Raw genomic sequence first — 55,112 nt, 5'->3', positions numbered from 1 at the left:
CAGTACGAGGTCCGCCGCATCGAGGGGCACGGCATCCCCGGCGGCGCGCTGTTCACGATGCAGTTCCAGGGGATCGGCACCGTCGTGGTGAAGACGCACGGCGTGCCCGTGGTGCTGCCGGTCACACCCACCACGTTCGCCGACTGCAACGCGGTGGTCGCCTGGTCGGCCGCCTCCCAGGTGGTCGTCTCCAGCCAGGTGCGGATGCGCCGCAACTCCTACCCCGGCGACACGGGGGAGAGCGTCAACCTCCAGTTCCGGGGCGCACCCGGAAACTTCGTCGTCGTCCAGCCGTACGAGATCTAAGGGGAGCCCGTCATGAACCAGCCGCTCGCGGGCTTCGCCCCCGCCCCCGTCACCGCCCGCATGGAGAACCACGGCAACCACATGCTGAAGGTCGCCATGCGGACCGGGAACGACCTCCTCGCCCGCGTGGGGTCGATGGTCGCCTACGAGGGATTCGTCCAGTACGAGCCCAACCCGCCGGCCGTGCGCCAGATCGCCAAGGACTGGCTGACCGGCGAGGGCGCGCCCCTGATGAAGTGCTCCGGCGACGGCCTGCTCTACCTGGCCGACTACGGCGCGAACGTCGTCGTGATCAACCTCGACGGCGACGGCATCTCCGTCAACGCCACCAACCTGCTCGCCTTCGACGCGCACCTGACGTGGGGCGTGGAGCGGGTCAAGGGCCTGGCGAAGTTCGCCGGGCAGGGCCTGTGGAACACCAGGATCTCCGGGCAGGGCTGGGTCGCGCTGACCTCCCGCGGCAAGCCGATCGTCGTCGACTGCGGCGGCGGCGAGGACGAGACGTACGTCGACCCGGACGCCCTGGTCGCCTGGTCCCCGAACCTCAAGGTGAAGGGCAAGCGCAGCTTCCGGGCCCAGTCGCTGATCGGCCGCGGCAGCGGAGAGGCCTTCCAGATGGCCTTCTCCGGTCAGGGCATCGTCGTCGTCCAGCCCAGTGAGGACAGCACCGACCGCCTCCGGATCCGGGGCTGAGGGGGAGCAACCACACCATGCAGAGCCCGCTTTTCGCCCACCACGACCAACAGACCCAGGAACGCTGGAGCCTGCAGAACAAGCAGATGCTCCGGGTCGCCCTGGAGGGCCACGACGACATCCTGGCCCGTAAGGGGTCCATGGTCGCCTACCAGGGCATGGTCGAGTTCGACGCCGAGTTCCAGGGCAACGGCCAGGCGCGCACGCGCGCGCACACCGGCGAGGGCCTCGACCTCATGCGCTGCCACGGGCAGGGCACGGTCTACCTCGCCAACCTCGCCCAGCACATCCACCTCATGGAGGTGGACCAGGAAGGGCTGACGGTCGACAGCGGCTACGTGCTCGCGATGGACTCCTCGCTGCACCACGAGGTCATCGCCGTCGACAGCCTGTACGGCATCTCCGGCTCCGGGAAGTACCAGCTCAACATCACCGGCCGGGGGAGGGTCGCCCTGATGACCTCCGGCATGCCGCTGCTGCTGCAGGTGACGCCCGACAAGTACGTCAACTGCGACGCCGACGCGATCGTCGCCTGGTCCACCGCGCTGCGGGTGCAGATGCAGGCCCAGACGCACTCCTCCGGGGTGTGGCGGCGCCGCGGCAGCACCGGCGAGGGGTGGGAGCTCAGCTTCATGGGCAGCGGCTTCGTGCTGGTCCAGCCCAGCGAACTGCTGCCGCCGCAGAACGCCCAGATCGGCTCGGGCCTCGCCGCGCAGTACGGCATGGGCCAGCAGGGCGCCCGCGGCCGGAACCAGGGCAACGTCTGGAGCTGACCGGACGCGGACGACACCGGTCGAAGGGGGGCGGCCGCCCCCCTTCGACCGGTGCCTCAGGCGGCCAGTCTCCTCCGGGTCGCCTCGACCAGCCGCAGGACCGACGCGTCGGCCACGTCCGCGACCTCGTCGTACGGGAACCAGCGCAGGTCGAGCGACTCGTCGCTGATCGCGTGCGCGGCGTCCGGGGCGGCCAGGGCCGCGTACTGGACGTCGAAGTGCCAGTGGCAGGGCGGCGGGATCGGATGCCGGTCCAGGCGCACCGGCCCGCCCGGGAGGAGCGTCAGGCCCGCGATGCCGGACTCCTCCGCGGCCTCCCGCAGGGCCGCCGCCGCGAGCGAGGCGTCGCCCGGCTCGCAGTGCCCGCCCATCTGCAGCCACATGCGCAGCTTCCGGTGCAGGGTGAGCAGGACGCGGCCGCGCCCGGGGTCCACCACCAGGGCGCTCGCCGTGATGTGGCCCGCGCGGCAGGCCTTCCACATGCCGTCCGGATGCGCCGCGAGGTGGTCCAGGTAGGCCTGGCGCAGTTCGGACTGGTCCTCGTACCCCTTGAGCACGAGGACCGCGTCGTCGTACAGGCTCACGCGGTGCCGTCGCCCTCGCCCCGGCCGCCGTCCCGGTGCTCGCCCGCCCCGCCCCGGTCGTCCTCGTCGCCCTTGTCCTTCTTCCTGAGGTCGGGCTTGTCGGCCGCCTCGCCGAGCATCTTGTCCAGCTCGGAGAAGTCGATCTGCTCGCGGTGCACGAAGCCGTCCGGGTCGTCCAGGTCGGTGGCCGTGGGCAGCATGTCCGGATGGGCCCACAGGGCGTCCCGCCCGTCGACCCCGCGCGCGTCGGTGAGCGAGGCCCACAGGCGCGAGGCGTCGCGCAGCCGCCGCGGACGCAGCTCCAGACCGATCAGCGTGGCGAACGTCTGCTCCGCCGGGCCGCCCGAGGCACGGCGGCGGCGCAGCGTCTCGCGCAGCGCGTCGGCCGACGACAGCCGGGGCTTGGCCGCCGCGTGCACCACCGCGTCCACCCATCCCTCGACGAGCGCCAGCGCCGTCTCCAGACGGGCCAGGGCGGCCTTCTGCTCCGGCGTGTCCTCCGGCTGGAACATGCCCTGCTGCAGGGCCTCCTGCAGCTGCTCGGGGTTCTGCGGGTCGAACTGGCCGACCACGTCCTCCAGCTTGGCGGTGTCGACCTTGATCCCGCGCGCGTAGCCGTCGACCGCGCCGAACAGGTGCGAGCGCAGCCACGGGACGTGTGCGAACAGGCGCTGGTGGGCGGCCTCGCGCAGGGCGAGGTACAGCCGCACCTCCTCCTGGGAGACGCCCAGGTCCTTGCCGAACGTCTCGATGTTCAGCGGGAGCAGCGCCGCCCGCCCGGCCGGCCCGAGGGGCAGGCCGATGTCGGACGAGCCGACGACCTCACCGGCCAGCACGCCGACGGCCTGCCCGATCTGCGTGCCGAACATGGCGCCGCCCATGGAGCGCATCATGCCGATCAGCGGGCCGGCCATGGCCTGCATCTCCTCGGGCAGGACGTCGCCCATGGCGTTCCCGACGCGCTCGGCGACCGGGTCGACCAGTTCCTGCCAGGCCGGGAGGGTCGCCTCGACCCACTCCGCGCGGCTCCAGGCCACGGCGGAGTGCGCGCCCGACGGCAGGGAGGTGGCGGCGTCCAGCCACAGGTCGGCCAGGCGGACGGCCTCCTCGACGGCCTTGCGGTCGGCGGGGCCCACGCTCGCGTCCTTCGAACCGCCCGCGGTGCCCTGGGCGACCGTCTGGCGTGCGATCTGCTTGGCCATGTCCCAGTTCACCGGGCCGCCCTCGTAGGAGAGCATCTGGCCGAGCTGCTGGAACGCGGCACCCAGGTCGGTGGGGTTCAGCGACCCGAACATCGCGGCGAACGGATTGTCCGTGCCCGGACCGCCAAAGCCTCCGGCTCCGGGCATGCCGAAACCGAACGGGTTGGCCGGGCCCTGACCACCGCCGCCCTGCTGGTCCTTCTTCTTGCCCTCGTCGCCGTCGTCCGGCTCCTCCGGCGGAAGGCCGAATCCGAATGGGGTGTCACTCACGGGATTCCTCGGCTGGTAGGGCCGCCGGTTCTTTCCGGCGGCACGGCTGCCCGACAACACCACCCAGCGTAGACACCTGAGGCGGTTCGAGCCTCGGTGCTTCGCCGACAGAGGGCCTGCGGCAGGATGGATGCCACCTGGTACGCACGCGTGACTTGCGCTCGTACTGAAGACAACCGCTGGAGACGCCCGGTGAGTTCCCCAGATCCGCAGGTTCGCGCAGCGCGAAACAAGTCAGCCCGCCCGTCGCCCGGTCACGACCCCTCGACCACGGTGTCCCGCGCCGGCGGGACGGCCGCGAGGCGCGGCCCCGTCGTGGCGGTCACCGGCGCCGCGTCCGGCGTGGGCGCGCTGCTCACCGGGCGGCTCGCCGCCTCCGAGGAGATCAAGCAGGTCATCGCCATCGACGAGCGGCGCGGCGAGTGTGCCGAGGCCCGCTGGCACATCCTGGACGTGCGGGACCCGGCCATCGCCGACAAGCTGCGCGGGGCCGACGCGGTGGTGCACCTGGCGCTCGACCTCGACCTGGAGACCGACGCCGCGGCCCGCACCGCCTACAACGTACGGGGGACGCAGACCGTCCTGACGGCCGCGGCGGCGGCCGGCGTGCACCGCGTGGTGCTGTGCACCTCGACGATGGTCTACGGGGCGCTGCCCGACAACGAGCTGCCGCTGTCCGAGGACGCGGAGCTGCGGGCCACGGCGGAGGCCACGGGCGTCGGCGACCTCCTCGAGATCGAGCGGCTCGCGCGCCGGGCGCCGCGGGCGCATCCGGGACTCAATGTCACCGTCGTCCGCCCCGCCGTGCTGGTGGGAGGCACCGACACCGCGCTGACCAGGTACTTCGAGTCACCCCGGCTGCTCGTGGTGGCCGGATCGCGGCCCGCGTGGCAGTTCTGCCACGTCGATGACCTGTGCAGCGCCCTGGAGTACGCGGTGCTGGAGAAGGTCGACGGGGAGCTGGCCGTCGGCTGCGACGGATGGCTGGAGCAGGAGGAGGTCGAGGAGCTCACCGGGATCCGCCGGATGGAGCTTCCGTCGGCGGTGGCGCTGGGCGCCGCGGCCCGGCTGCACCGGATCGGGCTCACCCCTTCCCCGGCCGGGGACCTGGCGTACACGATGTACCCCTGGGTGGTGAGCGGGAGCCGGCTGCACGACGCCGGGTGGCGGCCCGCGTACACCAACGAGGAGGTGCTCGCGGAACTGCTGGAGGAGGTCTCCGGCAGGCACACGGTCGTCGGCCGGCGGCTGGGGCGCAAGGACGCGACGGCGGCGGGCGCCGCGGGCGCGACGGTGGCCCTGCTGGGCGCGGCGGCGGTGGTGCGGCGGGCCCGGCGGGCGCGGCGGCGGATCTGAGCAGCGGCGCCGGCGGGCCGGGATCCCCGGCCGGGGCCGGGCCGGCCCTCCCGCGCGGGCCCGCCGGGAGAGGGGCCGCACCGGCAGGGGCCGTGCGGCGGGTAATGACGTCGTTCCGCGTTGCCGCCGGCGTGCGGCACGATGGGGGCATGGCATCCACGCGCGATCACCCGGGCGAGCAGGCGGCGCAGGACCCGATCAAGCTGATCGGCATCCGTGACACACCGCTGTCGGTGGACGAGGTCTTCCGGGCGGTCGGGGAGGACGCGGCCGGCGGGACGGCATTGTTCGTGGGGACCGTGCGCAACCACGACGGCGGCACCGACGTCGACGGGCTCGGCTATTCGTGTCACCCCAGCGCCGAGGACGAGATGCGGCGGATCGCCGAGAAGGTCGTCGCCGAGTACCCCGTGCGGGCGCTGGCCGCCGTGCACCGGGTGGGCGACCTCGGGATCGGGGACCTGGCCGTCGTCGTCGGCGTGTCGTGCCCGCACCGGGCCGAGGCCTTCGAGGCGTGCCGGAAGCTGATCGACGACCTCAAGCGCGAGGTGCCCATCTGGAAGCACCAGAGGTTCTCGGACGGGACAGAAGAGTGGGTCGGCGCGTAGTGCCGTCATTGGGGGGTGGTGGTCGGGTGACGGGAGGGCGGGTCGGCGCGTAGTGCCGTCATTGGGGGGTGGTGGTCGGGTGACGGGAGGGCGGGTCGGCGCGTAGTGCCGTCATTGGGGGGTGGTGGTCGGGCGACGGGAGGGCGGGGCCGCTGGACCGGTGCGCCGTGGCCGGACCTTCCGGTTGCGTAACCGCCCCCCGGACGTGAGCGTTGTCACTGCGGATGGTTAATCTGCTGATCAGTCAGTCGCGGACGCTCATGGGGTTGGGAGGTCGGCATGGCGGCGCTCGCCTGGTTGCTGATTCCGCTTGTGGCTGCGATAGGCGCGGGGCTGTGGGGCAGCTGGGCCAACCGGACCCGCAAGGTGCGGAGCGACGGACCCGAACTCATCGGTTACGCCCGTTTCCGCGAGGCCATGGAAAGACCCCGATCGGGCGGCTGACGACCGGGAAACAGCAGGTCACGACGTACGACGTGCGCAGGGCCGCCCGTCCGGGCGGCCCTGACGGTGCGCTGACAGGCGTGTCCCGTACTGTCGAGACATGCCACGCCGCACCGCGACGATGCTCGCCTCCACCCTGATGCTGATCGCGCTCCTGTGCGCGGGGGTGTTCCTCCCCGTGCCGTACGCGGAGATGTCCCCGGGGCCGACGGTGAACACGCTGGGCGAGCACGACGGCGAGCCGGTGCTGCAGATCTCCGGGCGCAGGACGTACCCGACGGACGGCCACCTCAACATGACCACGGTGCGGGTCACCAGCGCCGACTACCGGATGAACCTCGTCGAGGCCGTCTACGGGTGGCTCGCGCACGACAACAAGGTCGTGCCGCACGACACCCTCTACCCCGACGGCAAGACGGAGGAGGAGTCCACCCAGGAGAACGCCGAGGAGTTCAGCCAGTCCCAGGAGAGCGCCAAGGTGGCGGCCCTGAAGGAGCTCGACGTCCCGGTGGAGTCCTGGGTGATCGTCTCGACGGTCGTCAAGGACTCCCCGGCCGAGGGCAAGCTGCACGCGGGCGACGTGATCAAGGCCGTGGACGGCAAGGCGGTGAAGGAGCCGGCCGACGTCGCCGAGCTGGTGACCGAGCACGAGCCGGGCGAGGACGTCGTCTTCACGATCGTGCCCGCCGAGGAGCAGGCCGCCGCCGAGAAGGGGAACCGGGCGGCGACGAGGACCGAGAAGGTCACGATCACCACCACGACCTCCGACGACGCCGGTGAGGAGCGGGCCGTCGTCGGGATCTCCGCGGGGACCGACCACACCTTCCCGTTCACCGTCGACATCAAGCTCGCCGACGTCGGCGGGCCGAGCGCGGGCCTGATGTTCGCGCTCGGCATCTACGACAAGCTCACTCCGGGCAGCCTGACCGGCGGCGCGTTCGTCGCCGGTACCGGCACGATCGACGACGACGGCACGGTCGGGCAGATCGGCGGCATCGAGATGAAGACGGTCGGCGCGCGCAGCAAGGGCGCCCAGTACTTCCTCACGCCCGCCGACAACTGCGCGGCGGCCGCCAAGGACACGCCCGAGGGCCTCACCCTCGTGAAGGTGAAGACCATGCGCGACGCCCTGGACGCCCTGGCGGACATCCGCTCCGGCGACACCGCCGACCTGCCCAGGTGCACGGCCTCCTGACCGGCGGCCCGCCGACCGGGGCGGCTACTCCTCGAACGTCGCCGCCAGGGCCTCGGCCAGGCCCGGGACCAGTCCGGAGCCGGTGAGGACCTCGGTGGGGGAGTCCTTCTCGCGCAGCCGCAGCGCCGACTCGCGGGCCCCGTCGCGCAGCACCGCGACCGTCATGCGGACCTCCTGGCGCTCCGGGTGCGCGGCCACCCACTTCGTCAGCGCGGCCTCGTCCAGGTCCCCGGGGACCTCGGCCTCCGCGGACGGCGGCAGCATCAGCCGCTCCACGGTCAGGGCGCAGCCGGCCACCGCGTCGGGCCAGGCGATGGTGCCCAGGAACTCGTCCAGCGGCCTGCCCGTTGGAATCTCGTCCTGCTCGATCGGGGTGAGAGCGGTCGCTCCCTGCTCGCCGTCCAGACCGAGCCGGTCCGCGAGGGAGGGTTGTTCGGAGCGCAGCCGGGCGGTGTCTACGAGGGCGAAGAGACGGGCGGGCTGGTCCCAGCCGAGGCCGGAGACGTACTCGTCGATCTCGAGCACGGCCCGGGTGAGCGGGCTCGCCGCCATGGGTGTGTTGGACATGGTCACAATCCTCTCTCGTTCCTGGCCGGAATCGGGAACCGAGTAAAGGGTGAGTAAGTTGCATAGGTGGGGCCCCGCTGCCACGGGGGTCCCACCCGGTCCACGGAAAACGCGGGCCTGACGAATCAACAGCGAACTTCGAGGTGCCTACCTTGGCTTTCCAGATGCCGGACCGCGGCGGAGGCCCGACAGGGCCACGGATCAGAGTGGGCCGCCCGTCCCGGCGGGTCCGGACCCTGCTCATGACACTGGGCGTCCTGGCCGTCCTCGGCATGGTGTTCACCATGTTCGCGGGGTTCTGGACCGACTGGCTGTGGTATCGGTCGGTCGACTACTCGTCGGTGTTCACGACGACCCTGTGGACCAAGATCGGGCTTTTCTTCGTCTTCGGTCTGCTGATGGCCTTCGCGGTCGGCTTCAACGTCTGGCTGGCGCACCGGATGCGGCCGCCGCTGAGCGCCATGTCGATGGAGCAGCAGAACCTCGACCGGTACCGGATGGGCATCGCCCCGTACAAGAAGTGGCTGCTGCTCGGCATCACCGCGCTGGTGGGCCTGATCGCCGGCGCCTCGGCGTCGAGCCAGTGGCGGACCTGGCTGATGTGGGTCAACGGCGTGCCCTTCGGGCAGAAGGACCCGCAGTTCAAGCTCGACGTCTCCTTCTACGCCTTCGACCTGCCCTGGTACCGGTTCATGCTGGGCTTCGGCTTCGCCGCGGCGATCCTGTCGCTGATCGCCGCCGCGCTCACCCACTACCTGTACGGCGGGCTGCGCCTCACCAGCCCGGGGGCGCGCGCCACCGCCGCGGCCACCGGGCACCTGTCGGTGCTCCTCGGCGTCTTCGTCGCGCTGAAGGCGGTCGCGTACTGGCTCGACCGGTACGGACTCGCGGTCAAGTCCAGCGACTTCAAGGCCACCGACAACTGGACGGGCCTCAGGTACGTGGACGCCAACGCCTACCTGCCGGCCAAGACGATCCTGTTCTGCATCGCCGTGATCTGCGCGCTGCTGTTCTTCGCCACCCTGTGGCGGCGCACCTGGCAGCTGCCCGTGATCGGCTTCGGCCTGATGGTGCTGTCGGCCGTCCTCATCGGCGGCCTGTACCCGGCGATCGTGCAGAAGTTCCAGGTCCAGCCGAACGAGCAGGCCAAGGAGGCGCCGTACGTCGAGAAGAACCTCAAGGCCACGCGTGAGGCCTACGGCATCGACGACTCCAAGGTCAGCGACTACCCGGGCACGGTCCAGACCGAGGACAAGACCCAGCTGCGGGACGACGTCGCCGACGCGGCGAGCATCCGCATCATGGACCCGAACGTCGTCTCGCCGACGTTCCAGCAGCTCCAGCAGATCAGGAACTACTACGCGTTCCCGACCAACCTGGATGTCGACCGGTACAGCAAGGACGGCAAGGAGCAGGACACGGTCATCGGTCTGCGCGAGCTGAACTACGACGGCATCCCCAAGCGGAACTGGATCAACGACCACTTCCGGTACACGCACGGATACGGTGTCGTCGCCGCCGAGGGCACCAGCGCCGACTCCGGCGGCCGTCCGGTGTTCACCGAGTCCGACCTGCCTTCGAAGGGCGATCTCGGGGAGTACGAGCAGCGCGTCTACTACGGCGAGCGGACGACCACGTACTCGATCGTCGGCGGTCCCCAGAAGGAGATCGACTACTCCGACGACAGCGGCGAGAAGACGTACAGCTACCAGGGCGACAGCGGTGTCAACCTGGCCAACCCGGTCAACCGGGCCGCCTACGCGGTCGCCTTCAGCGAGCCGCAGATCCTGTACTCCGGCGCGATCGGCGAGGGCTCGCGGATCCTGTACAACCGCACGCCCAAGGAGCGCGTCGAGGCGGTCGCCCCGTGGCTGACCATCGACGGCGACGCCTACCCGGCGGTCGTGGACGGCCGGATCCAGTGGATCGTCGACGCCTACACGACCAGCAACGGCTACCCGTACGCGTCGCGGACGACCCTCGGCGACACGACGGCCGACTCGCTGACCGCCACCAACGACCAGCGGACGGTGGTGGCCCAGCAGAACCAGGTCAACTACATCCGCAACTCGGTGAAGGCGACCGTCGACGCGTACAGCGGCGAGGTCAAGCTCTACCAGTGGGACACCAAGGACCCCGTCCTGAAGACGTGGATGAAGGCGTTCCCGGACACGGTGGAGCCGAGGAGCGAGATCTCCGAGAACCTGATGGCCCACCTGCGCTACCCGCAGGACCTGTTCAAGGTGCAGCGCGAACTGCTCACCCGCTACCACGTGAAGGACGCCACGACGTTCCTCAGCGGCAGCGAGGTGTGGCAGGTGCCGGCCGACCCGACCAACAAGACGGGCGACGCGGTACCTCCGTACTACCTGAGCATGAAGATGCCCGATCAGCAGGAGCAGACCTTCTCGCTCACCACGACGTTCACCCCGAACGGCCGTGACAACCTCAGTGCCTTCATGGCGGTGAACGCCGATCCGGGCACGGAGGACTACGGCAAGATCAGAATCCTGAAACTGCCGACGAGCACCACGGTCGCCGGACCGAAGCAGGTCCAGAGCCAGTTCAACTCCCAGCAGGACATCGCCGAGACGATCCGGCTGCTGAGGGGCGGCGACTCCGAGGTGGAGTACGGCAACCTGCTGACCGTCCCCCTCGACGGAGGACTGCTGTACGTGGAGCCGGTCTACGTGCGCGGTGGCGGGCTCAAGTACCCGCTGCTGCGGAAGGTCCTGGTGACCTACGGAGGCCAGACCGCCTTCGAGGACACCCTCGAGCAGGCCCTGGACAAGGTCTTCGGAGGGGAGGGCACGCCCACCGATCCGCCGACCGGCGAGGACGAGGGCACCGGCGAGGACGAGGGCACGCCGCCGCCGCCGACGTCGGACAACCCCACGGTCCAGGAGGCGCTGGAGGAGGCCCAGAAGGCCTTCGAGGCCGGTCAGGAGGCCCTGAAGAACAACGACTGGGAGGCCTACGGCCGGGCGCAGGAGGACCTGGAGAACGCGCTGCGCAGGGCTGAGGAGGCCCAGTCGGCCGAAGGGGGCGGCGCAGGCGGCGGGGGCGGCAGCCCCGGTCCGGAGGCGAGCCCGAGCAGTTAGCGAGCAGGCCGGTCGAACGTTCCGCCCCGCGCCGTGCTACGGTTGTCACACAACGGCGCGGGGTGGAGCAGCTCGGTAGCTCGCTGGGCTCATAACCCAGAGGTCGCAGGTTCAAATCCTGTCCCCGCTACTGAAGTCGCGAAGTCGGCGACGGCAAAGGCCCGGATTCCGCAAGGAATCCGGGCCTTTGTGGTGTGCGAACGCATGTACCCGGGGCAGGCGACGGCCGTGCCGTCGACGGGAGTTGGGGGATCTGTGTTTGACTTGTCTCTCTGTGGGCATGTCGACAAAACGCTGAAGTGACCTCACTGACTGCGGTATACCAGGTGTACCCAGGTTGCAGGTGGTGCGACGATGGACGTTATGGGGGACAAGGCAACTCTGTACGGGACAGGGCGTTTTGTGCAGGCCTCCGTTCGGGAGGAACCCCGCGACGAGACGGGGGAAGCCGCCGACGAGGCGGCCGAGGAGCTGCGCCAGAGACTCGCCGCGGAGGCCGGCGACGTCGAGGCGATGAGCATCCTCGGCGCCATGCTGCTGCGCCGCGGTGATCTCGACGGAGCCGAACCCCACCTGCGGGCCGCCACCGCCGCGGGTGATCGCGCCGCCGCCAACAACCTGGGCGTCCTCCTGCACCAGCGGGGCTACGCCGACGAGGCCGCCGGATGGTGGCGGATCGCCGCCGTCGCGGGCTCCGCCGCCGCGGCGCACGCCCTCGGCCGCCACCACCGCGAGCGCGGCGACGAACCCGCCGCCGAGTACTGGCTGCGCCAGTCCGCCGAGCAGGGCCACACCCTCGGTGCGTACGCCCTCGCCGACCTGCTGGAACACCGCGGGGACGCGGACGGCACCGAGCGCTGGATGCGGGCCGCCGCCGAGCGGGGACACCGGGAGGCCGCGTACCGGCTGGCACGGGCACTGGACCGCAGGGCCGCGCGGCAGGCCGACGACCGCCGCGCACCGTCGGCGGACGAGGCCGAGCAGTGGTACCGGCAGGCCGCCGCGCGCGGGCACCGCAGGGCCGCGCTGCACCTCGGGGCGATCCTGGAGCGGCGCGGCGAGCTCAAGGAGGCCGGCCGCTGGTACCTGACCTCCGCCAAGGACGGCGAGGCGCGGGCGGCCTGCGCGCTCGGCTTCCTGCTGCGCGACGCGGGAGACTCCGAGAACGCCGCCGTGTGGTGGCTGCGGGCCGCGCAGGACGGCGACGGCAACGCCGCCAACGCGCTGGGCGCGCTGCACGCCGAGCGCGGCGAGACCCAGACCGCGGAGCGCTGGTACCGGGCGGCGATGGACGCCGGCGATGTGAACGGCGCGTACAACCTCGGGCTGCTCTGCGCCGAGCAGGGCCGGACCCAGCAGGCCGAGCAGTGGTACCGCCGGGCCGCCTACGCCGGCCACCGCGAGGCGGCCAACGCCCTGGCGATCCTGCTGCTGCGGGCCGGCGACGAGACGGGCGCGGAGCCGTGGTTCTCCAAGGCCGCGGAGGCGGGCAGCGTGGACGCCGCCTTCAACCTCGGCATCCTGCACGCCGGCCGGGGCGAGGAGGACGCCGCGCTGCGCTGGTACGAGCGGGCGGCGGCCGCCGGGCACACCGAGGCGGCGCTCCAGGTCGGCATGGCGAGGCTGCGGGACGGCGACGAGGGCGAGGCGGAGCGCTTCCTGCGGTGCGCGGCGGGCGGCGGGAGCGCGGAGGCCGCGTACCGCCTGGCGGCGGTGCTGGACGCCCGCAGGCCGCCCGAGCCCGCGCACGAGCTGGGGGAGCCGGTGCACCGGCGGAGCGAGTGCGAGGAGTGGTACGAGCGCGCGGCCTCCCAGGGCCACCGCCGGGCGCAGGTGCGCGTCGGCATGCTCGCCGCGGCCCGCGGTGACGTGGTCGAGGCGGCCCGCTGGTACCGCGAGGCGGCCGAGGCCGGCTCCCGCAACGGCGCCTTCAACCTGGGCCTGCTGCTGGCCAGGGAGGGCAGCGAGCCGGAGGCGGTCGTCTGGTGGACCCGTGCGGCCGACGCCGGGCACGGCCGGGCGGCGCTGCGCCTCGCGCTGGTCTACGCACGGCGAGGCGAGCTCGCCGAGGGCCAGCGCTGGGCCGACCGCGCGGCGGCCCTGGGCCCCGAGGCGGTCAGGGAGCGCGCCACGCGCCTCCGTGACGCCCTGCGCCAGGAACTGTCGGCCTGACCCGGGCCGCGGCACCGCCCGTCCGGCGGGTGGCGGCGCGGCCCCGGCCCGCCCCTGCGGTGCGGCACGGGCCCGGGGCCGGGCGGCGGTGGCCCGCGGAAAGCGATTTGCTTCTGTTCGGTCCCTTGACGTAACGTTGCATTCATCGACGCGGGGTGGAGCAGCTCGGTAGCTCGCTGGGCTCATAACCCAGAGGTCGCAGGTTCAAATCCTGTCCCCGCTACTGAAGGCCGAGGGCCGGAATCCGAAGGGATTCCGGCCCTCGGTGCGTTGGCCCGCCCCTCCGTCGCGGCGCGCGTCCCTCGCCGAGCGGTGGGCCGGGGGGCGGGCCGGCACACGACGAGAGCCCCGGCACCCATCGGTGCCGGGGCTCTCGCTCGCGTGCCGGGCGCTTACGCCGCCGCGCAGTTCGGGCAGACGCCGCGGTACGTCACTTCCACGTCGGAGACCGTGAAGCCGAAGCGCTCCGTGTCGGGGAGGTCGGCCAGCGGGTTGCCGTTCGGGTGGACGTCGCGGATCGCGCCGCACTGGGCGCAGACCAGGTGGTGGTGCGGGCGGTGGGCGTTGGGGTCGTAGCGCTTGGCCCGCTTGTCCGTGGCGACCTCCAGCACCTCGCCGAGCGAGACCAGTTCGCCCAGGGTGTTGTAGACGGTCGCCCGGGAGATCTCGGGCAGCTTGGCGACAGCCCTGGCATGCACCTCGTCGGCCGTCAGGTGGACGTGTTCGCCGTCGAGGACCTCGGCCACGACACGGCGCTGCGCGGTCATCCGCCATCCACGTCCGCGGAGCCGTTCCAGAAGGTCACTCATGGGCACCAGCCTAGCAGCAGGGGAACCAGGTCCCGAATGGGTGTGACTTTGGATCTTTCCTTGTTTTGGACAATATCCATTCTAGGACCGAGATCGGTTTCGGCCAAGGGCAATCGGTCCGGCCGTGACGCGGGGGGCGCACGTGACGCAGGAGCCGCTTGCCACGGAGGTCGGTTGCCCGGCGGTCGGCGGTCGAAACGGCGGGTCCCGGGCGCCGGCGGACGCTCCGGCCCGTTCCGCGCGCCCCGCGGCGGCGCCCCCTAGGCCGGCACCTGCGCCGGTACGGGCCGGTCCGGTCGTCGCCGCGGCGCCCAGCAGCGGATGAGGTCGCGGACCGAGACGACGCCGACGGGCTCGCCCCGGTCGAGGACGATCAGGTGACGGAAGCCGCCGTGGTTCATGGCGGCGGCGGCCTCCTCCAGGGACCAGGACGGGGTGGCGAAGACGACGTCGGTGGTGGTGTGGGCGTGGACGCGCTCGGTGTCCGGGTCCTGGCCGAGCCCCACGGAGTCGAGGACGTCCCGCTCGGTGAGGATGCCGGTGCCGGTGCCGTCGGGGTCGAGGACCACGGCCGCGCCCACCCGGCGGGCGGACATCAGGGCGGCGGCCTGGCGGAGGGTGTGGGCGGGGCCGACGGTGAGGACCACGGTGCTCATGGCGTCACGGACGAGCATGGTGGGAGCCACCTCCTTCCGGAAACCGGGCGCTCGCGGACACCGCGTCCACGGACGGGGCGCCCGCTCGTGCACGGTTTCACAAGTTCACAAGTGGGGGGACCCTCAGAGTGGCAGGCAAGGCGGGGGGCAACAAGGGGGCGCGTGCGGCCGGCCGGGGCGCGCACGCGGGCCGGGGGAGACCCGGGGCGCCCCGGTCCGCACGCGGGGGAACCCGGGGAGAGGGGGGCGCGGTCCGGCCCCGGCCGGCGTCAGCGGCGCCGGCCGAGATACCCCAGCAGTTCGTCGTGCAGCAGGCCGTTCGACGCGGCGGCGTCGCCGCTGTGCGGTCCGGGACGGCCGTCGAGCCCGGTGAAACGGCCGCCGGCCTCGGTGACGATGATGGCGTTGGCGGCCATGTCCCACAGCGAGAGCTCGGGTTCGGCGCACACGTCGACCGACCCCTCGGCGACCATCATGTACGGCCAGAAGTCGCCGTACGCGCGCGTGCGCCACACCTGACGGGTGAGGTCGAGGAAGCCGTCGAGGCGCCCCCGCTCCTCCCATCCGCTGAGCGAGGAGTACGCGAAGGAGGCGTCGGAGAGCCGGGGGACGCGGGAGACCTGCAGCCGGGAGGCCGAGGACAGGCTGCGCCCGCTGAAGGCGCCTCCGCCCTTCGCGGCCCACCAGCGGCGGCCGAGGGCAGGGGCGGAGACGACGCCGACGACGGGCTGGTAACCGCCCTCACCGGCTTCCATCAGGGCGATGAGGGTGGCCCAGACGGGGACGCCGCGCACGTAGTTCTTCGTCCCGTCGATCGGGTCGATCACCCAGCGGCGCGGGCCCGTGCCCTCCACCCCGTACTCCTCGCCGAGCACCGCGTCCCGGGGCCGGGCGCGCTGGAGGTGGCCGCGGATGAGCTCCTCGGCGGCCTTGTCCGCTTCGCTCACCGGTGTCATGTCCGGTTTGGTCTCGACCTTGAGGTCGAGGGCCTTGAAACGGTCCGTCGTCGCGGCGTCGGCGGCGTCCGCGAGGACGTGGGCGAGACGCAGGTCGTCGAGGTAGTCGGGCATGCAACGAACGGTATCCGCCGAGGCGGGGGCGGGGCCACAGGGGGCTCGCGAACCCTTGACAGCCCCCGGGGGCGCGTCAAACCTGAACCGCAGGACCGGCCGCTCGCCCCGAGGGAGGCGATGATGCCCGCAGCGCGGGAATCTCTGCTGGACGCCGCCTGCGCGGCGCTGGCACGCAGGCCGTGGTCCGCGGTGCGGATGGTGGACGTGGCCGCCGCGGCCGGAGTCTCCCGGCAGACGCTGTACAACGAGTTCGGCAGCAAGGACGGCCTCGCGCGGGCCCTCGTCCGCAGGGAGGCCGACGGCTACCTCGCCGGCGTCGACCGCGCCCTCGCCGGTTCCGCCGACGTGCGCGACCGGCTGACCGCGACCGCCGAGTGGACGGCCTCCGCCGCCCGCGGGAACGCCCTGGTCCGCGCCATGCTCACCGGCTGCTGGAGCGAACGCCTGCCCGCCCCGGCCCTCGCACCCGCGCGGTCCGGCTCCGCCGTCCCCGCCCAGCGCCGCGCCGACGGCCCGCTGCCCTCGCCCACCGACTTCGTCGTCCTCGTCCGCGACCGTGCCGTCGCCGCCCTGGCGGGACCCGGCACACCCCGGACCGACGTCCTCGACCTCGCCCGCTCCTGCGAACTCGTGATCCGCCTCGCCCTGTCCTGCGTCGCCGCCCCACCGGCCGAGGGCGGCGTGGCCGACCTGGTCCGCAGCGCCCTGCGCCGGCAACCGGTGCCGTAGGGCCGGCGCCGCGGGACCGGTGTGCCGTGGCACCGCGCCGCGGGGCGCGAACGCTCAGTGCGCCGACCCCGACAGCTGCAGACCGATCACCCCGACGATCACCAGCGTGATCGACACGATCTTCAGCGTCGACACCAGGTCGCCGAGGAACACCATCCCGTAGACGGCCGTACCCGCCGCACCGATCCCCGTCCACACCGCGTACGCCGGGCCCACGTCCAGCTTCTTCAGCGCCAGGGTCAGCAGCCCGAAGCTCCCCAGCGCGAACGCGCAGAAGGCGATCGTCGGCCACAGCCGGGTGAAGCCGTGCGACAGCTTCAGGCACACGGCGAAACCGGTCTCGAGCAGCCCGGCCACGATGACCAGCAGCCACGCCATGTGTCGTCCTCCCGTGTTCTCGCCACGCACGGTGACCGCTTCGCCGGGTTCGACGGGTTCGGGTCCGGCTGGGTGCGATTATGCACTTACCGTCCGCATGCCCGGACAAACAACGCGGGGGCCGCTTTCCCGGAGCGCGCCCCCGGCCCCGCGCCTCAGTCGCCTTCCGGCTGCTCCCGCGTCGCCAGCAGCCGCCGCAGCGAGTACAGCCGCGCCGGGTCCGCGTGGCCCCCGGCCACCCACGCGTCCAGCGCGCAGTCCGGCTCGTCGTGGCTGCAGGCGCGCGGGCAGCCCTCCGTGCCCGGCTCCAGGTCGGGGAAGGCGTGGATGACCCGGGAGGGATCGACGTGGGCGAGCCCGAAGGACCGCACGCCCGGGGTGTCGATCACCCACCCGTCCGCGCCCGACAGCGGCAGCGCCAGCGCGGAGGTCGTCGTGTGCCGGCCCCGCCCCGTCACCGCGTTCACGTGTCCCGTCGTGCGCCGTCGGTCCTGCGGCACCAGCGCGTTGACCAGTGTCGTCTTGCCGACCCCGGAATGTCCCACGAACGCCGTGACCCGGCCGTCCAGCTGCTCGAGCACCCGCTCGGCCGCCGTGCCGCTCTCCAGTTCGGCGCGGCTGGTGACGACGTACGGGATGTCGAGGTCGCCGTACAGCTCCAGCAACTTGTCGGGCGGCGCGAGGTCCGACTTGGTCAGCACCAGCAGCGGCGTCAGCCCTCCGTCGTACGCCGCGACCAGGCAGCGGTCGATCAGCCGCGGACGGGGTTCGGGATCGGCGAGGGCGGTGACGACGGCCAGCTGGTCGGCGTTGGCGACGACGACCCGCTCGTAGGGGTCGTCGTCGTCGGCGGTACGGCGCAGCACCGACGTGCGCTTCTCGATGCGCACGATCCGCGCCAGCGTGTCCTTCTTCCCGGACAGATCGCCGACGATCGCCACCCGGTCACCGACCACCGCCGCCTTGCGGCCCAGCTCGCGGGCTTTCATCGCCACCACCGTCCGGTCCTCGACGAGGCAGGTCAGCCGGCCCCGGTCGACGGTGAGGACCATGCCCTCGGCCGCGTCCTCGTGTTTGGGCCGGATGTGGGTGCGCGGCCGGTTGCCCCTGCGGTTGGGGCGCGAGCGGATGTCGTCCTCGTCGGTGTGCTTGCCGTAGCGGCGCATGGTCGTGTGCCCCTATGCCCCGAGCATCCCGGTCCACAGCTCGGGGAAGTCCGGCATGGTCTTCGCCGTGGTCGCGACGTTCTCGATCCGCACCCCCTCGACCGCCAGGCCGATGACCGCGCCGGCGGTGGCCATGCGGTGGTCCTCGTAGGTGTGGAAGACCCCGCCGTGCAGCGGGCGCGGGCGGATGTGCAGGCCGTCGGCGGTCTCGGTGACGTCGCCCCCGAGTTCGTTGATCTCCTTGGTGAGCGCGGCCAGGCGGTCCGTCTCGTGCAGCCGCAGGTGGGCCACGCCGCGCAGGGTGGACGGCGAGTCCGCGAGCGCCGCGACGGCCGCGATGCCCGGCGTCAGCTCGCCGACCTCGCCGAGGTCCACGTCGATGCCGTGGACCGACCCGGAACCGGTGAACACGAGCCCGCGGTCGGTCAGCTCGCAGGAGCCGCCCATCTCGGTGAAGATCTCCCGCAGGCGGTCGCCGGGCTGGGTGGTCCGGGCCGGCCAGTCGGGGATGACGACCCTGCCGCCGGTCACCAGCGCCGCCGCCAGGAACGGCTGGGCGTTGGACAGGTCCGGCTCGACGGTCAGGTCCCGGCCGAGCAGGGCGCCCGGGGTGACCCGCCAGACGTCGGGCTCGCCGCCCGACTCCGGGGTGTCGACCTGGGCGCCGACCGCGCGGAGCATGTCGACGGTCATGCGGATGTGCGGCAGGGAGGGCAGCGCCGAGCCGGTGTGCCGGACCTCGACGCCCTGGTTGAAGCGCGGCGCGGACAGCAGCAGGGCGCTGACGAACTGGGAGGACGAGGACGCGTCGACCGAGACCGTGCCGCCGTCCAGGGCGCCGCCGCCGTGCACGGTCATCGGCAGCGCGCCGCGGTCGTCGTCGTCGATCCGGGCACCCAGGTGGCGCAGCGCGTCGATGACGCCGTTCAGGGGACGCTCGTAGGAGCGCGGGTCGCCGTCGAAGCGGACGGGGCCGTCGGCCAGCGCGGCGACCGGGGGCAGGAACCGCATCACCGTGCCGGCGTTGCCGACGTCGACGGTGGCCGGACCGTGCAGGCCCGTGGGCAGCACCCGCCAGGCCTCCCCGGTGCCGTCCGGCCCCACGCCCTCCTCGATCTCGACCCCCATGGCCCGCAGCGCGCCCGCCATCAGCAGGGTGTCGCGGGAGCGCAGCGGGCGGCGCAGCCAGCCCGGCTCGGAGGCGAGGGCGGCGAGCACGAGGGCACGGTTGGTGACCGACTTGGACCCGGGCACGTGGACCGTCGCGTTGACGGCTCCGCTTGCGTGCGGGGCGGGCCAGGGGGCGGTGGACGCGGGGTTAACGGTCATGCGCCCCACTTTAGTGGGCGGCGGTGGATCGGGTGCGGCAGCGTTGTGGCTGGTCGAGCCCCGGGGCGGAGCCGTGCGCGACCCGGCCGCACGCCCCGTCCGGCGGTCACAGCCCCAGCAGCCAGCGGCCCCCGCCGACCAGTGAGCACAGCGACACCGCGTGGAACAGGAGGAACCACACCCCCGCCGGCGCGTGCGTCAGCCGGGACAGCTGGTCCGCGTCCGAGTCCCCCGCGCCCCCGCGCGCCCGCTTGGCCTGCAGTTCGAAGGCCGGGCGGACCCCGCCCAGCAGCAGGAACCACACCACGGCGTACGCGAACGCCGCCTGCACCTGGGGACCGGTCAGCCAGGACACGGCCACGAACGTGCCGCCGGTGAGCAGCACGGTCAGCGCCCCGTACGCGTTGCGGATCATCACCAGCATCGCGACCAGCAGCACCGTCGCCAGCCACAGCAGCAGGGTGATGCGCCCGGCGCCGAGCAGTGCGGCGCCGCCCAGGCCCAGCAGCGGGGGAGCGGTGTAGCCGGCCGCCGCGGTCAGGATCATGCCGATGCCGTGCGGTTTGCCGCGGCTGACGGTCAGGCCGCTGGTGTCCGAGTGCAGGCGTATGCCGGTCAGGGTGCGGCCGGTGAGCAGGGCCACGAGCCCGTGGCCGCCCTCGTGGGCGATGGTGATGGCGTTGCGCGAGAGGCGCCACGGCCCGTGCGGCACGACGACGACGAGCGCGGCGGCCAGAGTGGCGACGACCACCCACAGGTCCGGATCGGGCTGGGTGCCGGCGATCTCGTCCCAGAGGGAGGCGAGCGAGGCGGACGCGGTGCTGACCATGCTGGCGGTGCTCTCCCTGTGTTCCCGTCGGTTTCCCGCTGCCTGCGCGTGCGGAGTCTGGCAGTGTTGCACGTATGTGCGGACGGTATGCAGCGAGTCGCAGTGCCGAGGAACTCGCGGGAATCTTCGAGATCGAGAAGTGGGAGCCGGAGGAGACCCTGGGACCCGACTACAACGTGGCCCCCACCAAAGAGGTCTACGCCGTGCTCGACCGCCCCCTGAAGGACGTGGACGACCCGCGGCCGGTCCGGCAGCTGCGCAGGCTGAAGTGGGGCCTGGTCCCCTCGTGGTCGAAGACGCCCGAGGGCGCGGCCCGGATGATCAACGCACGCGCGGAGACCGTCCACGAGAAGCCGTCCTACCGGCGTGCCTTCGCCACCCGGCGCTGCATCCTGCCCGCCGACGGCTACTACGAGTGGGTCACCGGCAGGCAGGAGCGGGAGCTGGAGGTCGAGGGGAAGAAGAAGCGCCCCCGCAAGCAGCCGTACTTCGTGACGCCGGCGGACGGCTCGGTCTTCGCGATGGCCGGGCTGTACGAGTTCTGGCGGGACCGGACCCTGCCGGACGACCACCCGCGGGCCTGGTGGGCGACGTGCTCCGTCATCACCACCGAGGCGGAGACGAGCCCGCTCGCGGCGTCCCCGGAGGACGGCCCGCGCACCCTGGCCGAGATCCACCCGCGGATGCCGCTCATGCTCACGCCGGACCGCTGGGACGGCTGGCTGGACCCCTCCCGCACGGAGGCGGAGGACGTGCGCGGCCTCCTCGCCCCGCCGCCCCCCGGACTGATGCGCGCCTACCCGGTCGCCACGACGGTCAGCAACGTCCGCAACAACGGTCCGGAGCTGCTGACGGAGCTGGCCGCGCCGGAGGAGGGCACACTCTTCTGACGTGACCCCCGAAACCCCCGAAGCCCCCGGCGCGGCCACCGGCCCCGTCGCGCCCGCCGGAAGCACCGAGACCGTCGGGACGGACGCCGGCCCCGCCCGCGTCACCTGGCACCGTGCCGGGCGCGGCGCGCGCCTGGTGCTGGCGCTGGGCCACGGCGCCGGTGGCGGCATCGAGGCCCGCGACCTGAAGGCCCTCGCCGGCGTCCTGCCCGCCCACGGGGTGACCGTGGCCCTCGTCGAACAGCCCTGGCGCGTGGCCGGCAAGAAGGTGGCCCCGGCGCCGAAGACCCTGGACGCCGGCTGGCGCGGCGTCTGGCCCGCGCTGACCGGGCCCGGCCTGCCGGTGATCGCGGGCGGGCGCAGCGCGGGGGCCCGCGTCGCCTGCCGCACGGCCCGCGAGCTGGGCGCCCGTGCCGTGCTCGCCCTGAGCTTCCCCCTGCACCCGCCGGGCCGGCCCGAGAGGTCCCGCGCCGACGAGCTGCTCGGCGCCGGGGTGCCCGCCCTCGTCGTCCAGGGCGGCAACGACCCGTTCGGCAGGCCCGGGGAGTTCCCCGGGTGGGAGCGGGGCCGCCCGCAGGGCGGCGGTGCGCGGGTGGTGGTGGGGGACGGGTGGGAGTACGAGCTGGTGGAGGTGGCCCACGGCGATCACGGCTTCGCCGTGCCCGGGCGGGCGGGCGTCACACAGGAGGAGGCCGTGGCGGTCGTCACGGACGCGGTCGTGCGGTGGACCGGCTCCCTCGGGTGAGGACCCCTCGGCGCGGGGCCGGGAATGCCCGGACCCCCCGCGCTGTTGAGGCGGACGTACGTGCCGGTCACCGGCACCGCCGTCGTAGGAGAGGAAGTCCCCGCATGGGTTCCACCTTCTGCCCGGGGCGCAGCAGCCGCGCGGACCTCGACTGGACCGTGCTGCACGCGGCCAGGACCGTCCCCGTTCGGGCGGCGGGCGGACCGGATCGTCGTCTATCCTCCGATTCGGGTGGGACCGGTCTCGGTCTCACGACAACTCTGGAGGAGGTGGGTCCGGTTCCCGGTACCGACGCAGGGACCGAACACGGCCAGGCGGAGCAGCCCGAGGGCCGGGGCAGCAGCACGGGCGCGGAGTCGGCCGCGGAGCGCAGCGCGCGCTTCGAGCGGGACGCGCTCGAGTTCCTCGACCAGATGTACTCGGCCGCGCTGCGCATGACGCGCAACCCGGCCGACGCCGAGGACCTGGTGCAGGAGACGTACGCCAAGGCGTACGCGTCCTTCCACCAGTTCCGCGAGGGCACCAACCTCAAGGCGTGGCTGTACCGGATCCTCACCAACACCTTCATCAACTCGTACCGCAAGAAGCAGCGCGAACCCCAGCGCAGCGCGGCCGAGGAGATCGAGGACTGGCAGATCGCGCGTGCCGAGTCGCACATGTCCACGGGTCTGCGCTCCGCGGAGTCGCAGGCGCTGGACCACCTGCCCGACTCGGACGTGAAGGAAGCGCTCCAGGCGATCCCCGAGGAGTTCCGCATCGCCGTGTATCTCGCGGACGTCGAGGGCTTTGCCTACAAGGAGATCGCCGACATCATGGGGACACCCATCGGCACGGTGATGTCCCGGCTGCACCGGGGCCGTCGTCAACTGCGCGGCATGCTCGAGGACTACGCCCGCGAGCGCGGGCTGGTCCCGGCCGGCGCCGGAGAGTCGAACGAAGCGAAAGGCTCGGGGTCATGAGCTGCGGAGAGCCGCACGAGACGGATTGCAGCGAGGTCCTTGACCACCTCTACGAGTTCCTCGACCGTGAAATGCCGGACACCGACTGCGTGAAGTTCGAGCAGCACTTCGAGGAGTGCTCGCCGTGTCTGGAGAAGTACGGGCTCGAGCAGGCCGTGAAGAAGCTGGTCAAGCGGTGCTGCGGGCACGACGACGTGCCGGGCGACCTGCGGTCCAAGGTCATGGGGCGGATCGAGCTGATCCGCTCCGGCCAGGCCGTGCCCGAGCAGGACGTCACCGCCGCACCGGCGCCGTCGGCCGCACCGGCCGCACCACAGGAGTCCTGACGCCCCGGCCCGCGTCCCCGTGGGGCCCGCGAGCGCCCCGCACGGGGGTCGCCGTCACTCGTACGTGCTAATCCGCGGGTCATCGACCCGTGGCGGCGCCCCTCGCCGTCCTAGGCTCCAGAGCCTGACAGGCGGGGCGGGTCGAGCACGGCGGGCACGGTCGGGGAGGGGCTCATGGAGGCGTTACCGGGACGGGCCCGTGCGCTGGTCGCCGGTGTCGCCCTGGCGGGCCTGTCCTGTCTGCTGCCCCTCCCGGACACCCCCGCCCTCTGGTGGGCGGTCGCCCTGCTCGCCGCCCTGTACGGAGGCTGCGAACTCCTCGCCCGGTCGCGCCTCGTCGGCACCCCGCACCCGGGCGGCGCCTTCTACCCCGTCCTGCTCGCCGGGGCCTTCGTCCTGCCGCCGTCCGCCGCGGCGCTGGCCGTCCTGCCCGGGGCGCTGCTCGTGCCCCTGGCGCGGCGGCCGTACCCGGTCCGGCGGCTCTGGCGGGCCGGCCGGCTGGTGCTCGCGGTGTGGGCCGCGAGCCGGGTCCACCGGGCGGCCGGCGGCCGGGAGGCGGTGGCGGGTTGCGACGTCCCGCTCGCGCTCGGGACGGCCGGGGCCGCGGTGCTGGTGTTCTGCCTGGTGCTCACCCTGCTGGACGGCGCCGTCCCGGCGCTGACGGCGGGTGTGCCGCTCCGGCGCGGGGAACGGGCGGCGGGGCCGGTCGCCCGGTGGCGGCTGTTCCTGCGGTCCCTGGCACCGATCACCGTGCACGGCCTCGCCGGACTCATGATGGCCCTGCTGTGGCGCAGCCCCTACGGTCCCGTGGCCGCGCTGCTCGTGCTGCTGCCGATGGGCGTCTCCTGGTGGGCGTTCGCCCAGTACCACCGGGAACGGGCCGCGCACCAGGCGACGATCCGCGCGCTCGTCCAGGCCGTCGACATCAAGGACGGGTACACCCGCGGGCACAGCGAGCGCGTCGGGCAGGCGTCCATGATGATCGCGCGGGAGCTGGGGATGGACGACGAGCGGGTCGAGGTGCTGCGGTTCGCGGGCATCCTGCACGACGTCGGCAAGCTCGGCGTGCCCACCCGGCTGCTCACCAAGGACGGCCCGCTCACCCCCGAGGAGCGGCGGGTGATCGAACTGCACCCCGAGTACGGGCACGAGATGGTGCGGGGGATCTCCTTCCTGGGCGAGGCCCGGGAGGCGGTGCTGCACCACCACGAGCGGCTGGACGGCACCGGTTACCCCTACGGGCTGGCGGGCAGTCAGATCCCGGAGTCCGCACGGGTGGTCGCCGTCGCCGACGCCTTCGACGCGATGACCTCCACCCGCTCCTACAGCCGGGCCCGGCCCGTGCCCGTGGCCCTGAAGGAGCTCCAGCGGTGCGCGGGGTCCCACTTCGACCCGCGGATGGTGGCCGCCCTGGTGCAGGTGATCGGCCGGGCCGGATGGCGTCCCGCGGTGACCGCCGACGACGCGCGCGCCGTGCCCGCGCCCGCCGCCCCGGTCACCGGCCGGCCCGGGGCACGACGGTGAGGCCCGGCCTCCACGTCCTCGTCCACGCGTGCGCCGCCGTCCTCGCCGCCGGCTCCCTGGTCAGCACCCTCCACCACGGCGTCGAGGAACGCGGCACCGCCCTCGCCTTCGGACTGCTCGTCACCGTCGGTGAGCTCACCCGGCGCAACGGGACGGGCATCAGGCAGGCCGCGCCGCTCGCCGCCGCCGGGTCGCTGTCGTACGCGCTGCTCGGCGAGGCCGGCGGCCGGCCCACCCACCACGGCGCCGCCCAGGTCGTCACCGTGGTGCTCGCCGCCTCGCTGCTCGGCAGCGTGCCGCACGTCGGGCGCGGCCACGGCCCCACCCTCGACCCGCTGGCCCGCCGGGTGCTGACCGTCGGCTTCGTCGCCGTCTGCTTCCAACCCCTGTACAGCCGGGGCACGTTCGACGACTGGAGCGGGCCGGCCCACGCGCTGCTGCTGCTCGCCCTGCTCCTCCTCACCGCGCTGTGCGACACCGTGCTCGCCGCCGCGCTGGCCCGCTCCCGCACCGGATGGCCCTTCCCGCCGATGCTGCGCGACGAGCTGCGGTCCGTGCCGGGCATCGGGGCCGCCGTCGTCGCGACGGGCGCGGTGATGGCGCTCGGGGTCGCGGTCGTGGGGCTGTGGGCGCTGCCCGTCTTCTCCGTACCGCTGCTGCTCGCACAGTTGTCCTACCGGCGGTACGCCGCCGTGCGCGCCACCTACCGGCAGACCATCGCCTCCCTCGCGCGGGCCACCGAGATCGCCGGGTACACCCCGGCCGGGCACGCCCACCGGGTCGCGGCGCTCGGCCAGGCGGTGGGCCGGGACCTCGGGCTGACCGAGCCCGAGCTGACCGTGCTCGAGTACGCGGCCCTCATGCACGACATCGGCCAGCTCAGCCTCGTCGACCCGGTCCCCGCGGGCGCCACCGCCGGTCTGCCGGCCGCCGATCAGCGGCGGATCGCCCTGCTCGGCGGCGCGGTCGTGCGCCAGACCGGGGTGGACCCCCGGGTGGCCCGGATCGTCGAACGGCAGGCCGACCCGTACCGGGAGCAGCCGCTCGCCGCGCGCATCGTCCGGGTGGTGAACGCGTACGAGGAGAAGTCCCGGGAAGGAGGGCCGGGCGGGCCGCTGACCGCGCTGGAGGAACTCCGGCTGGCGACCGCCGGGGAGTACGCCCCGGAGGTGGTCGAGGCGCTGGCCCGGGTGCTGTCGCGGAACACGGAGGTGGTACGTGGGTACCGGAGTCGAGCACCGCGTGCGTCCGGCGGCCGGGCGGGGCCGGAGCCGTGAACGGGACTGTCTGACCCCGCCCGGGGATGGGTAACCCATGGGTAATGAGCGCCTCTCCGGCCGTACGTGGTTGGATGCGAGGAAGAGGGTGTCCGGGGGCGCGGAAAGACACGGCCAGCCCACCGCACGGAACTGGCAGGCGGGAATCGTGAGGATCTTCGGCAAGGGACGGCACCGGCCCTCCGCCTCCTGGCGGCAGGCCACGGACCGCGCGTTCACGCTCATCGGCGACGGCCGGTACGAGGACGCGGGCGCGCTGCTGACACGGGCCGCCGATCTGGAACCCTGGCTGTCGGAGTCGTGGTTCAACCTGGCCCTGCTGCACAAGTTCCGGCACGACTGGGAGCAGGCGCGCGCGGCCGGCCTGCGGGCGGTCGCGCTGCTCGACCGGGACACCGGGGCCCCCGACTGGTGGAACGTCGGCATCGCCGCCACCGCCCTGCAGGACTGGCCGCTGGCCCGGCGGGCCTGGCAGGCCTACGGGCTCAAGGTCCCCGGCCCGGCCACCGACTCCGGCGAGCCCCTCGGCATGGACCTGGGCAGCGCGGCCGTACGGCTGTCCCCGGAGGGGGAGGCCGAGGTCGTGTGGGGGCGGCGGCTCGACCCCGCCCGGATCGAGGTGCTGTCCATCCCGCTGCCGTCCTCCGGGCGCCGCTGGGGCGAGGTCGTGCTGCACGACGGCGTGCCGCACGGGGAGCGGAGCACGGCCGCCGGGCACACCTACCCGGTCTTCGACGAGATCGAGTTGTGGGCTCCCTCCCCGGTGCCGACCTGGGTGGTGCTGCTGGAGGCCGCGTCCGAGGCCGACCGGGACGCGCTGGAGCAGCTGGCCTCCGACGCCGGTTTCGCCGCCGAGGACTGGTCGTCCTCCGTGCGGCTGCTGTGCCGGATGTGCTCGGAGTCCCGGATGCCGTCCGACGAGGGCGAGGGCGAGCACCTCGACCCGCACGACCACAGCGAGCCGGGGCACCCGGGGCCGCTCGGCCACCGCACCGACGGGCAGTCGTGGGTGCCGGAGCGCGAGTGCGGCGTGGCCGCGCCGGCGTCGCTGGTCCGGGGCCTGCTGGACGGGTGGGTGGCGGACAGTCCGGACTCACGGGACTGGCGGGACCTGGAAGAGGTCTGCTAGCGCGCGGGCCCGCACACCGGTCGCCGTACCCTGTATCAGCACCACACCCCATGTTTTCCAGGAAGGCACACGTCGGTCATGGCTCAGCAGGACACCGATCAGCAGCACGCGGGCGTGCTCCCCGTCGACGACGAGGGGTACGTCATCGACACGGAGGACTGCGAGGAGCGCGAGGCCGCCTACCGCGAGCGCGGCACCTCCCGTCCGATCACGGTCGTCGGCAATCCGGTGCTGCACAAGGAGTGCAGGGACGTCACGGAGTTCGACGACGAGCTGCGCCGGCTGGTCGACGACATGTTCGCCAGCCAGCGCACCGCCGAGGGCGTGGGCCTGGCCGCCAACCAGATCGGCGTCGACCTGAAGGTCTTCGTCTACGACTGCCCGGACGACGAGGGCGTGCGCCACGTCGGCGTGGTCTGCAACCCGAAGCTGGTCGAACTGCCCGCCGAGAAGCGCCGGCTGGACGACAGCAACGAGGGCTGTCTGTCGGTGCCCACCGCGTACGCTCCGCTGGCCCGCCCCGACTACGCCGAGGTGACCGGTCAGGACGAGTGGGGCAACCCCGTCAAGGTGCGCGGGACCGGCTACTTCGCACGCTGCCTGCAGCACGAGACCGACCACCTCTACGGCTCCCTCTACATCGACCGGCTGTCCAAGCGGGAACGCAAGGAGGCGTTGCGGCAGATGGCCGAGAACGAGCCGCGCTACCCCGTGGTCGCCAACGACTGACGCCCCGGCCGCCGGGGCCGCCGCCCCTCAGCCCGCACGGCGCCCGACCGGGCTCGTCCCCGGACCGGGCGCCGTTCGTCTGTCCGTCATGTGTTCGATGCCGTATCGGCCCGTTCTGATCCCGAATCAGACACGCCGGGGGGAATCCCGGCGACCGGGGGCAGTGAAAGAGGCAAATCCATTCCCAGAACGGTCAGTTGTGGTGCTGAATGGAGGTACGGGGATGTGCACCGGCGCACGCGTGGTGCGGGGGGCGGGCGCGTGCGGCAACTGGCGGCTGAGAGGGGATTGTTCGTGCATGCTTTGACACACGGCACCACATCGACACCGACCACCATCGCGGTTCCACCGGCGCTGTCCCTTCCGGTGATCGAGGCGGCGTTTCCCCGTCAACTCCACCCGTATTGGCCGAAGCTCCAGGTGACGACCCGCACGTGGCTGCTCGAAAAGCGGCTCATGGCGGCCGACAAGGTGGAGGAGCACGCCGACAAGCTGTGCTACACCGATCTCATGGCGGGCTACTACACGGGAGCCCCCGACGAGGTCCTGCAGGCGATAGCGGACTACAGCGCGTGGTTCTTCGTCTGGGACGACCGGCACGACCGCGACATCGTGCACGGCCGCCCCGCCGCCTGGCGGAGGCTGAAGGAGCGGCTGCACTCGGCCCTCGACGGCCCCGCCGACCACCTGGGTCACGAGGACCCGGTGGTGGCGGGGCTCGCGGACAGCGTGCAGCGGCTGTACGCCTTCCTGTCCGGCACCTGGAACGCCCGGTTCGCACGACACTTCCACGCGGTGATCGAGGCGTACGACCGGGAGTTCCACAACCGCACGGAGGGAATCGTCCCCACCGTCGAGGAGTATCTGGAACTTCGCCGGCTGACCTTCGCGCACTGGATCTGGACCGATCTCCTGGAACCCAGTGCGGGATGTGAACTCCCGGACGCGGTGCGGAAGAACCCGGCCTATCGGAGGGCGGCGCTGCTCAGTCAGGAATTCGCCGCCTGGTACAACGACCTGTGCTCACTTCCGAAGGAAATAGCGGGCAATGAGGTGCACAATCTGGGAATCAGTCTCGTCGCTCACGAAGGACTGACGCTCGAAGAAGCCGTCGTGGAAGTGAGGCGCCGCGTCGAGGAATGCATCAGCGAATTCCTGGAGGTGGAGAAGGAGGCGTTACGGTTCGCCGACGGCCTCGACGACGGCACGGTGCGAGGAAAGGAAATGAGCGCCGCCGTGCGCTCCTGCCTCGGCAACATGCGGAACTGGTTCAGTTCCGTCTACTGGTTTCACCACGAGTCCGGTCGGTACCGGGTCGACAGCTGGGACGACCGGTCCACGCCCCCGTACGTCGACAACGAAGCGGCAGGTGGGAAATGACCATCGAGTCGGTGGAACCCGGAGCGTCCGCGGCGACCGGATCGCGTGTCCCGCCGTTGGCCGGCGGCGGTGTCCCCGTCCTCGGCCACGGCTGGGAGCTGGTCCGCGACCCGCTCGCCTTCATGACCCGGCTGCGTGACCACGGCGACGTCGTGCGCCTGAAGCTGGGACCGAAGACGGTGTACGCCGTCACCACCCCCGCCCTCACCGGGGCGGTGGCGCTGAGTCCCGACTACATCATCTCCGGCCCGCTGTGGGAGTCCCTGGAGGGCCTGCTCGGCAAGGAGGGCGTGGCCACCGCCAACGGCCCGCTGCACCGGCGCCAGCGCCGCACCGTCCAGCCCGCCTTCCGGCTCGACGCCCTCCCCGCCTACGGCCCGGTCATGGAGGAGGAGGCGCACGCCCTGACCGAGCGGTGGTCCTCCCTGCGGACCGTCGACTGCACCGCCGAGGCCTTCCGGGTCGCCGTGCGGGTCGCGGCCCGCTGTCTGCTGCGCGGCCGGTTCATCGACGGACGGGCGGAGCGGCTGTGCGCCGCCCTGACCACCGTCTTCTGCGGGATGTACCGGCGGATGGTGGTGCCGCTGGGGCCGCTGTACAAGCTGCCCTTTCCGGCCAATCGAGAATTCAACCGGGCATTGGCCGATATGCATCTCCTCGTCGACGAGATCGTGGCCGAGCGCCGCGCATCCGGTCAAAAGCCGGACGATTTGCTGACGTTGTTGTTGGAGGCGAAGGACGACGACGGGGACCCCGTGGGGGAACAGGAGATTCACGACCAGGTGGTCGCGATACTCACGGCCGGCAGCGAGACGATCGCGTCCACGATCATGTGGCTGCTCGAACTGCTCACCGCACACCCGGAACACGGGGACAAGGTGCGCGACGAAGTGGAAGCCGTGACCGGTGGGCGCCCGGTGGCATTCGGGGACGTCCGCGATCTCACGCACACCAACAATGTCGTCGTCGAGGCAATGCGTCTGCGCCCGGCCGTCTGGATTCTGACCCGCCGGGCGGTGACCGAAACGGAACTCGGTGGCTACAGCATTCCGGCCGGGGCGGACATCGTCTACAGCCCGTACGCGATCCAGCGCGACCCGAAGTCGTACGAGCGCCCTCTGGAGTTCGACCCCGACCGGTGGCGTCCGGAACGTTCGAAGGACGTTCCGAAATACGCCATGCGGCCCTTCAGCGTGGGCAACCGCAAGTGCCCGGGCGACCACTTCTCGATGGCCGTGCTGACGCTGATCACCGCGGCGGCGGCCACCCGGTTCCGCTTCGAGCGGGCGGCCGGTTCGGACAGCACCACGCGCGTCGGCATCACACTGCGCCCGAACCGGCTGCTGCTGAGGCCGGTCGCGCGGTGAGACCGGCCGCCGGCGGGCGTTCAGGCGGCCTCGGGGCCGCGGAACGTCCGCCGGTAGGCGTGCGGTGTGGTCCCCACGGTGCGGACGAAGTGGTGGCGCAGGGCGGCCGCGTCGCCGAAGCCGGTGCGGCCCGCGATCGCGTCCACCGTCTCGTCCGTCGCCTCCAGCAGGTGCTGGGCCAGCAGGACGCGCTGGCGCAGGATCCAGCGGTAGGGCGTGGTCCCGGTCTCCTGCCGGAAGCGGCGGGCGAAGGTGCGCGGGGACATGTGGGCGAGGGCGGCCAGCTGCTCGACGGTGACCTCCTCGTCGAGGTGCCGCTCCATCCACACCAGCACCTCGGAGACGGTGTCGCCCCCGGGCCGCGGCAGCGGGCGTTCGATGTACTGGGCCTGGCCGCCGTCGCGGTGCGGGGGCACCACCATCCGCCGGGCGATCTTGTTGGCCACCTGGGGGCCCTGCTCCTTGCGCACCAGATGCAGACAGGCGTCGATGCCGGCGGCGGTGCCGGCGGAGGTGATCACCGGGTCCTCGTCGACGTAGAGCACATCCGGCTCGACGGTCAGATGGGGGTACTGCCTGGTCAGGTCCTGGGCGTGACGCCAGTGGGCGGCGGCGCGGCGGCCGTCGAGGAGTCCGGCGGCGGCGAGCACGAACACCCCGGAGCAGACGCTGAGCACCCGGGCGCCCCGGTCCACGCCCCGGCGCAGGGCGTCCAGCAACTCGGGCGGGAAGTCCCGCGACTCGTAGCGGGCGCCGGCCGGCACGGCGATGAGGTCCGCCGTCTCCAGGCGCTCCAGGCCGTGCTCGACCTGGAGGGTGAAGCCCGTGTTGCTGCGCAGCGCGCGGCCCTCGGCCGAGGCGACGGCGAAGTCGTAGACCGGCAGGCCCTCGTCGCTGCGGTCGGTGCCGAAGACCTCGCAGACGACGCCGAGCTCGAAGGGGTTCACACCGTCGAGGAGGACGGCGGCCACGTTCCGGAGCATGGCTCCAGTGTGCCCCGTCCGTGGCAGTAAATCGAGGGTGTACGGCAGTCCTGCCACTGCCGGTAAGGAGCGTACGGCGCGACAGTGGTGTCCATGGATACGACACACCTGCAAGCACTGTTCGGCATGCTGGCCGTTCTTGGCCTGCTGGTCCTGATGGTCCTCCCCGCCGTGACCGGCATCGTGCGCGACCGGTGGATCGACCGGCAGATCAGGCGGGCGGAGACGGGCCGTCCCGTCGCGCCGGCCCGCGGGGGCGCCCCCGCCGCGCCGGAGCGCACGGCGCGGGACGCCACGCCGTCCCGCACCCCGCGGGACACCGCCCCGCACCGCACCGCGCGGGCGGCGTGAGGCGGGGCGGCGTCCGGCCGGCCCTCCGGAGAACCCCGGAGGGCCAAGGACCCCCGGAGGGCGGAGAACCCCTAGAAGTCCTCGTCCAGGTCGACCGTGCCCTCCACGGCGACCTGGTACGCGGACGGGCGCCGCTCGAAGAAGTTCGTCAGCTCCTGGACGCCCTGGAGCTCCATGAAGGAGAACGGGTTCTGGGAGCCGTACACCGGAGCGAAGCCCAGCCGGACCAGGCGCTGGTCGGCGACGCACTCCAGGTACTGCCGCATCGACTCGGTGTTCATGCCCGGCAGCCCGTCACCGCACAGGTCGCGCGCGAACTGCAGCTCCGCCTCGACCGCCTCCCGCAGCATGTCGGTGACCTGCTGCCCCAGCCGCTCGTCGAACAGCTCCGGCTCCTCCTTGCGGACGGTGTCGACCACGTCGAAGGCGAACGACATGTGCATCGTCTCGTCCCGGAAGACCCAGTTGGTGCCGGTCGCGAGGCCGTGCAGCAGGCCCCGGCTGCGGAACCAGTAGACGTAGGCGAACGCCCCGTAGAAGAACAGTCCCTCGATGCAGGCGGCGAAGCAGATCAGGTTGAGCAGGAAGCGCCGGCGGTCCGCCCGGGTCTCGAGCCGGTCGAGCTTCTCCACCGAGTCCATCCACCTGAAGCAGAACTCGGCCTTCTCCCGGATGGAGGGGATGTTCTCCACCGCCGCGAAGGCGGCCGCCCGGTCGTCCGGATCGGGCAGGTAGGTGTCCAGCAGGGTCAGGTAGAACTGGACGTGGACCGCTTCCTCGAAGAGCTGCCGGCTCAGGTAGAGCCGCGCCTCGGGGGAGTTGATGTGCTTGTACAGCGTCAGCACGAGGTTGTTCGCCACGATCGAGTCGCCGGTGGCGAAGAACGCCACCAGCCGGCCGATCAGGTGCTGCTCGGCGGGGCTCAGCTTCGCGAGGTCGGCCACGTCGGAGTGGAGGTCGACCTCCTCCACGGTCCAGGTGTTCTTGATGGCGTCCCGGTAGCGCTCGTAGAAGTCGGGGTAGCGCATGGGGCGCAGCGTGAGCTCGAAGCCCGGGTCGAGCAGGTTCTGGGTACGGGTGGTGCTGGTCGTCACTGGCAGGCCTCGCAGGACTCGGGGTTCTCAAGGGAGCAGGCGACGGCCTCGTCGGGGGCCGGCTGCCGTGCGGGGACGGTGGTCTGGTTCTGGGGCTGGGCCTGCGCGGCGCGGGCGATGCGGGTCGCCGGGCGCGAGCGCAGGTAGTACGTCGTCTTCAGGCCCTGCCTCCAGGCGTACGCGTACATCGAGGAGAGCTTGCCGATGGTCGGCGTCTCCATGAACAGGTTCAGCGACTGCGCCTGGTCCAGGAACGGGGTGCGGGCGGCGGCCATGTCGATCAGCGAGCGCTGCGGGATCTCCCACGCCGTGCGGTACAGCCGGCGCACGTCCTCGGGGATCCAGGCGAAGCCCTGCACCGAGCCGGCCGCCTCGCGCAGCGCCTCCCGGGTGCGCTCGTCCCACACGCCCAGCCGCTTCAGGTCGCTCACCAGGTACGAGTTCACCTGGAGGAACTCGCCGGACAGCGTCTCGCGCTTGAACAGGTTGGACACCTGCGGCTCGATGCACTCGTACGCGCCCGCGATCGAGGCGATGGTGGCGGTGGGCGCGATGGCCAGCAGCAGGGAGTTGCGCAGGCCGGTGGAGGCGATCCGCCCGCGCAGCGCCGTCCAGCGCTCCGGCCACGTCAGGTCCACGTCGTAGTGGTCGGGGTGCAGCACGCCCCGGGCGGTGCGGGTCTTCTCCCAGGCGGGCAGCGGGCCCTTGGCCTCGGCCAGGCCGGCGGAGGCCTCGTAGGCGGCGAGCATGATCCGCTCGGCGATCCGGGTGGACAGGGCCCGGGCCCCGGGCGAGTCGAAGGGCAGGCGCAGCCGGAAGAAGACGTCCTGCAGACCCATCACGCCGAGGCCCACCGGGCGCCAGCGGGCGTTGGAGCGCTCCGCCTGCTCGGTCGGGTAGAAGTTGATGTCCACGACCCGGTCGAGGAACGTGACGGCGGTGCGCACGGTCGCGTCCAGCCGTTCCCAGTCGAGGTCCCCGGCCGCCGGGTCGACGAACGCGCCGAGGTTGACCGACCCCAGGTTGCAGACCGCCGTCTCCCCGTCGTCGGTGACCTCCAGGATCTCCGTGCAGAGGTTGGAGGAGTGGACCACGTGGCCCGGCGTCGCCGTCTGGTTCGCCGTCCGGTTGGCGGCGTCCTTGAAGGTCATCCAGCCGTTGCCGGTCTGCGCGAGGGTGCGCATCATCCGGCCGTACAGCTCGCGGGCGGGGAGGGTCCTGCGGGCCAGTCCCTTCTCCTCGGCGGCCCGGTAGGCCGCGTCGAACTCCTCGCCCCACAGGTCGACCAGCTCCGGCACGTCCGCCGGGGAGAACAGCGACCACGGGCCGTCGGCGTCCACCCGGCGCATGAACTCGTCCGGCACCCAGTGCGCGAGGTTCAGGTGGTGCGTGCGGCGGGCGTCCTCACCGGTGTTGTCGCGCAGCTCCAGGAACTCCTCGACGTCGGCGTGCCAGGTCTCCAGGTAGACCGCCGCCGCGCCCTTGCGCCGCCCGCCCTGGTTCACGGCGGCGACCGAGGAGTCCAGCGTCTTCAGGAACGGGACGATGCCGCCCGAGTGCCCGTTGGTGCCGCGGATCAGCGAACCGCGGGAGCGGATGCGGGAGAAGGACAGGCCGATGCCGCCGGCGTGCTTCGAGAGGCGGGCCACCTGGTGGTAGCGGTCGTAGAGGGAGTCCAGCTCGTCCGCGGGGGAGTCCAGGAGGTAGCAGGACGACATCTGGGGGTGCCGCGTACCGGAGTTGAACAGGGTGGGGGAGGAGGGCAGGTAGTCCAGGCGGCTCATCAGCCCGTACAGCGCGGCGACCCCGTCCACCGACCGGGCGCCGTCGTCCTCGGCGAGGCCGGCGGCGACGCGCAGCAGGAAGTGCTGCGGCGTCTCCACGACCCTGCGGGTGATCGGGTGCCGCAGCAGGTACCGGCTGTGCAGGGTGCGCAGGCCGAAGTAGCCGAAGCGGTCGTCGGCCCGGGGGTCGATCAGCGCGTCGAGCCGGTCCGCGTGGAGCCGGACGAACGCGGCGGTGCGGTCGGCGATCAGGCCCTCGCGGTGCCCGGTCGCGACGGACTCGGTGAACGTGGTGACGCCCTGCGAGGCGGCCTCGGCGCGGATGCCGATGGTCAGCAGCCGGGCGGCGAGCCGGGAGTAGGCGGGGTCCTCGGAGATGAGCCCGGCCGCGGCCTCGGTGGCCAGCTCCCGCAGCTCCGCCTCGTCGGCGCGGGCGGACCGGCCGCGCAGCGCGGCGGCGGCGACCCGTCCGGGGTCCGTGTCGGGCAGGTCGGCGGTCAGCTCGGTCAGGGTCCGCAGCAACGCGGCACCGGGGCCGTCGCTCCGCTCGGTCGTGTCGGCCGCTGAGGCCGGATCGGCTGGCGCGATGGTCACGTGGGGCTCTCCCTCGCTCGGCACGGGGCCTCGTCGAGGGCAGGGGGCAGCACACGAGCGCACGCGGCGTCGCGTCCACCGGCCCATTCCACGAGGCCCGGACGTCCACGCACCCGGACCGGACGGCCGGGCGCACTGTCGGCAGGTCCTCGGACTGAAGCCCGTGCACACCGCGCGAGGACGCGGGCGGGCACGGGTACACCGTTGCGGGACAGTTCCGGATTCGCACCGGATTCCCCTGCGGCGACAGCGAGCATGAGCATACATCTTGTGCCGGGCGCTGTCGGCAGGCCCATATCTTGTGTCTCGGCGGTGTCAGAGTGCCAATTCGTAGGTGAGGAGGGTGAGGTCGTCCAGGTCCGGTACGGGATTCCAGTCGCGCTCGGGGGTGCGGACGAAGCCCAGCCGCTCGTAGAGGCGGTGGGCGGCGTGCATGGTGCGCTGGGTCGACAGCACGATCCGGGTACGACCCCCGACGGCCCGCGCCCGGTCGACGCAGGCGCGGACGAGGGCCTCCCCGGCGCCGCGGCCCCGGGCCGCGCGGGCGACCGCGAGCATCCGGATCTCGGCCTCGCCGGGCCCGGCCAGGTCGGCCATCGGCCCGCCGTCCGGTACGAAGGTCACCCCGCCCAGCACCCTGCCGTGCTCCGCGGCGACCAGCACCTCGGCGGCCGCCGCCCGCTTCGCCACGTCCCTCAGCTCGCCGAGGTACGCGTCGCCCTCCCCGAAGTCGAGCAGTCCGTCCCGGAGGTAGACCTGCGCGGTGATCTCACCGAGTTCCCCGTACTCGCCGGGCTCCGCCGGCCGGATGACGATGTCCATGGGGGCGAGTGTGCCCGACGGGTACGACGGCGGGCCGCCGGATTCCTCCGGCGGCCCGCGGTCTCGGGGACGGCGTCAGTGCGCGCTGCCCGCCGTGGCCGGCGGCAGCTCCACCCGGACGCCGGGGTCGCCCGCGTCCGCCGTGTAGTCCTCCGGCCTCGTCCGGTCGACGCCCTCGGGGGCCTTGACGGCCCTCAGGACGAAGGTCAGCACGACCGTCACCAGGACGTTGAGCACGAAGGCGGTGAGACCGATGTAGCCGATCTCGCCGATGCCCGGGATCTCCTTCGCCGAGCCGCCGAAGTGCTTCTGCGTCGGCGAGGCCACCCCGTACGCGGCGACCGTGCCGTAGACCATGCCGACCGCCCAGCCCCCGAGCAGCGCCCAGCGGTGGAACCAGCGGGTGAACAGGCCGCCCACCAGCGCCGGGAAGGTCTGCAGGATCCAGATGCCGCCCAGCAGCTGGAAGTTGATGGCGACCGTCTTGTCCATGGTCAGGACGAAGGCCAGCGCGCCCACCTTCACCAGCAGCGAGACGATCTTCGAGACCCTGGTCTCCTCGGCCGCCGTCGCGTCCGGCTTGAGGAAGTCCTTGTAGATGTTGCGGGTGAAGAGGTTCGCCGCCGCGATCGACATGATCGCCGCCGGCACCAGCGCGCCGATGCCGATCGCCGCGAAGGCCACGCCCGCGAACCAGGCCGGGAACATGTCCTCGAACAGCTGGGGGATCGCCAGCTGGCCGTTCTGCACCTTCACGCCCGCCGCGATCGCCATGAAGCCCAGCAGCGCCAGCAGACCCAGCATCAGGGAGTACAGCGGCAGGATCGTGGTGTTGCGGCGGATCACCTCACGGCTGCGCGAGGACAGCGTCGCGGTGATCGAGTGGGGGTACATGAACAGCGCGAGCGCCGAGCCCAGCGCCAGCGTGGCGTACGTCCACTGGCCCGCCTCGCCCGGTACCAGCGCACCGCGCGGCTCGCCCGTCGCCGGGTTGGTCTCGGCGAAGGCGGCGCCCGCCTCGGCGAAGACGTCGTCGAAGCCACCCAGCCTGATCGGGATGTAGATGATCGCCACCGCGATGACGAGGTAGATCAGCGTGTCCTTCACGAACGCGATCAGGGCGGGGGCGCGCAGCCCCGACGAGTAGGTGTACGCCGCCAGCACGCCGAAGGCGATCAGCAGCGGCAGGTCCTTGACGAACCAGTTGGTGTGCTCGCCGCCGCCGACGCCCATCACGTCCAGCACGGCCTGGATGCCGACCAGCTGGAGCGCGATGTAGGGCATCGTCGCCAGGATGCCGGTGAGCGCGACCGCCAGCGACAGCCCCTTCGAATCGAACCGGCCGCGCACGAAGTCGGACGTGGTCACGTAGCCGTGCTTGTGCGACACCGACCACAGACGGGGCAGGAAGGTGAAGATCAACGGGTACACGAGGATCGTGTACGGCACCGCGAAGAAGCCCGCCGCGCCCGCCGCGTAGATCGCCGCCGGCACGGCCACGAAGGTGTACGCGGTGTACAGGTCGCCGCCGAGCAGGAACCAGGTCACCCAGGTGCCGAACGACCGTCCGCCCAGGCCCCATTCGTCGAGGCTGTGCTCGTTCGCCGCCTTGCGCCAGCGCGCGGCCAGGAAGCCCATGACCGTGACGAGCACGAAGAAGAGGAGGAAGACGGCGAGCGCCACGCCGTTGACGCCGTCGTTCACCGTCCCGCACCGCCCTTCGAGGCCCTGCGGGCGCGCTGGTCACGCTGCCACAGCTGGTACGCGACCATCGTCAGCGCGGTCGAGAGGACCACCCATAACATCTGGTACCAGTAGAAGAACGGGATGCCGATGACGACGGGGTCGGTCCTCGCGTACGACCCGACCCACAGCATGGCCACGAAGGGTGCGACGAGACAGAGGGCGATGACGACGCGCACGGGCGTCACCACCGGCTCCCTGCCGGTTTCCGGGGCTTGCGACATCAGACGGTTCCGTCCCCTCACTGATCACCGGCGATCGTGCGCAGGAAATCTAGAGGAGGGAGCGGCGCGGTCGTAACCCCTCGTCGGGGCGAGGTGTTGTGAAGACCTCCCGGCCGGACGGCAGCGGTGGGGCGGTCCCCGCCGGGCGTCCGCCGCGCCGGGGCCCGGGGCTCACTCCTGCGGCCGCTTCAGCCGCGCGACGAACTTGTACCGGTCGCCCCGGTACACCGACCGCACCCATTCCACCGGTTGTCCGCCGCGGTCCAGCGAGTGCCGGGAGAGCATCAGCATCGGCAGGCCGACGTCCGTGCCGAGCAGGCCGGCCTCGCGCGGGGTGGCCAGCGAGGTCTCGATGGTCTCCTCGGCCTCCGCCAGGTGGACGTCGTACACCTCCGCGAGGGCGGTGTAGAGGGACGTGTACTTCACCAGGCTGCGGCGCAGCGCCGGGAAGCGCTTCGCGCTCAGGTGGGTGGTCTCGATGGCCATCGGCTCGCCGTTGGCCATGCGCAGCCGCTCGATGCGCAGCACCCGTCCGCCGGGTGTGATGTCGAGCAGTCCGGCGAGCCGGTCGTCGGCGGTGATGTAGCCGATGTCCAGCAGCTGCGAGGTGGGCTCCAGCCCCTGGGCGCGCATGTCCTCGGTGTAGGAGGTGAGCTGCAGCGCCTGCGAGACCTTGGGCTTGGCGACGAAGGTGCCCTTGCCCTGGATGCGCTCCAGGCGCCCCTCGACCACCAGCTCCTGGAGGGCCTGGCGCACGGTGGTGCGCGAGGTGTCGAACTCCGCCGCCAGGGTGCGCTCGGGCGGGACCGGGGTGCCGGGGGGAGCCGTCTCGGTCATGTCGAGCAGGTGCTTCTTCAGCCGGTAGTACTTGGGCACGCGCGCCGTACGGACCGCGGTCCCGCCCTCGTTCTCCGTACCGCTGACGTCGGTGCTCATGCTCTGCCTTCCCGGCTCCGCGTGCCGAAGCGACCGACACCCCATCGGCCACGGCTCACATCGTGGCACGGTCCGGGACGTGGCGTGCCCCGTACCCTCCGTGATCCCCCCTGTATACCCCTGGGGCCGGGGCTGGTCTAGTCCATGACCGGCCCGGGCCCCGGGGGCCGGTGATCAGAGCCCCTGCCACTCCGGCTTGCTGGCGTAGGTGTGCCGGAAGTAGTCGGCGTGCTTCAGCTTGGAGGCGGCCGCCTCGTCGACGACCACCGTGGCGTGCGGGTGCAGCTGCAGCGCGGACGCCGGGCACACCGCCGCCAACGGTCCCTCGACGGTCGCGGCCACGGCCTCCGCCTTGCCCTCCCCGGTGGCGAGCAGCACCAGGTGGCGGGCCTCCAGGATGGTCCCGATGCCCTGGGTGATGACGTGGTGCGGGACCTGGTCGACGTCGCCGCCGAAGAAGCGCGCGTTGTCCGCCCGGGTCTGCTCGGTCAGCGTCTTGATCCGGGTGCGCGAGGAGAGCGAGGAGCACGGCTCGTTGAACCCGATGTGCCCGTCCGTCCCGATCCCCAGCAGCTGGAGGTCCACACCGCCGGCCTCGGCCAGCCGCCGGTCGTACGCCTCGGACGCACCCTGCACGTCCTCGGCCGTGCCGTCGGGGCCCATGAAGGCGTCCATGCCGATCCCGAGCGGCTCCAGCACCTCGCGCCGGAGCACCGAGCGGTAGGACTCGGGGTGGTCGGCGGGCAGCCCCACGTACTCGTCGAGCTGGGCGACGCGTGCTCGTGAGACGTCCACGGCACCGTTGCGCACCTTGGCCGCCAGCGCCCGGTAGACGGGCAGTGGCGTGGAGCCGGTGGCCACGCCGAGCAGGGCGTCGGGCTTGCGCCGCAGGAGTTGCGCCATGGCCTCGGCGATGAGTTCGCCGCCGGCCTCGGCGTCCGCAACGATGACAACTTCCACGCTGGACCTGCCGATCTGAGAGGGAGGGCTCGACTGGAACCGGCCCCGGAAGGGACCATGTGGTTTAGACCAATCTAACAGAGTGGGTACTGTTTTCCCAGGTGGGCGGCGTGGTGCGGCCCCCCGTCCGCCCCTTCAGCATCCCAGGCCCGGCGGGCCCGGTCCGCTCCGGGGGTGCGGTGGCACCGTCCCGCCGGGTCACGGGCGCGGGCCCCGGGCCGGGGAGCCGGGGCGCCTCCCGGCACGGCCCTGTCCGTCCGGCTCCACGCGGGTTAGGCTGCGTGGTGGGCGCCCGTGCCGTCCGGCCGCACGGCACGACGGCCGGCGGTCGCCGCCGACCCGCAGCGTTCCGCCCATGGACACCGGTAGTGGTCTAGTCCACAATGCACAGCAGGACACAAGCCTGCCTTCCCCGCACAGGAAGGCGGATCGAGGACCCGGAGCTCTCTGCCCTGACTGCCCCGGTTCCTCACCGCTCGGCCGACCGGGACCGCACACCCCACGGCCGACGTTGCTCCGGGCTGCGGTGCCGGGAGGGTTGAGGGTCCCTCCCAGGCGCCGCGGCCCGCGGGTGTTCCCAGGGGTGGCGCGGCCCCGGGTACGCTCGCTGACGTGCCCTCCATGAACGAACTCGTCCGCCAGCACACCGCGCTCGACGACACCGACCTCGAGTGGCTCCACCTGCTGGTCTCGGAGTGGCAGCTGCTCTCCGACCTCTCCTTCGCCGACCTGGTCCTGTGGGTGCCCACCCGTGACGGCACCCGCTACGTCTCCGTCGCCCAGATGCGGCCGAACACCGGCCCCACCTCGTACCAGGACGACATGGTCGGCCACCTCGTCCCGCGTGGACGCCGGCCCATGCTGGACGTGGCCCTGGACGAGGGCCGGATCGTGCGCGAGGGGGACCCGGAGTGGCGCGAGGAGGTCCCGGTCCGCGTCGAGTCCATCCCCGTCCGGCGCGAGGGCCGCGTCCTCGGCGTGATCGCGCGCAACACCAACCTCCTCACCGTGCGCACTCCGAGCCGGCTGGAGCTCACCTACCTCCAGAGCGCCTCCGACCTCGCGCAGATGATCGCGGCCGGCGCCTTCCCGTTCGCGAACCAGCAGCTCGACATGGACGCCTCGCCCCGCGTCGGCGACGGGCTGATCCGGCTCGACGCCGACGGCATCGTCCAGTACGCCTCCCCGAACGCCCTGTCCGCCTACCACCGGCTGGGCCTGGCCGCCGACCTGGTCGGCCACCACCTCGGCCGGACCACCGCCGAGCTGGCCCCTTCCCGCGGACCGGTGGACGAGGCACTGGCCAAGCTCGCCAGCGGCTGGGCGCCGCGCGAGTTCGAGATCGAGGCCAACGGGGTCATCCAGTTCCGGGCGATCCCGCTCAAGCCCAAGGGGACGCGGATCGGGTCCCTGGTCCTCCTCCGCGACGTGACGGAACTCCGCCGCCGTGAACGCGAGCTGATCACCAAGGACGCGACCATCCGGGAGATCCACCACCGGGTGAAGAACAACCTCCAGACGGTGGCGGCGCTGCTGCGGCTCCAGGCCCGGCGGATCGAGTCCGAGCGCGGCCGTGAGGCGCTGGAGGAGGCGGTGCGCCGGGTCGGATCCATCGCGATCGTGCACGAGACGCTCTCCCAGAACCTGGACGAGCGCGTGGAGTTCGACGAGATCGCCGACCGGGTCCTGGCGATGGTCGCGGAGATCTCCCCGGGCAAGGTCACCGGCCGGCGCACGGGACGCTTCGGCATACTCGACGCGGAAGTCGCCACCCCGCTGTCGATGGTGCTGACCGAGGTCCTGCAGAACGCCCTGGAGCACGGCTTCCGCGAGGGCGAGACCGGCACCGTCGAGGTGTCCGCGGTCCGCGGCGGCACCACCAGGGAGGCCCGTCTGCTGGTCACCGTGCAGGACGACGGCGTGGGCCTGCCCGAGGACTTCGACCCGCACACCACCGGCAACCTCGGCCTGCAGATCGTACGGACCCTGGTGGAGGGCGAGTTGGGCGGAGCCTTCGACATGGTCCCGGCCCCGGAGCGGGGGACCCGGGTGATCCTCGACATCCCGGTGCAGGCGGACAAGTAGCCGGTCTCCCGCGGGCCCGGAAAGCTTGACGACCCGTCAGGACGTGCGGCCCGCCGCGGCACGCGGAGGGGACGCGGACAGCGAAGAGCCCCGGACCGGTGGAACGGCCGGGGCTCACGCTCATGCGATGGGGTCACCCCCTGCTCGAGCGAGGTCGAGAGCTCGGGGGGGAACTGCGCGCTGCGGCTCGGGGCGGGGGATGCGTGCGCGCTGCACGCGCCGCCAAGCTCAGGCTGTCAGCAGGGGCAGGGGTGTCAGGCGGAGGCCTGACGGGCCCGGTTGCGGGCGGCGCGGCGCTTCATCGCGCGACGCTCGTCCTCGCTGAGACCACCCCAGACGCCGGAGTCCTGGCCGGACTCGAGCGCCCACTGCAGGCACTGCTCGATCACCGGGCAGCGACGGCAGACGGCCTTGGCTTCCTCGATCTGCAGCAGCGCGGGACCGGTGTTGCCGATGGGGAAGAAGAGCTCGGGGTCTTCCTCGCGGCAAACGGCGTTGTGACGCCAGTCCATGGCTGCTACCTCTCCTTGGTATTACTGCGGGGTTGCTTGTGAATGTGAACGCTTTCACGAATCCCTCAACAAGTGAAGGGCCGACCGCCAGGTTCCCTGGCGTGGTCCTTGGGTTTGAAGAGGGGTTCCGGTGACCTGTGGAGGCCGGTGTGTGGGCCGTCCCGATCGCCACGTAGAGACTCGCAAACCTCGGCGGCGGATACAACCCCTTCCGGAAAGTTTTTTTTGATTCTTCGGTGTCGACTAGGTCACAGCCGTACTTCCATGGGGTGGATCCTGGCCTAAACGTTCGAGTGAAAGGACTTTAGCCCTTTCTGCTCACACAATCACACGCAGTGCACGGCGTACGCCTGTGAACGTCACGCTGGTACGCAGTCCCAGATGGTCACCGTCCATCTGAAGGGGCAGTGGCACCTTCGAATGCAAGGTGAACCGCGTCAGATCGTGTCGGCAGACGGCGTGCCTGCCGTGCGGGCCGCGCTCCGGGGACGAAGCGAGCAACTGGGTGCCATACCGGGCAACCGCGGCGGTGGACAGCCGGCTCAGGCCGAAGACGTCCAGGCCCGTGTCGAACGAGGCCGCGGGGGACGCGTAGATCGGACGATTGCCGAGGAACGTCCACGGCGAGGTGTTCGAGACTATGGAGAGCACCAGGCCGGTGACCGGGTCCTCGCCCGGCTGCTCCAGGGTGATCACCCCCTGCCGGCGGTGCGGCTCGCCGAACAGCTGGCGCACGACCTGGCGCACGTACAGCGCGTGGGTGGACTTCCTGCCGCGCTCGCGGTGCTGCTCCACCCGGCCGACCACACCGGCGTCGAAGCCCAGGCCCGCGTTGAAGGTGAACCAGCGGGACGGCACCGCCTCGTCCTCCGACCCCGGGGTCCCCGAGGTCAGGCCGAGGCCCACGGTGCGTTCGCGGCCCTCGCGCAGCGCGTCCAGCAGGACGCCGGTGGCCTCCACGGGCTGGTTGGGCAGCCCCAGGGCGCGGGCGAAGACGTTGGTGGAGCCGCCGGGGACCACGGCGAGACCGGGCAGGTGATCCGGGTCGGGCCCGGCGTGCAGCAGTCCGTTGACGACCTCGTTGACCGTGCCGTCGCCGCCGAGGGCCACGACCAGGTCGATGTCCTCGCTCTCCGCCGCCTGCCGGCCCAGGTCGCGCCCGTGGCCGCGGTACTCGGTGGTGACCGCCTCCAGCTTCACCTCGCTGGCGAGCGCGTGGATCAACACGTCGCGCGTACGCGCACTCGTGGTGGTTGCCGCCGGATTGACCACGAGAAGTGCACGCATGACGTGCAGGGTACCTACTGGGTGGTACCGGGCACAGGCCGAGGGGCGGATCGAGCCGGGAGGGGACGCGAACCTCGGCACGGGGGCGCGTACGGCGAGGGCTACCCTTCAGGGGTGAGCAGTGAGCAGACCCCCACCGGTCCGGACACCGCCGGCCCCCGTCCGCGCCGTCTGACGTACGCCGCGGCGCTGGCCGCCCTGGAGGGGCTCGCGCTGGTCGTCGGCGGCGTCTGGATGCTGGTCCTCGGCATCACCGGCGAGCCGGACGACCGCCGGCAGGCCGTCACCGGCGGGGTGACGCTGATCGTGCTCGCGCTGCTGCCGCTCATCGCGGCCCGGGGACTGCTCGGCCGGCGCGGCTGGAGCCGCGGTCCCGCCGTCATCACGCAGATCATGGCGCTGCCGGTGGCCTACACCCTGCTGAGGGCCGACAGCGTGGCCATCCCGGCCGGGATCGTGCTCGCCGCGGTGGCCGTCACCGCACTCGTCCTGCTGCTCAACCCCGAGACGACCCGGGCCCTCGGCATCCGGGGGCCCGGGAACGCCGGGGACGGCGGGAAGTAGCCCCGGCGGCCGCGCCGGCTCACTCCTCCACGAGCAGCTTCTCCCGCAGCTGGGCCAGGGTGCGGGCCAGCAGCCGGGAGACGTGCATCTGCGAGATGCCGACCTCCTGCGCGATCTGCGACTGGGTCATGTTGCCGAAGAAGCGCAGCAGCAGGATCCGCTTCTCGCGGGGCGGCAGGTCCTCCAGCAGCGGCTTGAGCGACTCCCGGTACTCCACGCCCTCCAGCGCCTCGTCCTCGGCGCCGAGGGTGTCGGCGACCGCCGGGGACTCGTCGTCGGTGTCGGGGACGTCCAGGGACAGCGTGGAGTACGCGTTGGCGGACTCCAGGCCCTCCAGGACCTCCTCCTCCGAGATCGCCAGCTTCTCGGCCAGTTCGTGGACCGTGGGGGAACGGCCGTGCAACTGCGAGAGCTCGGCCGTGGCCGTGGTCAGCGACAGGCGCAGCTCCTGCAGCCGGCGCGGCACGCGCACCGCCCAGCCCTTGTCGCGGAAGTGCCGCTTGATCTCGCCGACGACCGTAGGGGTCGCGTACGTCGAGAACTCCACGCCGCGGTCCGGGTCGAAGCGGTCGACCGACTTGATCAGCCCGATGGTGGCGACCTGGGTGAGGTCGTCCAGCGGCTCGCCGCGGTTGCGGAAGCGGCGCGCGAGATGCTCGACGAGCGGCAGGTGCATGCGGACCAGCCGGTTGCGCAGCTCCGCGTACTCGGGGCTGCCGTCCTGCAGCGAGCGCAGTTCGAGGAAGAGGGCGCGCGCCCCGCTGCGGTCCTGCGCGTCGTGCCGCGCGCCGTGCGCGTTGCGGGGGCCCGGTGTGCTCCCGGCGCCCCGGGCGCCGGCCGCCCGCGGCGCCTCGTCCTCGGCATGTCGCTCGTGCTCGCTCATCGTCCCGCCCGTCGCCCTTCTCCGAGCGCTCGCCCCGTCCTCCGCCGCCGGCTTCGGCCGGGCGGAGGCGCCCCCGTGGCCGGGAGCGATCCCGGCCGGCCCGCCCCCGGGCGTGCTCCGCACGGCGCCGCCGGGCTGCCCGCCGCCCACCGGGCCGGTCCCCGCCGGATCGTCCTCCGGATGCGGGCGGGCCTGCTCGGGGATGCCGTCGATGCCGTCCGGCACGCGCTCGGCCGGCAGCTCCCTCGTACCGCGTTCTTCGTCCCGCACCGGCCCGTCCTCGTTCCTCACGCCGGCCCGGGTCCCGCGCCGCGCTGTTTGTAGAGGCTGATCGAAACGGTCTTGTCCTCGTCCACGGCCGAGGAGACCTTGCCCGCGAGCGCGGACAGGACGGTCCAGGCGAAGGTGTCCCGCGAGGGGGCGTGGCCGTCCGTGGTCGGCGCCGAGACGGTGACTTCGAGCGAGTCGTCGACGAGCCGGAAGACGCAACTGAGCACCGACCCCGGCACGGCCTGCTGGAGCAGGATCGCGCAGGCCTCGTCGACCGCGATGCGCAGGTCCTCGATCTCGTCGAGGGTGAAGTCCAAACGGGCCGCGAGCCCGGCCGTGGCCGTGCGCAGCACCGACAGGTAGGCCCCCGCGGCCGGCAGCCGGACTTCCACGAAGTCCTGGGTCGCGGGCTCGCCTGCGATCTGGGACACCCTCACCTCCAAGGTGGTACAAGCGTTTCAGGGCCGGGGGCGCCCCCCGGGCAACGCGCTACGTGGTTCAGCGGTGACGCTATCGCGCTCCGGGCGGTCCTGTCCCGGGGCCCCGGCCACTGCTGTCACTCATAGTAAAACTATGAATACGCTCCGTGGCTAGGGGTCTGCGGGCCCAAATGGGAAGAGCGCGCGCCGCATTGACGTACCCAGACGTCAGGCGGTCGAACCGTCCGGCACCGGAGTCCCGTCGGGTCACACGAGTACGTGGTCGACGAAGCACCAGCGCCAGTCCTCGCCCGGCTCGTGGCTCCGCATCACGGGGTGGCCGGACTCCTTGTGGTGCCCCGTCGCATGCCGCCCCGGCGACGAGTCGCAGCAACCGACATGGCCGCAGCTCAGGCACAGGCGGAGCTGCACCGGGTCCGTGCCGTCGCGCAGGCACTCCGGACACGTCTCGCTGAGGGGGACGGGTTCCGGATGCGGCAGCGCGCCGGCATGCGTGCACTGTTTCATGATGGCCAGATTACGACGGGCGCGCGGAAGACCGCGCGGAAAACCGAGGGCGGGCCGGACATGGACGTGATTCCCCTCCTGCTGCTGGTCGCGGGCAGCACCGCGATCGCCGCCGCCGGCCGGCGCACCCGGGTGCCGCCCCCGCTGCTGCTGGTCGCGGCCGGCCTGGCGGTCAGCTACCTCCCCGGGGTGCCCGCCTACACGCTCGACCCGCACGTCGTCCTGCCGCTCGTCCTGCCCCCGCTGCTGTACACGGCGGCCATCGACAGCTCCTACCTCGACCTGCGGGCACAGCTGCGGCCGGTGGCGCTGCTGTCGGTGGGGTACGTGCTGTTCGCGACCTTCGTCGTCGGCTGGGCCCTGTACCTGCTGGTGCCGGACCTGCCACTGACCGCGGCCCTGGTGTTCGGCGCCGTGGTGGCGCCGCCGGACGCGGTCGCGGCGACGGCGGTGGCGCGCCGGGTCGGACTGCCGTCCCGGGTCACCACCATCCTCCAGGGCGAGTCCCTGCTGAACGACGCCACCGCGATCACCGCGTTCCGGGTGGCCGCCGCGGCGGCGGTCGGCGAGGGCGCGTCCTGGGCCGGGGGCGTCGGGGCGTTCCTGCTGGCCGCGGTCGGCGGAGTGGTGACCGGCCTGGTGCTGATGGCGCCCCTGCACTGGCTGCGCACGCACGTGAAGGAGGCGCTGCTGCAGAACACGCTCTCCCTGCTGATCCCGTTCGCCGCCTACGCGGCCGCGGAGCAGGTGCACGCCTCCGGCGTCATCGCCGTCGTGGTCGTCGCCCTCTACCTGGGGCACCGCGCGTGGGAGGTCGACTTCGCCACCCGCCTCCAGGAGGAGGCGGTGTGGAAGATGGTCGCGTTCGTGCTGGAGTCCGCGGTGTTCGCGCTCATCGGGCTGCAACTGCCGATCGTCCTCAGGGGCCTCGGGGCGGAGCACCAGGGCGTCGACGCCGTCTGGTACGCGCTCGCCGTCTTCGCGGTGGTCGTCGTCGCCCGGTTCGTGTGGGTCTACCCGGCGATCTGGCTGCCGCCGGCGCTGTCGGCGCGGATCCGGGGACGCGAGGGGAGGCCCGGCTGGAGGAAGCCGTTCGTCATCGCGTGGGCCGGGATGAGGGGGGTGGTCTCGCTGGCCATCGCCTTCTCGATCCCGGTCGGCGCCGGCGGCGAGGACTTCCCGCACCGCAACCTGCTGCTCTTCCTGACCTTCACCACCGTCATCGGCACCCTGGTGGTGCAGGGACTGACGTTGCCCCCGCTGATCCGCGCGCTGAGGTTCCCCGGGCGCGACGCGCAGGCCGAGACCCTGGCGGAGGCCAACGCCCAGGCACAGGCCTCCCGGGTCGCCGAGCAGCGGCTGGAAGAGCTCCTGGCCGACGAGCGCAACGCCCTGCCCGCACCGCTCGCCGAGCGGCTGCGCACCGTCCTGGAGCGCCGCCGCAACGCCGTCTGGGAACGGCTCGGCCAGGCCAACCCGGTCACCGGGGAGACGGTGGACGACACCTACCGGCGGCTGGCACGGGAGATGATCGGCGCGGAGCGCGAGGTGTTCGTCAGGCTGCGCGACGGCCGGTACATCGACGACGAGATGCTGCGGACGCTGCTGCGCCGGCTGGACCTGGAGGAAGCGGCGGCGTACCGGGAGACGGCTTAGGGCCGGTCAGGGGAGGGACGGCCGTGGCCCGGGGCCGGTCAGGGGAAGGGGCGGCCGGTGATCACGGCGGCGACGGTGCTCCCGCGCGGGAAGGCGCCCTCCTCCACCAGGGCGACCAGGGCGTAGAGCAACTTGGCGACATAGAGACGTTCGACGGGCATGCCGTGCCGGTGCTCGAAGTCCTCGGCGAACGTGTCGAGCTCCTCGGGGACACGGGCGTAACCGCCGAAGTGGAAGCGCTCGTCGAGGCTCCAGTCGCCGCGGGGGCCGCCGAACGCCTCGCTCTGCAGGGCCCGTATCCCGTCGGCCAGGAAACCGCCCTTCAGCACCGGGACGCCCAGTGCGCGCCCGCCGGTGCCGAGCCCGGCGGCCAGACCGGCGAGGGTGCCGCCGGTGCCGCAGGCCACCGCGACCACGTCGGCCCGGCCGGCCAGCTCCGCGCCGAGCGCGCGGCAGCCCCGCACCGCGAGGGGGTTGCTGCCGCCCTCGGGCACCACGTACGCGGTCCCGGCGTCCGCCGCGCGCAGGACGGCCGCGAGGGTCCCCGGCTCGCTCTTGCGGCGGTACGTCGACCGGTCGACGAAGTGCAGCCGCATGCCGTCGGACACGCACCGGGCCAGCGAGGGGTTGAGCGGCCGGCCGGCGAGTTCCTGGCCGCGCACCACGCCGACGGTGCGCAGGCCGAGCAGCCGCCCGGCGGCGGCCGTGGCCCGCAGGTGGTTGGAGTAGGCGCCGCCGAAGGTGAGCACCGTCCGCCCGTCCGCCGCCGCGAGGTTCGGGGCCAGCTTGCGCCACTTGTTCCCGACCAGTTCGGGATGGATCAGGTCGTCCCGCTTCAGCAGCAGCCGGACCCCGCGCCGCGCGAACCGTCCGTCCGTCACCTCCTGCAGCGGCGAGGGCAGCCGCGGGCGCAGGCCGGTGAGGGCGGTGGGGCCGGGGTCGTCGGAGCTGGTCACGGGGCCATTGTCACCCGGCGGGGGTGCGGTTTCGGGCGGTGCCCCGGCCGGCCGCCGGCCGGCCGGTCCCGCGGTCGCGGCGGTGCGCGGCCGCGGAAGGGGCCGGCCTGGGACGGCTCCCCCCGCGGGCACCGCGGGACGCCGCCGGATCACTTCAGCCGGTCGCGGATCCGCCCCCGCATCGAGTTCATCGTGAACCCGCGCGGATCCACCTTTCCCGGCTGCCACTCCAAGTGGCCGATCACCGACCGCTCGTTCCAGCCGTGGTGGCGGCACACCGCGGCCGCGGCCCTCTCGACGGCCTCCAGCTGCACGGCCGGCCAGGGGTCCTTGCCGTCGCCCAGGTTCTCGCACTCGAAGCCGTAGAAGTGCCGGTTGCCGTCGGTGTTCTGTTCGTTGTCCGCCGGCAGGGCCCTCTCGGCGATCACCGCGCGCAGCACGTCGTCGTCGCCCAGTCCCGCGTGGTTGGCCCGGCCGTAACCGACGAGGTGCACCCGGCCGTCCTTGGTGATGACGCCGTGGCACAGCGGGCCCGGCAGCTCCGCGTAGCCCGTGCGGCACAGTTCCACGGTCCGGGCGCTGCCCCTGGTCACCGTGTGGTGGATCATCACGCCGTGGACCGGGCCCCAGGGGCCCTTGTGGTTGCGGTTGTGGGTCCGCCAGGCGCCGACCTCGACGACCGTGAGTCCCTCCGCCTTCAGAGCGCGCAGGAACGCGCTTGCGGACATGGGTGGGGCCATGACCGCCCTCCTTCGTGCCGTGAGCGGCGGCCGCCTGCCGCAACCGCCTGCTACCGGGCCTCATACCTAAAAGGAGCGCGTTCAACTACTCGTGCGGCTCCTGTGCGAGTCGATCCGGACAATTTCCTTCCGTTCATCCGGTGGGACGCCGCCCGGCGGCGTCCCATTGTGCCCAGCCCCCCCAAGATCCATTCCCGCTCGTTCGGGTAATGGTGCGAGCGCGTTGCGTGAGGAACGCTTGATCACGCAATCCGGAGTCCGGGTCCGACGGACGCCGGGTCACCACAGGGGAGGGCAATTCTCTATGTCGGTAGGCGAAGAGGTCGGCGCGGAGCAGACCAGGCAGCAGCAGAGCCTGGGCACGGCGGCCGCGCGGAACCTGGCCACCACGACCAAGTCCGTGCCGCAGATGCAGGAGATCAGCTCGCGCTGGCTGCTGCGCATGCTGCCCTGGGTCGACGTGCAGGGCGGCACCTACCGCGTCAACCGGCGGCTGACGTACGCCGTGGGCGACGGCCGGATGACGTTCGTGAAGACCGGCGACCGCGTCGAGATCATCCCCGCGGAACTGGGCGAGCTGCCGGCCCTGCGGTCGTACGAGGACGAGGAGGTGCTGTCCGAGCTGGCCGCCCGCTGCCGGCAGCGGGAGATCGGGGCGGGCCAGGTGATCGCCTCGTTCGGCAGTCCGGTCGACGAGGTGTACCTGCTGGCACACGGCAGGGTGGAGAAGATCGGCACCGGTCCCTACGGCGAGGACGAGTCCCTCGGCGTCCTCGCCGACGGCGCCTACTTCGGCGAGCAGGCGCTGCTGGACGAGGACGCCATCTGGGAGTACACGGCGCGCACGCTCACCGCCTGCACCGTGCTCGCCCTGCCCCGCGAGGCCGTCGTCCAGCTCGCCGAGCGGTCCGAGACCCTGCGCGAGCACCTGCGGGGGATCCGCACGATCCCCGGCCAGCGCACGAACAGGTACGGGGAGAAGGAGATCGACCTCGCGGCCGGTCACACCGGCGAGCCCGACATCCCGCACACCTTCGTCGACTACGAGGCCAGGCCGCGCGAGTACGAACTCAGCGTCGCGCAGACCGTCCTGCGCATCCACACGCGCGTGGCCGACCTCTACAACCAGCCCATGAACCAGACGGAACAGCAGATCCGGCTGACCGTCGAGGCGCTGAAGGAGCGCCAGGAGCACGAACTCGTCAACAACCGCGACTTCGGCCTGCTCCACAACTGCGAGTACGACCAGCGGATCCAGCCGCACGACGGCGTGCCGGGCCCCGACGACATGGACGAACTGCTCAGCAGGCGGCGCGGGACCCGGCTGCTCCTCGCCCACCCGCGCGCGATCGCGGCCTTCGGCCGGGAACTCAACAGGCGGGGACTGGTCCCGGAGACCGTCGACATGGGCGGCAACCGCATCCCCACCTGGCGGGGCGTGCCGATCTTCCCGTGCAACAAGATCCCGGTGACCGAGGCCCGGACGACCTCCATCATCGCCCTGCGCACCGGCGAGGAGGACCAGGGCGTCATCGGGCTGCGGGCCGCGGGCATCCCCGACGAGATCGAGCCGAGCCTGTCCGTGCGGTTCATGGGCATCAACGAACAAGCCATCATCAAGTACCTGGTCACGGCCTACTACTCGGCCGCGGTCCTGGTGCCGGACGCGCTCGGTGTCCTGGAGAACGTCGAGATCGGCCGCTGGCGGTGACCGTCCGCGAGATCCCGGCGCACCCGCCGTGTCCCCGTCCGCCCCGGCGGGTACACCCTGGGGGTACGCGTCCGGACGGCGGCGCAGGCGCCGTCCCTCCGCTCCACGAACCGGTCCCGGGGGTGAGCCGATGACGGAGTCCATGACGGAGCCGGAACCGAGGACCGCGACGGGGCTCTCGGCACCACGCGTGCCACCGCAGGCGACGGATCCGCAGCAGCACGCCGGCGAGGGACACGAGGCGACGCTCCTGCTGGAGCGGGCGCGGGCCGAGGCCGGTCCCGTGCTGCGGGCCGCCCTCGGCTCGCTGCCCGGCCCGATGCGCCGGATCGCGCTCTACCACTTCGGCTGGGAGCACGCGGACGGCACCCCGGCCGAGGAGGGTTCGGGCAAGGCGATCCGCCCCGCGCTGGTGCTCGCCGCGGCCTCCGCCCTGGGCGGGCCCGAAGCCCGGGCGGCGGCCGTGCGGGCGGCGGCCGCGGTGGAACTGGTCCACAACTTCACGCTGCTGCACGACGACGTGATGGACCGGGACACCACCCGCCGCCACCGGCCCACGGCGTGGACGGTGTTCGGCGACGCCGACGCGATCCTCGCCGGGGACGCCCTCCAGGCGCTCGCCCTGCGGCTGCTCGCCGAGGACACGCATCCGGCGGCCCCGGCCGCGGCGGCCCGGCTCGCGGACTGCGTCGTCGAACTGTGCGCGGGACAGCACGCGGACACGGCCATGGAGCGGCGCGGACCCGGCGAGGTCACCCTCGCCGAGACGCTCACCATGGCCGAGGCCAAGACCGGGGCGCTGCTCGGGTGCGCCTGCGCGATCGGTGCGCTGTACGCGGACGCCGGGGACGCGGAGGTGGCGGCCCTGGACGCGTTCGGCCGTGAGGCGGGGCTGGCCTTCCAGCTCATCGACGACGTGATCGGCATATGGGGCGACCCCCGCCGCACCGGCAAGCCGGCAGGGGCGGATCTGGCCGCCCGCAAGAAGTCCCTGCCGGTGGTCGCCGCGCTCACCTCGGGGACCCCGGCCGCCGCCGAACTCGCCGCGCTGTACGCGACCGCGCACCGGGAGGAGGATCTGGAGCGGATCGTCCTGGCCGTGGAGCGGGCGGGCGGCCGCGACTGGGCACAGGCCCAGGCGGCCGACCGGATGGCCCGCGCGGTGCAGGAGGTGGCCCGTGCGGTGCCCGACCCGGAGGCGGCGGGCGGACTGCTGTCCCTGGCCGAGTTCGTGACCCGACGCAGCACCTGACGGATCGCCGGGGACGGCCGGGACGCCGGAGGGCGTGCCCCGGCCGTCCCCGGCGACCGTCGCCCCCGTCCCCGGATCCACCGGGACCGCGCGGCTCCTGACCCCGCGCGGTCACCGCGGCTCCGGCCCGGTGGGTCCCGCACTTCCCCACGGTGTGCGGGACCCGCCCCCTGCGCCCCGCCGGTTCCGCGTGCCCGCGCCTCCTCGGGGAAGCGGCCGCCGGGACGCCCCGCTAGGCTCAACCCCCGTACGATCAAGGGAAGTTGACTCGAAGGGGCGGACATGGGCGTGGCGATCCGGACGGCTGGGGACGGGGACCGGGAGCTGATCGTCCGGCTCCTGGACGAGGCGTTCCAGGACGATCCGGTGAGCGGCTGGGTCTTCCCCGGCGAGGAGTACCGCCGTGCGACGCACCACCGGCTCATGGCCGCGTTCACCGGGATCGTGCTCGCCGAGGGGCGGATCGACGTCACCGAGGACGGATCGGCGTGCGCCCTGTGGATGTCCGTACCCGCGGACGACCATGACGACGGGGAGACGGACGACGACGGCCCGGCACGGGTGCGCCGGGCCGTCGACCCGGGGAACGAGCGCGTGGAGCTGATCGGCCGGCTGACGGAGGGCATCCATCCCTCGGGACGGGCCCACGAGTACCTGTGGATGATCGGCGTCGCGCCCGGCCGCCAGGGCGAGGGACTCGGCACCGCGCTGATCGGCTCGGTCCTCGACCGCTGCGACCGGGAGGGGCTGCCGGCCTACCTCGAGGCGAGCAGCGAACGGAGCCGCCGGCTGTACGAGCGCCTCGGCTTCGCACCGGCCGGTGACCCCCTGCTCCTCCCGGACGGCCCGCGCATGTGGCCGATGTGGCGCGAGCCCCGTACCACCGGCTCACGGGCCGGCCTGGAGGGGTGACTCCCCCTGTCGGAGCGCGTCCGCGCCCCGACAGGGACGTTCGGCCCTGGCCGCCGACGCGCCTTCCGACTTCACTGGCCTCGCGGGGAGCGCCCGCCGACGCCTTCGGAAGGCCGGCGGGACGTCGGGCGACGAGGGCGGCCAGGGGCGGGATGAGGACGACGGCGGATGACGGCGGGACGGCGCACGGGGACATCGCGGTGGTCGGGCACGCCGACCTGACCCCGGACGCGCTCCCCCTGGTGGAGTCCGCGCTGCGGGCGCGGCTGGCGCGGCGCACCGTCCGGACCATGGCCATGGTGCGCTCCGGTGCCGGGGCGCCGCTGGCCTCCGGCCGGGCCGCGCGGGCGGCGGGGTGCCCGCTGGCCGTGGTGATCCCCACGCGGAACGGGGTGCCCGCCATGCCGCCCCCGCGCGACCGGATGGCGACCGGCGAGCTGCTGACCCTCGCCGACCAGGTGCGTCTGCTGTCGTACGACCCGCTGGACCGTGACTCCTGCGTCGGCGCGGACGAACGGCTCGTCGCCTCCAGCGGTCTGCTCCTGGCCGTCTGGGACGGCTCCCCCTCCGACGGCCGTGACGCCACGGCCCACTTGGTGACGTACGCCCGCGCGCACGGCAGGAGGCGCCGAACCGCTGCCGGGCCTACCCTGAGGGCATGGGCAGCGAGCAACCCGTCTGTCCCACGTGCGGACAGCCGGTGGAGACGGTGGTCCGGCGCCACAAGACGATGGGCGCGTGGGTGCCGGTGTGGGTGCCCGGCCCGTGCCGCAATCCCGAGTGCGGGGACCGCTCCGCCCGGGAACCCGGCCGGACGAGGGGCACCGGGAGCGGTGTCACCGGTTGGGGAGCGGGCCGCCGGGGAGCCGCGGAGGAGACCTGACGGACCGGGCCGGTGAGAGTGGGGGGCATGGGGAGCGGGGGGAGACCGCGTCGCAGGGCGTGGCGCTGGGCCGTGGGCCTGTGGGCGGGAGCCGTGACGGTCGGGGGCGGACTCGCCCTGTGGCTGCAGGAAGCCGGTGAGCCGCCACCGCCCGTCGGCTGGGAGGAGGCCGGGCCGGGTCCGGCGCCCGCTCTCCCGGAGGGAGGGGAGTCCCGGTGTCCGGTCCCCGAGCCGCTGCCGGGCGAGAAGGACGGCGCGATCGCCCACGCCTGCCTGGTCAGGATCCCTTAGCGCCTTTTGGGGGGGGAGGGGGGGGGGGGGGGGGGGGGGGGGGGGGTCAACGAAAAGAGAAAGAAGGGGGCGGGGGGGGGGGGGGGGGGGGGGGGGGGAGGCAAGG

The 55,112-nt window shown here is 72.7% G+C and carries 54 protein-coding genes, 2 tRNA genes, 1 pseudogene and 1 riboswitch (1 of these 58 cut by a window edge); of the genes and pseudogenes, 32 read left to right on the top strand and 25 right to left on the bottom strand.

Translation table 11 applies throughout. The features are described 5' to 3' along the window. The 3 genes in view from ACZ56B_RS13815 to ACZ56B_RS13805 are tightly spaced (at most 17 nt apart) and all read left to right on the top strand, a layout consistent with a single transcriptional unit that may run on beyond the window. Positions 1–306, top strand: partial view of a TerD family protein gene (locus ACZ56B_RS13815; protein WP_468789523.1) — the end only. It extends 1,437 nt beyond the left edge of the window; the window shows 306 of its 1,743 coding nt (coding positions 1,438–1,743); its start codon lies beyond the left edge, outside the window; the stop codon is at positions 304–306. Between the two features lie 12 nt (positions 307–318). Then, a complete protein-coding gene (locus ACZ56B_RS13810; RefSeq protein WP_468789521.1) occupies positions 319–999 on the top strand; it encodes an AIM24 family protein in 681 nt (226 codons plus the stop codon). Positions 1,000–1,016: 17 nt separating this feature from the next. Continuing rightward, the gene (locus ACZ56B_RS13805) at positions 1,017–1,772 is read left to right on the top strand and encodes an AIM24 family protein (RefSeq protein WP_468789519.1); all 756 of its coding nucleotides are present in this window, start codon (positions 1,017–1,019) and stop codon (positions 1,770–1,772) included. Positions 1,773–1,828: 56 nt separating this feature from the next. Here ACZ56B_RS13805 and ACZ56B_RS13800 read toward each other — a convergent pair whose 3' ends face one another. Then, positions 1,829–2,356, bottom strand: coding sequence for an NUDIX hydrolase (locus ACZ56B_RS13800; protein ID WP_468789517.1), 528 nt, complete (start codon positions 2,354–2,356; stop codon positions 1,829–1,831). Then, on the bottom strand, positions 2,353–3,828 hold the full coding sequence (locus ACZ56B_RS13795) for a zinc-dependent metalloprotease (RefSeq protein ID WP_468789515.1): 1,476 nt from the start codon (positions 3,826–3,828) through the stop codon (positions 2,353–2,355). Before ACZ56B_RS13795 ends, ACZ56B_RS13800 begins: the two co-directional genes overlap by 4 nt. A 192-nt stretch (positions 3,829–4,020) precedes the next feature. On the opposite strand from ACZ56B_RS13795, the gene ACZ56B_RS13790 reads away from it, so the two are divergent. The 4 genes from ACZ56B_RS13790 (at position 4,021) to ACZ56B_RS13775 (ending at position 7,431) form a co-directional block, all read left to right on the top strand. After that, positions 4,021–5,184 carry an SDR family oxidoreductase gene (locus ACZ56B_RS13790; protein ID WP_468789513.1) on the top strand — a complete coding sequence of 388 codons (1,164 nt, stop codon included), beginning with the start codon at positions 4,021–4,023 and terminating at the stop codon, positions 5,182–5,184. A gap of 149 nt (positions 5,185–5,333) precedes the next feature. After that, positions 5,334–5,792, top strand: coding sequence for a molybdenum cofactor biosynthesis protein MoaE (locus ACZ56B_RS13785; RefSeq protein WP_468789511.1), 459 nt, complete (start codon positions 5,334–5,336; stop codon positions 5,790–5,792). 279 nt (positions 5,793–6,071) lie between these two features. Continuing rightward, a complete protein-coding gene (locus tag ACZ56B_RS13780) occupies positions 6,072–6,236 on the top strand; it encodes a hypothetical protein (protein WP_167531740.1) in 165 nt (54 codons plus the stop codon). A gap of 100 nt (positions 6,237–6,336) precedes the next feature. Next, positions 6,337–7,431 carry a YlbL family protein gene (locus tag ACZ56B_RS13775; RefSeq protein ID WP_468789509.1) on the top strand — a complete coding sequence of 365 codons (1,095 nt, stop codon included), beginning with the start codon at positions 6,337–6,339 and terminating at the stop codon, positions 7,429–7,431. A gap of 24 nt (positions 7,432–7,455) precedes the next feature. On the opposite strand, the gene ACZ56B_RS13770 is transcribed toward ACZ56B_RS13775, so the two are convergent. Beyond that, positions 7,456–7,998, bottom strand: a complete 543-nt coding sequence (locus ACZ56B_RS13770; protein WP_468789507.1) for a PPA1309 family protein — start codon at positions 7,996–7,998, stop codon at positions 7,456–7,458. A gap of 164 nt (positions 7,999–8,162) precedes the next feature. Between ACZ56B_RS13770 and ACZ56B_RS13765 the strand changes: the two genes are divergently transcribed. The 4 genes from ACZ56B_RS13765 to ACZ56B_RS13750 all read left to right on the top strand — a co-directional run bounded on the left by ACZ56B_RS13765 (position 8,163) and on the right by ACZ56B_RS13750 (position 13,494). Continuing rightward, the gene (locus tag ACZ56B_RS13765) at positions 8,163–11,099 is read left to right on the top strand and encodes a UPF0182 family membrane protein (RefSeq protein ID WP_468789547.1); all 2,937 of its coding nucleotides are present in this window, start codon (positions 8,163–8,165) and stop codon (positions 11,097–11,099) included. A 56-nt stretch (positions 11,100–11,155) separates the two neighbouring features. Continuing rightward, a tRNA-Met gene (locus ACZ56B_RS13760) sits at positions 11,156–11,229 on the top strand. A 224-nt stretch (positions 11,230–11,453) separates the two neighbouring features. Beyond that, positions 11,454–13,271, top strand: coding sequence for a tetratricopeptide repeat protein (locus tag ACZ56B_RS13755; RefSeq protein ID WP_468789505.1), 1,818 nt, complete (start codon positions 11,454–11,456; stop codon positions 13,269–13,271). Positions 13,272–13,420: 149 nt separating this feature from the next. Further along, positions 13,421–13,494: transfer RNA gene (locus tag ACZ56B_RS13750), tRNA-Met, on the top strand. Positions 13,495–13,663: 169 nt separating this feature from the next. On the opposite strand, the gene ACZ56B_RS13745 is transcribed toward ACZ56B_RS13750, so the two are convergent. From ACZ56B_RS13745 to hisN, 3 genes are all read right to left on the bottom strand, one after another. Further along, on the bottom strand, positions 13,664–14,080 hold the full coding sequence (locus tag ACZ56B_RS13745) for a Fur family transcriptional regulator (RefSeq protein ID WP_468789503.1): 417 nt from the start codon (positions 14,078–14,080) through the stop codon (positions 13,664–13,666). Positions 14,081–14,340: 260 nt separating this feature from the next. Next, on the bottom strand, positions 14,341–14,754 hold the full coding sequence (locus ACZ56B_RS13740; RefSeq protein WP_468789501.1) for a CBS domain-containing protein: 414 nt from the start codon (positions 14,752–14,754) through the stop codon (positions 14,341–14,343). Positions 14,755–15,005: 251 nt separating this feature from the next. After that, positions 15,006–15,806: a histidinol-phosphatase gene (gene hisN, locus ACZ56B_RS13735; protein ID WP_468789499.1), complete on the bottom strand. Its 801-nt coding sequence runs from the start codon at positions 15,804–15,806 to the stop codon at positions 15,006–15,008. A 120-nt stretch (positions 15,807–15,926) separates the two neighbouring features. Between hisN and ACZ56B_RS13730 the strand changes: the two genes are divergently transcribed. Beyond that, positions 15,927–16,538: a TetR/AcrR family transcriptional regulator gene (locus ACZ56B_RS13730; RefSeq protein ID WP_468789497.1), complete on the top strand. Its 612-nt coding sequence runs from the start codon at positions 15,927–15,929 to the stop codon at positions 16,536–16,538. Between the two features lie 54 nt (positions 16,539–16,592). Here ACZ56B_RS13730 and ACZ56B_RS13725 read toward each other — a convergent pair whose 3' ends face one another. The 4 genes from ACZ56B_RS13725 to ACZ56B_RS13710 form a co-directional block, all read right to left on the bottom strand. Next, positions 16,593–16,916, bottom strand: coding sequence for a DMT family transporter (locus ACZ56B_RS13725; protein ID WP_468789495.1), 324 nt, complete (start codon positions 16,914–16,916; stop codon positions 16,593–16,595). A 155-nt stretch (positions 16,917–17,071) separates the two neighbouring features. After that, complete coding sequence (gene rsgA / locus ACZ56B_RS13720; protein ID WP_468789493.1) at positions 17,072–18,082, bottom strand: ribosome small subunit-dependent GTPase A; 1,011 nt, start codon at positions 18,080–18,082, stop codon at positions 17,072–17,074. Between the two features lie 12 nt (positions 18,083–18,094). Then, the gene (gene aroA / locus ACZ56B_RS13715) at positions 18,095–19,411 is read right to left on the bottom strand and encodes a 3-phosphoshikimate 1-carboxyvinyltransferase (RefSeq protein WP_468789491.1); all 1,317 of its coding nucleotides are present in this window, start codon (positions 19,409–19,411) and stop codon (positions 18,095–18,097) included. Between the two features lie 106 nt (positions 19,412–19,517). After that, a complete protein-coding gene (locus tag ACZ56B_RS13710) occupies positions 19,518–20,240 on the bottom strand; it encodes a M50 family metallopeptidase (protein WP_468789489.1) in 723 nt (240 codons plus the stop codon). 74 nt (positions 20,241–20,314) lie between these two features. On the opposite strand from ACZ56B_RS13710, the gene ACZ56B_RS13705 reads away from it, so the two are divergent. The 10 genes from ACZ56B_RS13705 to ACZ56B_RS13660 all read left to right on the top strand — a co-directional run bounded on the left by ACZ56B_RS13705 (position 20,315) and on the right by ACZ56B_RS13660 (position 30,566). Next, positions 20,315–21,130 (top strand): SOS response-associated peptidase, encoded by an 816-nt coding sequence (locus ACZ56B_RS13705; RefSeq protein ID WP_468789487.1) that lies wholly within the window; start codon positions 20,315–20,317, stop codon positions 21,128–21,130. Between the two features lies 1 nt (position 21,131). Next, the gene (locus tag ACZ56B_RS13700) at positions 21,132–21,875 is read left to right on the top strand and encodes an alpha/beta hydrolase family protein (protein WP_468789485.1); all 744 of its coding nucleotides are present in this window, start codon (positions 21,132–21,134) and stop codon (positions 21,873–21,875) included. 269 nt (positions 21,876–22,144) lie between these two features. Next, positions 22,145–22,834 (top strand): RNA polymerase sigma factor SigR, encoded by a 690-nt coding sequence (gene sigR / locus ACZ56B_RS13695; protein WP_468789546.1) that lies wholly within the window; start codon positions 22,145–22,147, stop codon positions 22,832–22,834. Beyond that, positions 22,831–23,160 carry a mycothiol system anti-sigma-R factor gene (gene rsrA / locus ACZ56B_RS13690; protein WP_468789483.1) on the top strand — a complete coding sequence of 110 codons (330 nt, stop codon included), beginning with the start codon at positions 22,831–22,833 and terminating at the stop codon, positions 23,158–23,160. Before sigR ends, rsrA begins: the two co-directional genes overlap by 4 nt. Positions 23,161–23,334: 174 nt before the next feature. Further along, complete coding sequence (locus tag ACZ56B_RS13685; protein WP_468789481.1) at positions 23,335–24,684, top strand: HD-GYP domain-containing protein; 1,350 nt, start codon at positions 23,335–23,337, stop codon at positions 24,682–24,684. Continuing rightward, positions 24,597–25,961, top strand: coding sequence for an HD-GYP domain-containing protein (locus tag ACZ56B_RS13680; RefSeq protein ID WP_468789479.1), 1,365 nt, complete (start codon positions 24,597–24,599; stop codon positions 25,959–25,961). Before ACZ56B_RS13685 ends, ACZ56B_RS13680 begins: the two co-directional genes overlap by 88 nt. A 148-nt stretch (positions 25,962–26,109) precedes the next feature. Next, entirely contained in the window at positions 26,110–27,090 is a 981-nt protein-coding gene (locus tag ACZ56B_RS13675) for a tetratricopeptide repeat protein (RefSeq protein WP_468789477.1), read from the top strand. A gap of 78 nt (positions 27,091–27,168) precedes the next feature. After that, complete coding sequence (gene def, locus ACZ56B_RS13670) at positions 27,169–27,819, top strand: peptide deformylase (RefSeq protein ID WP_468789475.1); 651 nt, start codon at positions 27,169–27,171, stop codon at positions 27,817–27,819. A 294-nt stretch (positions 27,820–28,113) separates the two neighbouring features. Beyond that, entirely contained in the window at positions 28,114–29,199 is a 1,086-nt protein-coding gene (cyc1, locus tag ACZ56B_RS13665) for an epi-isozizaene synthase (protein ID WP_468789473.1), read from the top strand. Continuing rightward, positions 29,196–30,566 (top strand): bifunctional albaflavenone monooxygenase/terpene synthase, encoded by a 1,371-nt coding sequence (locus ACZ56B_RS13660; protein ID WP_468789471.1) that lies wholly within the window; start codon positions 29,196–29,198, stop codon positions 30,564–30,566. The genes cyc1 and ACZ56B_RS13660 overlap by 4 nt, the downstream gene beginning before the upstream one ends. Before the next feature lie 20 nt (positions 30,567–30,586). Here the strand turns inward: ACZ56B_RS13660 and ACZ56B_RS13655 are convergent, their stop codons facing one another. Continuing rightward, complete coding sequence (locus ACZ56B_RS13655) at positions 30,587–31,549, bottom strand: GlxA family transcriptional regulator (RefSeq protein ID WP_468789469.1); 963 nt, start codon at positions 31,547–31,549, stop codon at positions 30,587–30,589. Between the two features lie 93 nt (positions 31,550–31,642). On the opposite strand from ACZ56B_RS13655, the gene ACZ56B_RS13650 reads away from it, so the two are divergent. Next, on the top strand, positions 31,643–31,900 hold the full coding sequence (locus tag ACZ56B_RS13650) for a hypothetical protein (RefSeq protein ID WP_468789467.1): 258 nt from the start codon (positions 31,643–31,645) through the stop codon (positions 31,898–31,900). Positions 31,901–31,971: 71 nt separating this feature from the next. Here the strand turns inward: ACZ56B_RS13650 and ACZ56B_RS13645 are convergent, their stop codons facing one another. The 7 genes from ACZ56B_RS13645 to nagB all read right to left on the bottom strand — a co-directional run bounded on the left by ACZ56B_RS13645 (position 31,972) and on the right by nagB (position 40,057). After that, positions 31,972–32,928: a ribonucleotide-diphosphate reductase subunit beta gene (locus tag ACZ56B_RS13645; protein ID WP_468789545.1), complete on the bottom strand. Its 957-nt coding sequence runs from the start codon at positions 32,926–32,928 to the stop codon at positions 31,972–31,974. Between the two features lie 62 nt (positions 32,929–32,990). Beyond that, positions 32,991–35,372, bottom strand: coding sequence for a ribonucleoside-diphosphate reductase subunit alpha (locus ACZ56B_RS13640; RefSeq protein ID WP_468789465.1), 2,382 nt, complete (start codon positions 35,370–35,372; stop codon positions 32,991–32,993). 123 nt (positions 35,373–35,495) lie between these two features. Then, positions 35,496–35,635: riboswitch (cobalamin riboswitch) on the bottom strand. Positions 35,636–35,687: 52 nt separating this feature from the next. After that, on the bottom strand, positions 35,688–36,194 hold the full coding sequence (locus ACZ56B_RS13635) for a GNAT family N-acetyltransferase (protein WP_468789463.1): 507 nt from the start codon (positions 36,192–36,194) through the stop codon (positions 35,688–35,690). A 75-nt stretch (positions 36,195–36,269) separates the two neighbouring features. Further along, entirely contained in the window at positions 36,270–37,898 is a 1,629-nt protein-coding gene (gene mctP, locus ACZ56B_RS13630; RefSeq protein WP_468789461.1) for a monocarboxylate uptake permease MctP, read from the bottom strand. Next, on the bottom strand, positions 37,895–38,161 hold the full coding sequence (locus ACZ56B_RS13625) for a DUF3311 domain-containing protein (RefSeq protein ID WP_468789459.1): 267 nt from the start codon (positions 38,159–38,161) through the stop codon (positions 37,895–37,897). Before ACZ56B_RS13625 ends, mctP begins: the two co-directional genes overlap by 4 nt. Positions 38,162–38,332: 171 nt before the next feature. Next, the gene (locus ACZ56B_RS13620) at positions 38,333–39,097 is read right to left on the bottom strand and encodes a GntR family transcriptional regulator (RefSeq protein ID WP_468789457.1); all 765 of its coding nucleotides are present in this window, start codon (positions 39,095–39,097) and stop codon (positions 38,333–38,335) included. A 174-nt stretch (positions 39,098–39,271) separates the two neighbouring features. Further along, on the bottom strand, positions 39,272–40,057 hold the full coding sequence (gene nagB / locus ACZ56B_RS13615) for a glucosamine-6-phosphate deaminase (RefSeq protein WP_468789455.1): 786 nt from the start codon (positions 40,055–40,057) through the stop codon (positions 39,272–39,274). 621 nt (positions 40,058–40,678) lie between these two features. Here nagB and ACZ56B_RS13610 point away from each other — a divergent pair. Continuing rightward, positions 40,679–42,142, top strand: coding sequence for a sensor histidine kinase (locus ACZ56B_RS13610; RefSeq protein WP_468789544.1), 1,464 nt, complete (start codon positions 40,679–40,681; stop codon positions 42,140–42,142). Between the two features lie 254 nt (positions 42,143–42,396). Here ACZ56B_RS13610 and ACZ56B_RS13605 read toward each other — a convergent pair whose 3' ends face one another. Together ACZ56B_RS13605 and ACZ56B_RS13600 are read right to left on the bottom strand one after the other, a co-directional pair. After that, the gene (locus ACZ56B_RS13605; protein WP_003992873.1) at positions 42,397–42,654 is read right to left on the bottom strand and encodes a WhiB family transcriptional regulator; all 258 of its coding nucleotides are present in this window, start codon (positions 42,652–42,654) and stop codon (positions 42,397–42,399) included. Between the two features lie 318 nt (positions 42,655–42,972). Next, positions 42,973–43,941: a diacylglycerol/lipid kinase family protein gene (locus tag ACZ56B_RS13600; protein ID WP_468789453.1), complete on the bottom strand. Its 969-nt coding sequence runs from the start codon at positions 43,939–43,941 to the stop codon at positions 42,973–42,975. Between the two features lie 114 nt (positions 43,942–44,055). Here ACZ56B_RS13600 and ACZ56B_RS13595 point away from each other — a divergent pair, with 114 nt between their 5' ends. Further along, positions 44,056–44,505 carry a hypothetical protein gene (locus tag ACZ56B_RS13595; protein WP_468789451.1) on the top strand — a complete coding sequence of 150 codons (450 nt, stop codon included), beginning with the start codon at positions 44,056–44,058 and terminating at the stop codon, positions 44,503–44,505. 19 nt (positions 44,506–44,524) lie between these two features. On the opposite strand, the gene ACZ56B_RS13590 is transcribed toward ACZ56B_RS13595, so the two are convergent. The 3 genes from ACZ56B_RS13590 to ACZ56B_RS13580 all read right to left on the bottom strand — a co-directional run bounded on the left by ACZ56B_RS13590 (position 44,525) and on the right by ACZ56B_RS13580 (position 46,605). After that, positions 44,525–45,658 carry an RNA polymerase sigma factor SigF gene (locus ACZ56B_RS13590; protein ID WP_468789449.1) on the bottom strand — a complete coding sequence of 378 codons (1,134 nt, stop codon included), beginning with the start codon at positions 45,656–45,658 and terminating at the stop codon, positions 44,525–44,527. A gap of 17 nt (positions 45,659–45,675) precedes the next feature. After that, positions 45,676–46,089 carry an ATP-binding protein gene (locus ACZ56B_RS13585; RefSeq protein ID WP_004925829.1) on the bottom strand — a complete coding sequence of 138 codons (414 nt, stop codon included), beginning with the start codon at positions 46,087–46,089 and terminating at the stop codon, positions 45,676–45,678. Between the two features lie 255 nt (positions 46,090–46,344). Next, positions 46,345–46,605, bottom strand: a complete 261-nt coding sequence (locus ACZ56B_RS13580; protein ID WP_468789447.1) for a UBP-type zinc finger domain-containing protein — start codon at positions 46,603–46,605, stop codon at positions 46,345–46,347. A 60-nt stretch (positions 46,606–46,665) separates the two neighbouring features. On the opposite strand from ACZ56B_RS13580, the gene ACZ56B_RS13575 reads away from it, so the two are divergent. Further along, positions 46,666–48,261 (top strand): Na+/H+ antiporter, encoded by a 1,596-nt coding sequence (locus ACZ56B_RS13575; protein ID WP_468789445.1) that lies wholly within the window; start codon positions 46,666–46,668, stop codon positions 48,259–48,261. 38 nt (positions 48,262–48,299) lie between these two features. Here the strand turns inward: ACZ56B_RS13575 and ACZ56B_RS13570 are convergent, their stop codons facing one another. Together ACZ56B_RS13570 and ACZ56B_RS13565 are read right to left on the bottom strand one after the other, a co-directional pair. Further along, complete coding sequence (locus ACZ56B_RS13570) at positions 48,300–49,217, bottom strand: 1-aminocyclopropane-1-carboxylate deaminase/D-cysteine desulfhydrase (RefSeq protein ID WP_468789443.1); 918 nt, start codon at positions 49,215–49,217, stop codon at positions 48,300–48,302. Positions 49,218–49,366: 149 nt separating this feature from the next. Continuing rightward, positions 49,367–49,957, bottom strand: a complete 591-nt coding sequence (locus ACZ56B_RS13565; RefSeq protein ID WP_468789441.1) for an N-acetylmuramoyl-L-alanine amidase — start codon at positions 49,955–49,957, stop codon at positions 49,367–49,369. A gap of 304 nt (positions 49,958–50,261) precedes the next feature. Between ACZ56B_RS13565 and ACZ56B_RS13560 the strand changes: the two genes are divergently transcribed. The 6 genes and pseudogenes from ACZ56B_RS13560 (at position 50,262) to ACZ56B_RS13535 (ending at position 55,006) form a co-directional block, all read left to right on the top strand. Beyond that, positions 50,262–51,668, top strand: a complete 1,407-nt coding sequence (locus ACZ56B_RS13560; RefSeq protein WP_468789439.1) for a family 2B encapsulin nanocompartment shell protein — start codon at positions 50,262–50,264, stop codon at positions 51,666–51,668. Positions 51,669–51,810: 142 nt separating this feature from the next. Further along, positions 51,811–52,920 carry a family 2 encapsulin nanocompartment cargo protein polyprenyl transferase gene (locus ACZ56B_RS13555; protein ID WP_468789437.1) on the top strand — a complete coding sequence of 370 codons (1,110 nt, stop codon included), beginning with the start codon at positions 51,811–51,813 and terminating at the stop codon, positions 52,918–52,920. 282 nt (positions 52,921–53,202) lie between these two features. Beyond that, a complete protein-coding gene (locus ACZ56B_RS13550) occupies positions 53,203–53,832 on the top strand; it encodes a GNAT family N-acetyltransferase (RefSeq protein WP_468789435.1) in 630 nt (209 codons plus the stop codon). 152 nt (positions 53,833–53,984) lie between these two features. Continuing rightward, a pseudogene (locus ACZ56B_RS13545) lies at positions 53,985–54,452 on the top strand (hypothetical protein); the annotation flags it as partial. Positions 54,453–54,490: 38 nt separating this feature from the next. Continuing rightward, a complete protein-coding gene (locus ACZ56B_RS13540) occupies positions 54,491–54,715 on the top strand; it encodes a hypothetical protein (protein WP_468789433.1) in 225 nt (74 codons plus the stop codon). A gap of 93 nt (positions 54,716–54,808) precedes the next feature. Next, positions 54,809–55,006, top strand: coding sequence for a hypothetical protein (locus ACZ56B_RS13535; RefSeq protein WP_468789431.1), 198 nt, complete (start codon positions 54,809–54,811; stop codon positions 55,004–55,006). Positions 55,007–55,112 lie beyond the last annotated feature (106 nt).

It is taken from the genome of Streptomyces sp. NPDC034670 (genome assembly GCF_055574875.1).
Note: the sequence above shows the minus strand (reverse complement) of the source record. Positions and strands in the feature narration are given on the sequence as shown.

Excerpts from the sequence above, each read along its gene's own strand:
- ACZ56B_RS13810 (WP_468789521.1), top strand. The coding sequence starts at position 319 with ATGAACCAGCCGCTCGCGGGCTTCGCCCCCGCCCCCGTCACCGCCCGC.
- ACZ56B_RS13805 (WP_468789519.1), top strand. The coding sequence starts at position 1,017 with ATGCAGAGCCCGCTTTTCGCCCACCACGACCAACAGACCCAGGAACGC.
- ACZ56B_RS13785 (WP_468789511.1), top strand. The coding sequence starts at position 5,334 with ATGGCATCCACGCGCGATCACCCGGGCGAGCAGGCGGCGCAGGACCCG.
- ACZ56B_RS13780 (WP_167531740.1), top strand. The coding sequence starts at position 6,072 with ATGGCGGCGCTCGCCTGGTTGCTGATTCCGCTTGTGGCTGCGATAGGC.
- ACZ56B_RS13775 (WP_468789509.1), top strand. The coding sequence starts at position 6,337 with ATGCCACGCCGCACCGCGACGATGCTCGCCTCCACCCTGATGCTGATC.
- ACZ56B_RS13770 (WP_468789507.1), bottom strand. The coding sequence starts at position 7,998 with ATGTCCAACACACCCATGGCGGCGAGCCCGCTCACCCGGGCCGTGCTC.
- ACZ56B_RS13765 (WP_468789547.1), top strand. The coding sequence starts at position 8,163 with ATGCCGGACCGCGGCGGAGGCCCGACAGGGCCACGGATCAGAGTGGGC.
- ACZ56B_RS13755 (WP_468789505.1), top strand. The coding sequence starts at position 11,454 with ATGGACGTTATGGGGGACAAGGCAACTCTGTACGGGACAGGGCGTTTT.
- ACZ56B_RS13745 (WP_468789503.1), bottom strand. The coding sequence starts at position 14,080 with ATGAGTGACCTTCTGGAACGGCTCCGCGGACGTGGATGGCGGATGACC.
- ACZ56B_RS13740 (WP_468789501.1), bottom strand. The coding sequence starts at position 14,754 with ATGCTCGTCCGTGACGCCATGAGCACCGTGGTCCTCACCGTCGGCCCC.
- hisN (WP_468789499.1), bottom strand. The coding sequence starts at position 15,806 with ATGCCCGACTACCTCGACGACCTGCGTCTCGCCCACGTCCTCGCGGAC.
- ACZ56B_RS13730 (WP_468789497.1), top strand. The coding sequence starts at position 15,927 with ATGATGCCCGCAGCGCGGGAATCTCTGCTGGACGCCGCCTGCGCGGCG.
- ACZ56B_RS13725 (WP_468789495.1), bottom strand. The coding sequence starts at position 16,916 with ATGGCGTGGCTGCTGGTCATCGTGGCCGGGCTGCTCGAGACCGGTTTC.
- rsgA (WP_468789493.1), bottom strand. The coding sequence starts at position 18,082 with ATGCGCCGCTACGGCAAGCACACCGACGAGGACGACATCCGCTCGCGC.
- aroA (WP_468789491.1), bottom strand. The coding sequence starts at position 19,411 with ATGACCGTTAACCCCGCGTCCACCGCCCCCTGGCCCGCCCCGCACGCA.
- ACZ56B_RS13710 (WP_468789489.1), bottom strand. The coding sequence starts at position 20,240 with ATGGTCAGCACCGCGTCCGCCTCGCTCGCCTCCCTCTGGGACGAGATC.
- ACZ56B_RS13705 (WP_468789487.1), top strand. The coding sequence starts at position 20,315 with ATGTGCGGACGGTATGCAGCGAGTCGCAGTGCCGAGGAACTCGCGGGA.
- rsrA (WP_468789483.1), top strand. The coding sequence starts at position 22,831 with ATGAGCTGCGGAGAGCCGCACGAGACGGATTGCAGCGAGGTCCTTGAC.
- ACZ56B_RS13685 (WP_468789481.1), top strand. The coding sequence starts at position 23,335 with ATGGAGGCGTTACCGGGACGGGCCCGTGCGCTGGTCGCCGGTGTCGCC.
- ACZ56B_RS13680 (WP_468789479.1), top strand. The coding sequence starts at position 24,597 with ATGGCGTCCCGCGGTGACCGCCGACGACGCGCGCGCCGTGCCCGCGCC.
- def (WP_468789475.1), top strand. The coding sequence starts at position 27,169 with ATGGCTCAGCAGGACACCGATCAGCAGCACGCGGGCGTGCTCCCCGTC.
- ACZ56B_RS13660 (WP_468789471.1), top strand. The coding sequence starts at position 29,196 with ATGACCATCGAGTCGGTGGAACCCGGAGCGTCCGCGGCGACCGGATCG.
- ACZ56B_RS13655 (WP_468789469.1), bottom strand. The coding sequence starts at position 31,549 with ATGCTCCGGAACGTGGCCGCCGTCCTCCTCGACGGTGTGAACCCCTTC.
- ACZ56B_RS13650 (WP_468789467.1), top strand. The coding sequence starts at position 31,643 with ATGGATACGACACACCTGCAAGCACTGTTCGGCATGCTGGCCGTTCTT.
- ACZ56B_RS13645 (WP_468789545.1), bottom strand. The coding sequence starts at position 32,928 with ATGCGCTACCCCGACTTCTACGAGCGCTACCGGGACGCCATCAAGAAC.
- ACZ56B_RS13635 (WP_468789463.1), bottom strand. The coding sequence starts at position 36,194 with ATGGACATCGTCATCCGGCCGGCGGAGCCCGGCGAGTACGGGGAACTC.
- ACZ56B_RS13625 (WP_468789459.1), bottom strand. The coding sequence starts at position 38,161 with ATGTCGCAAGCCCCGGAAACCGGCAGGGAGCCGGTGGTGACGCCCGTG.
- ACZ56B_RS13620 (WP_468789457.1), bottom strand. The coding sequence starts at position 39,097 with ATGAGCACCGACGTCAGCGGTACGGAGAACGAGGGCGGGACCGCGGTC.
- ACZ56B_RS13610 (WP_468789544.1), top strand. The coding sequence starts at position 40,679 with ATGAACGAACTCGTCCGCCAGCACACCGCGCTCGACGACACCGACCTC.
- ACZ56B_RS13605 (WP_003992873.1), bottom strand. The coding sequence starts at position 42,654 with ATGGACTGGCGTCACAACGCCGTTTGCCGCGAGGAAGACCCCGAGCTC.
- ACZ56B_RS13600 (WP_468789453.1), bottom strand. The coding sequence starts at position 43,941 with ATGCGTGCACTTCTCGTGGTCAATCCGGCGGCAACCACCACGAGTGCG.
- ACZ56B_RS13580 (WP_468789447.1), bottom strand. The coding sequence starts at position 46,605 with ATGAAACAGTGCACGCATGCCGGCGCGCTGCCGCATCCGGAACCCGTC.
- ACZ56B_RS13575 (WP_468789445.1), top strand. The coding sequence starts at position 46,666 with ATGGACGTGATTCCCCTCCTGCTGCTGGTCGCGGGCAGCACCGCGATC.
- ACZ56B_RS13565 (WP_468789441.1), bottom strand. The coding sequence starts at position 49,957 with ATGGCCCCACCCATGTCCGCAAGCGCGTTCCTGCGCGCTCTGAAGGCG.
- ACZ56B_RS13560 (WP_468789439.1), top strand. The coding sequence starts at position 50,262 with ATGTCGGTAGGCGAAGAGGTCGGCGCGGAGCAGACCAGGCAGCAGCAG.
- ACZ56B_RS13555 (WP_468789437.1), top strand. The coding sequence starts at position 51,811 with ATGACGGAGCCGGAACCGAGGACCGCGACGGGGCTCTCGGCACCACGC.
- ACZ56B_RS13550 (WP_468789435.1), top strand. The coding sequence starts at position 53,203 with ATGGGCGTGGCGATCCGGACGGCTGGGGACGGGGACCGGGAGCTGATC.
- ACZ56B_RS13540 (WP_468789433.1), top strand. The coding sequence starts at position 54,491 with ATGGGCAGCGAGCAACCCGTCTGTCCCACGTGCGGACAGCCGGTGGAG.